Origin of the sequence: Chenggangzhangella methanolivorans (assembly GCF_042648545.1) — a bacterium.
Taxonomy (GTDB): Bacteria; Pseudomonadota; Alphaproteobacteria; order Rhizobiales; family Methylopilaceae; genus Methylopila; species Methylopila methanolivorans.
In genome coordinates, this window is the sequence record NZ_JBHRXS010000003.1 from 381,760 (window position 1) to 438,157 (window position 56,398).

A 56,398-nucleotide genomic window follows, 5' to 3' on the forward strand; every position below is an offset into this window, starting at 1 on the left:
GCGGTCGGCCTGGAGCGCGGTGTCGCGGCGCTCGGTGAAGCCCTGCGCGGCGCGCGCCAGCGGCCCGCCATTGGTCGTGGTGGTGATGGTGGGCGGCGCGGCGAGCGGCCTCGTCGACACCGCCACCGGCGGCTGGGCGGGCTGGGCCGGCTGCTGGCGCGCGGCCGCGGTGCGGGCCTGCCGCACCGCCTTGGCCCGCGCCGAGCGCGAGCGCTTGGACTTGGCGCGCGGGGGCGGCGCGACCTGTTCGATCTCGCCGTCGTCGCCGGCGGCGTCCGCGACGCTCGCGTCGCCCGGCTCGAGCCCGACCACGATGGTCCAGCCGCCATAGCCGGCGGCGGAGGCCGGCGGCAGCGAGACGTTCTCCTCGACATGGCGGAACGAGACCTTCTGGACCCCTTCCGGCATCTCGACCTTGAGGCTGATCCGCCGGGTCTCGATGGAGCGGCCGTCGCCGTCCTTCACCTCGATGGTCATGGGCGCGTCGATCGCGGCGGCGGCGCCGGCCTTGCGGCGCGCGCCCTCGCCGACGAGCGCGATCTTGCAGATCGTCTCGGCGCCGAGATTGGCGCAGTCGCGGGCGAGGCCGTCGAGCGTGGCCTCGGCGCCGTCGGACCGGCGGCTCTCGCCGGCGGGCGCCATCTCGACCTTCGGGAGCGAGGGATCGTCGGCGGGCTTGGCGGCGACGCCGCCGGAGACGAGCGCGACGGCCTGCGGCGTGGCGGCGGCGTCGACCGCATGCGCGCTGGTCGCCGCCAGGAAGGTGGCGGCGACGCCGAAGGCGAACGCCGCGCTGGACAGGTCGGACATGACGTTGAAGTCCCGATTCCCCAAAAGCCCCGACGCATTAACTCATTGGCGACGAATCAGGCTGAATTGCGGAAAAGACTCAGTCAAGTCAAGACATCGGGTTGCGGAACGTTGTTTTTTCGCTCCTTTGGAGTTTTGGGCGACGGCCCGCGCGGCCCCGGGTCGAAAGGCTTGGCCTCAGACGACGCCGGGGGAAACACGCCCGTCATCCCGGGCTTGACCCGGGATCCAGAACCGACGCCGCGGCGGGAGTCTGGAGCGGCCGGATCGGTTCTGGATCCCGGCTCTGCGGCCGGGATGACGGCGGCGGGGCTCGACGGTCTCCGGGCCGAGACCGCGTCCCCGCCCGGACCGCACCCCTGCCCGATCGACGCGCCCGAACCATCCCCTCATCCCGGGCCTCACCCGGGATCCGGAACCGCCCCCGCGGCAGGATCTGGATCGAACGCCTCGGTTCTGGATCCCGGCTCTTCGGCCGGGATGACGGCGGCGGGGCTCGACGGCCTCCGGGCCGAGACCACGCCCCCGCCTGGACCGCACCCCTGCCCGATCGACGCGCCCGAACCACCCCGTCATCCCGGGCCTGACCCGGGATCCAGAGCCGACGCCGCGGAGGGAGTCTGGAGAAACCGGATCGGATCTGGATCCCGGCTCTTCGGCCGGGATGACGGGCGGCGGTTCGGGAGGGCTCGCGCCGCAGCTCGGCCGGCGCGAGTCTTCGTCAGAGCCGGAGCCCTTACGCCTCCATCGCCTCGAGCTCGCCGATCATGCGCTCGATCAGCCCGAGGCCCGTCGACCAGAAGGCGGGGTCGGCGGCGTCGAGGCCGAAGGGCTTCAGCAGCTCGGAGTGATGCTTGGTGCCGCCGGCCGACAGCAGCGCGAAATAGCGCTCCGCAAAGCCGTCGGAGGCGTTCTCGTAGACGGCGTAGAGCGAGTTCACGAGGCAGTCGCCGAAGGCGTAGGCGTAGACGTAGAACGGCGAATGGGTGAAGTGCGAGATGTAGACCCAGAAGGTCTCGTAGCCCTCGCCGAGATGGATCGAGGGCCCCAGGCTCTCGGACTGCACCTCCATCCAGATCTCGCCGATGCGCTCGGCCGGGATCTCGCCCTCCTTGCGCTCCAGGTGAATCCTGCGCTCGAAGGTGTAGAAGGCGATCTGCCGGACCACCGTGTTCAGCATGTCCTCGACCTTGCCGGCGAGCATCGCCTTGCGTTGGGCGGGATCGGAGGTCTTGGCGAGCATCGCCCGGAAAGTGAGCATCTCGCCGAACACCGACGCGGTCTCGGCGAGCGTCAGCGGCGTCGGGGCCATCAGCGGGCCCTGGACGCCCGCAAGCACCTGATGCACGCCATGGCCGAGCTCATGGGCGAGCGTCATCACGTCGCGCGGGCGGCCGAGATAGTTCAGCAGCACGTAAGGATGGGCCGAGGGCGTGGTGGGATGCGCGAAGGCGCCCGGCGCCTTGCCGGGACGGGCCGGGGCGTCGATCCAGCTCTCGTCGAAGAAGCGGCGGGCGATGTCGGCCATTTCGGGCGCGAAGCCCCCATAGGCGCCGAGCACGGTGTCGCGCGCCTCGTCCCACGGGATGATGCGGCTCTGCGCCGTCGGCAGCGGGGCGTTGCGGTCCCAGTGGTTGAGGCGCTCCATGCCGAACCACTTGGCTTTGAGCGCGTAATAACGGTGCGAGAGCCGCGGATAGGCGTCGCGCACCGCCGAGACCAGCGCGTCCACCACCTCGCGCTCGACGCGGTTTGCGAGATGCCGGCTGTCGGCGACGTCCTCGAAGGAGCGCCAGCGGTCCGAGATCTCCTTGTCCTTGGCCAGCACGTTGGTGATGAGGCCGAAGGTGCGCGTGTTGGCCTTGAAGGTCTCGGCGAGCGCGCCCGCGGCGCGTTCGCGGATGGCGGGATCTGGGTCCTGGAGCTGGTTGAGCGTCGGCTCCAGCGTGAGCGTCTCGTCGCCGACCTTGAACCGCATGGCCGAGACGGTCTCGTCGAACAGGCGCCGCCAGGCCGAGCCGCCGGTGACCGACTTCTCGTGGAAGAGCTGCTCGACCCGGTCCTCGAGCTGGTGCGGGCGCTCCTTGCGGACGTCGTCGAGGAACGGGCGGTAATGCGCCAGGCCCTCGTCCTGAAGCGCCGCGTCCAGCATGGCGTCCTCGAGCCGGTTGAGCTCGAGCGTGAAGAACAGGAGATGCGACCAGACGTCGGTCAGCTTCTGCTGGCAGTCGCCGTAGAACTTGGAGCGCTTCGGGTCGGAGGTGTCCTCCGAATAGACGAGCCCGGCATAGGAGGCGACGCGGCCCGTGAGGTCGTCGAGCGCCTCGAAGTCCTTCACCGCCTTGAGCAGGCCGCCCGAGGCCGCGAGCTCGGCGAGCTCGCCCTTGTAGGCCGCCTCGAAAGCCTTGGCGTCGGCGAGGCAGCGCTCGAAGTCGCGTTTGAGCTCGGGCGCGTCCGTTCCGGCGTAGAGATGGGAGAGGTTCCATTCGGGCAGGGGCCCGAGCGCGGCGGAGGCGGCGGAGGACACGGGGGCGATCGAACCTTCGGTCGTCTTGGGGGACTGGGCCCCCGATATCGCGCGCTGGGCCGCCGCGTTCAACAGGGGCGACCGCGTGAAACGTTCAAGCTTAAGCGCGCGTTTACCCTGAGCCTTGATGCTGCGAAGCCGTGATCAGCCGCCTCGCGAAAGCTCTCGAATGAACGCCGTGGTCCTCATCGTCGACGACGACCCGGTGCAGCGCCGCCTGCTCGAGTCGCAGATCCGCCGGTTCGGCCACGACGCGCGCACCGCCGAGGACGGCGAGGAGGCGATCGAGGCGCTCACCGCGCGCGGCGCGGCCTATGACCTCGTCATTCTCGACCTGTCGATGCCCGGCCTCGACGGCATCGGCGTGATGGGGCGCATGCGCGAACTCGGGATCGCCGCGCCCGTGATCGTCCAGACCGCCAACGGCTCGATCGACGCGGTGGTGGCGGCGATGCGCGCCGGCGCCTCCGACTTCGTGGTGAAGCCCGTCGGCCCGGAGCGGCTCCAGGTCTCGATCCGCAACGCGCTGCGCACCCAGGCGCTGCAGGGCGAGATCCGGCGTCTCGGCCGCCGCGCCAACGGCACGCTGAGCTTCCGCGACCTGCCGAGCCGCGCCCCGACGATGATCGAGGCCCGCAGGCTCGGCGAGCGCGCCGCTGCCTCCAACATCCCGGTGCTGATCGAGGGCGAGTCCGGCGTCGGCAAGGAGCTGCTGGCGCGCGCGATCGCGGGCTCGGGCGAGCGGCGCGGCAAGCCGTTCGTGCCGGTGAACTGCGGGGCGCTGCCCCACAATCTGATCGAATCCATCCTGTTCGGCCACGAGAAGGGCGCGTTCACGGGCGCGACCGACCGGCACGTCGGCAAGTTCGTCGAGGCTCATGGCGGCACGCTGTTCCTCGACGAGATCGGCGAGCTGCCGGCCGACGCGCAGGTGAAGCTGCTGCGCGCGATCCAGGAAGGCGAGGTCGATCCCGTGGGCGCCAAACGCTCGGTGAAGGTCGACATCCGCATCATCTCGGCGACCAACCGCGACCTGCAGGCGCGCGTGCGCCAGGGCGCGTTCCGCGAGGATCTCTACTACCGGCTGAGCGTGTTCCCGCTCGCCGTGCCGCCGCTGCGCCAGCGCCTCTCCGACCTCAAGGACCTCGTGCGCCGCTTCGTGCTGCGGTTCGCCGCCGAAGAAAGCCGCGCCGTCACCGACGTCTCGCCGGCCGCGCTCGCGCTGCTGGAGCGCCACGACTGGCCGGGCAACGTGCGCGAGCTCGAGAACGCGGTGTTCCGCGCCGTGGTGCTGTCGGAGGGCCCGGAGCTCCGGCCCGCCGACTTCCCCCAGATCGCCGCGATGGTCGGCGTGGCGCCGGAGGAGGTCGAGGCGCCCGCGCCGCTGCCCTCGCTCGCCCGCGACCTCGACGAGCCCGAGCTCGAGATCCGCGCCGAGGCGCCGGCGCTGCCGCTGTTTTCCGCCGACGGCGCGCTGCGCCCGCTCGAGGCGATCGAGGCCGACGCGATCCGCTACGCTATCCGCCATCTCGACGGGCAGATGACGGAAGTCGCCCGCCGGCTCGGCATCGGCCGATCGACGCTCTATCGCCGAATCAAGGACCTTGGCCTCGACGGCGAATGTGGCGAGCGCGACACGGGGCGCGGCGAAGCCGTCGCATGAACGCGTTCGTGTTCGACGAAATTGTTGTAATGGATTCCGGGCGCACGCATCGTCCCGGGACGACGAAGGACTGAGGGGGGCCATGGTGACCCAAGCCGACGCGCTCAAGATCAAGCGCCGTTCCGTCGGACGCTTCTCGATGACGCTGCTCGCAGGCGCGGCCGCATGCGCGCTCGCCGCGGCGTCCGTTCGCGCCGAGACCGGCGTCGCCGCGACGCCCGAGCCCGCGCCCGTCGCGATCCCGGCGCCTGCGAACGAGCAGGATTTCGCCACCGGCGCGATCGACGAGGCGACGCCGACCGCGCCCGCCGCGCCGAACGCGCTGACGCCGACGGCTCCTGCGGCGCTGTCGCCGATGGCTCCGCAGCCGATCGCCGAAAACCTCGCGCCGCTGCCGGCCGCGATCGCCGCCCTCCTCGCCGAGACCGGCCCGACCGCGCAGGTGAAGATGTCGGTCGCCGACCGCCAGGCGCTCGTCGCCTTCTACACGGCGCGCAAGGACGAGCCGATCTGGATCAAGGACGGCCACCTTTCGCCCAAGGCCTCCGCCGCCAAGGACCGCATCGCTAAGGCCGCCGACGACGCGCTCGACGCGCGCGACTTCCGCCTGCCCGGCGACCCGGCGACCGGAACCCCGGCCGACGTGGCGCGCGCCGAAGTCCAGATGTCGGCCGTCGCGCTCTCCTACGCCCGCAAGGCGTGGGGCGGGCGCGTGAAGCCGGGCGTGGTCAGCCCCTCGATCACCGTCGAAGGCACGCCGTTCGACGCGGCCCAGGCGCTCGCCTCGCTCGAGCAGAGCCAGGACGTCGCGGCCGCGCTCGACGCGTTCAACCCGCAGGCTCCCCAGTTCCAGGAGCTGCGCAAGCTGCTCCACGCCGCCCGCGCGGACCGCAAGGACCAGCCGGACCTGCCGCGCATCGACTTCGGCAAGCTGATCGAGCCCGGCATGGACGACCCGCGCGTGCCGGCCCTGAGGAAGCGCCTCGGCCTCTTCGGCGCGCCCGACGACCTCTATTACGACAGCGAGCTGCAGGACGCGGTCGTCGCGTTCCAGAAGAAGTCGAAGATCGGCGCCTCGGGGCTCATCAACAAGCAGACGGTGCGCGCGCTCAACGCCGTGTCGCGCCCGCATGACGACGCCGATCTCATCGAGATCAACATGGAGCGGTGGCGCTGGACGCCGCGCGACCTCGGCACCAAGCACGTCTTCGTCGACATCCCGGCCTACCGCCTGCACATCATGCAGGACGGCGCCTCGACCTACGACACCCGCGTGATCGTCGGGAAGTCGACCAACCAGACGCCGATCTTCTCCAACGAGATCGACCACATCGTGGTCAATCCGTACTGGAACGTGCCCTCGACCATCGCGCTCAAGGAGATGCAGGGCTCCTCGCTCAAGGGCTTCGAGGTGGTGGACAGCCGCGGCCGCCCGGCGGCGCTCGACTGGGAAGGCATCCGCACCAACAAGCTGCGCATCCGCCAGCCCCCGGGCGAGCGCAACGCGCTCGGCAACATCAAGTTCATGTTCCCGAACAGCCACGCGGTCTATCTGCACGACACGCCGACCCGGAAGATGTTCGAGCGCAACGAGCGCGCGCTCAGCCACGGCTGCGTGCGCGTCGACCGGCCGCTCGAATTCGCCGACGCGCTGTCGGGCGACCAGGGGCTCTCGGGCGCGAAGCTGAAGTCGATGGTGGGCGGCAAGGAGCGGTCTCTGACGCTCAAGTCGCCGATCCCGGTGCATCTCACCTACTTCACCGCCTGGGTCGGCCCGGACGGCAAGCTCGAGACCCGCAACGACTTCTATTCGCTCGACGGGCGGCTGAAGGCGGCGCTGAAGGGCGAGCCGTTGCCGCCGCTGCCCAAGCCCGCGGCCCCGCAGGTGATCGCCAAGCCGAAGCCGAAGCCGACCGCCGCGCAGACGGCCGAAGCCCAGGCGGCCGCGGTTCCCGCGCCGCAGCAGCAACGGGTCGCGAGCCCCGGCGACTGGCTGTCGCGCATCTTCGGCTCTTCACGCTGAATACTGACGGCGCCCGGGCGATTCGTCCGGGCGTCGTAAATATGTCTAAAAAGAGAACGCTAGATCATTTTCACGGGGCGAACACAATTTCGCGCTGGCTTTTCGGGTAGGGCGCGGCTAGGAAAGCACAGGTCGGGGGATCGGGGGACGGTTTTCGGCGGTTTAGTCACTGCTGGTTAACCACTCTCGCTGAAACTTTGTTGATCATTAGCGGCGCGCGCGGCGGAAGCGTCGTGCGCGGTCTCTTAGGGTCAGGACAGACCATTGAACGACACCCCTTCGTCTGGACGCACCGTCGCCCGCCGCATTCAGCGCGGCCTCTGCGCGGTCCTTCTCGGCGGCGTCGCGTCCATCGCGGCCTCCGACGGCACCCAGAACGCTCAGGCGAACGGCGATACGCGGTCGCTCACGCTCTATCACACCCATCGCGGCGACAACGTCACGGTGACGTTCAAGCGCAACGGGCGCTACGACGCCGAGGGGCTCCGCCAGCTGAGCTTCTTCCTGCGCGACTGGCGCAACAACAAACAGACGCGCATGGAGCCCAAGCTCTTTGACATCGTCTGGGAAGTGCACCGCCAGGTCGGCCGCGGCGGCATGATCAACATCGTGTCGTCCTACCGCTCGCCCGAGACCAACGCGTATCTGCGCGCCCGTTCGTCGGGCGTCGCGAAGTTCAGCCAGCACATGCTCGGCCGCGCGATGGACTTCTACATCACGGGCGTTCCCGTCTCCTCGGTGCGCGAGGCCGGCATCCGCCTGCAGCGCGGCGGCGTCGGCTTCTACCCGACCTCGGGCCGCCCCTTCGTCCATCTCGACGCCGGCAGCATCCGCGCCTGGCCGCGCATGAGCCGCTCGCAGCTCGCCAAGATCTTCCCGGGCGGCAAGACCGTCCACCAGCCGGCCGAAGGCGGCCAGATGCCGGGCTATCAGCTCGCCGCCGCCGAACTGCGTTCGCGCGGCGAGGTCTCGCTCGACAGCGCCTATGCGGGCGGCGGCTCCTCGTCTTCCGGCAAGAGCTTCTTCGCGCGCCTCTTCGGCGGCGCGGACGAGAGCGAGGACGAGGCCTCGACCCAGGTGGCCGCGGCCCCGGCCCGCGGCGGCGCGGCGTCGTCGTCCTCGGGCGACGACGAAGGCGCGGCGGCGGCTCCGGCCCCGACCCGCGTCGCGACCGTCAAGGTCACGCCGATGCCGATGGCGCGCCCCGCCGACATGGTCCGTCCGTCGGCGCCCGCCGCCGCACAGGCCGAGACCGCCGTCGCCAGCGCGGTCGTGCCGATGCCGCCGATCGCGCCGTCGCGTCCGGCCCAGGCCGCGCAGGTCGCCATGGCCTCCGCCGTGCCGCTGCCGCCGGTCGCTCCGACCGCCGTCGCCGGCAAGCCGATCCCGCTGCCGCCCTCGGCCCCGTCCGACGGCTATCAGCTCGCCTCCGCCGAGGACGCCGGCCCGCAGATGGCCTGGAAGACCGGCGCGCAGCCGATGCAGGGCCAGCCGGTGCAGGCCACCGAGCCGGCGCTTGCGCTCGCCTCCAGCATTCCGACGCCGAAGCCGCGCCCGACGCCCGACAGCGCCATCGCGGTGCTGGCCGCGCTCCCGGCGCCGACCGCCGAACAGAAGCCGCGTGAGATCGACCCGAACGCGGCGAGCGCCTACCAGGCCGAGGCCTCGACGTTCCCGCGCCTGCCCGACGCGTTCCTCGGCAAGCGCCGCGTGAACGAGAACGGCGAGCTGTCGCTCGCCTATGCCGCGCCGGGCGTCGACGTCGGAGCCGCCCAGACCCGCGCCGCCGTCGCGCCGCAGACCAAGGTCACGGCCGCGGTGCCGACCGACCCGAACGTGCGCGTGCTGTCGCCCTACGCCACGCCCGCCGCGGTCTACGCCGCCGCCACCGCCCCGATGCGCCGCCGCGCGACGCTCAGCGTCGAGCCGATGGTCTCGACCCCGCTCGACGAGGCGAGCTACTCGGCCTTCCTGACCGAGGCGCGCGCCGAGTATTCGATGGAGATGCACCATCCGGCGCACGCCGCGGGGCTCTTCGTGTCGCCGACCGCGGCGCTCGCCGGCGGCTTCACGACGGCCGCCGTCGTCGGCGCCCGCTGCGACAAGTTTCAGGGCTCGTCGGTGATGCTGCTGCGCACGCAGTCGTTCATGACCGGCGACAATCTCGCGGCCAAGCCCGTCCGCCATCACGGCTGAGCGCGTCGCGCGTCGCCTGAAACGAAAGACAAAGCCCCGGACCCTGCAGTCCGGGGCTTTTGTTTTGCGCAACCGAACCACGCCGCCCCTCCCCTCAGAGCGCCCGAACCACGCCCGTCATCCCGGGCATGACCCGGGATCCAGAGCCGACGCCGCGACGGGAGTCTGGAACGGCCGGATCGGCTCTGGATCCCGGCTCTGCGGCCGGGATGACCCGGCGGCGGGTCGGTCGAGCCTTCGCGCCAAGCGCCACGGCCCCCTCCCCCCAGCGCGCCTGAACCACCCCGTCATCCCGAGCCTGACTCGGGATCCAGAACCGACGCCGCGACGGGAGTCTGGAACGGCCGGATCGGTTCTAGATCCCGGCTCTGCGGCCGGGATGACGCGGCGGCGGAGGGTCGGGCCTTTGCGCCAAACCAAGACCGCCCCCCCCCAGCGCGCCTGAACCATCCCCGTCATCCCGGGCTTGACCCGGGATCCAGAACCGACGCCGCGGCGGGAGTCTGGAACAGCCGGATCGGTTCTGGATCCCGGGTCAAGCCCGGGATGACGCCGCGGCGGCGAGTCGACGCGGCGGCGGGTCGGCGGCGGGTCGGCCGCCCGCCGTCTCTGCGACCGCCACGAAAAAGCCCCGGACCTCACGGCCCGGGGCTTTTTCACATCCGCGCGGCGAACCGCCTGTCAGTCGGCCTGCATGCCGAGCGCGGAGAGATAGAGGTCGAGGATCGCCTCCTGCTCGGCGCGCTCGCTGGCGTCCTGCTTGCGGACCGAGATGACCTTGCGGAGCACCTTGACGTCGAAGCCGTTGCCCTTGGCCTCGGCGTAGACCTCCTTGATGTCGTCCGCGATGCCCTTTTTCTCTTCCTCGAGCCGCTCGATGCGCTCGACGAAGGCCACGAGCTGGTCCTTGGCGACCTCATCCGGGTTGACCGTGCTCATCTGATCCCGCGCCTTTCCTTGGAAACCGAAGCGCATCCGGTTCGCAGACGCAACCGAGTCGGTCAAGCGTCCGGCATGTGGAAAGCGGGCGCAGAGCAGCCCGGCCGGTCAGGCGACAGGCGGAAACGCCACGCACGGCCCCTCGATCCGCAGGCGGATCGCGTCGAGGCCGCTGTCGGGATGCGCAGGCGCCCGCACCGACAGGCGCCGCTCGCCGACCGTCACGGTGAGGAGGTCGTGGTCGCCGCGGAAACTTCGCTCGACCACCGTCGCGGCCTGTCCGGGCGCGCCGAGAACGATCTGCTCCGGCCGCACGCAGACCGACGCGCGGCCGTCGCCCTGCGGCGGCGCGGCGACAAGCGCGGCGGGCCCGAGCGGGGTTTCGGCGGCCGCGCCCGTCACGGTCGCCTCGAGAAAGATCGCGCCGCCGGTGATGCGCGCGACCGCGGCGCTCGCAGGCCGGCGGTAGACGGCGCGGGGCTCGTCCTGCTGGGCGATGCGGCCCTCCTGCATGACGGCGACGACGTCGGCCGAGGCGAAGGCCTCTTCGGGGTCGTGCGTCACGAGCACCGCGGAGGCGCCGGCGCGCTGGAGCGCCGCGGTGACTTCGGCGCAGAGGCTGCGGCGCAGGTCGAGGTCGAGGCCGTTGAACGGCTCGTCCAGCACCACGAGCTTCGGCCCGGGCGCAAGCGCGCGGGCGAGCGCGACGCGCTGCTGCTGGCCGCCGGACAGCTGGTGAGGATAGCGCTCCATCAGCGCCTCGAGCCCGACGAGCGCCAGCGCCGCGCCGATGCGCTCCCTGGTGCGCTCGCGGCGCTTCAGGCCGTAGCCGACATTGCCGGCGACGGTGAGATGGGGAAACAGCGCGCCTTCCTGAGGCACATAGCCGACGCGGCGCTTTTCGGGCGGCAGGTGCGAGCCGGAGCCCGACACACGCGCGCCGTCGATCAGGATCTCGCCGCCGTCGATCCGATCAAAGCCCGCGATGGCGCGCAGCAGCGTGGTCTTTCCGCAGCCGGAAGGCCCGAGCAACGCCGCTATCTTGCCGGGCTCCACCGCGAAATCGACGCCGCGCAGCACGGCGTGGCCGGCGAAGGCCTTCGACACGTCGCGGACTTGCACGCTTTTCGTCACAGGTCGTGAAGCTCCAGGCTGCGGCGCGTGAAGACATAGACCGGCAGAGCCGAAAGCGCGACCAGAAGCGCGGCGAAGGGAGCGGCGGCGGCGTATTGGCCGTCGTTGGCCCGCGACCAGACTTCGGTGGCGAGCGTCGTGACGCCGATGGGCGCGAGCAGCAGGGTCGCGGTGAGCTCTCGGGCGAGCTCCAGCGTCATCAGCGCAAGCGACGCCCCGACGCCTGGCAGGATCGCGGGCAGCGTCACCGAGACGAAGGCGAGGAACGGGCCCTTGCCCAAGCTGCGCGCGACCTCCTCCAGCCGCGGCGGCGCGAGCTCCACCGAGGCCCTGAGCGCCGATTGGGCGAGCGGCAGGAACAGGGCGGCGTAGGCGGCGAAGAGCAGCGCGGAGGTCTGGTAGAGGTCGGGCAGGAAACGGATCGCGAAGAAGGTGAGCGCGAGCGCCACCACCACGCCCGGCAGGCCATGGACGACGTAAGGCAGCCGGTCGACGAGCCGCGACGCCGGGCCCGGATGGCGGATGGCGGCGAGCACCAGCGGCAGCGCGAGCGCCGTGACGATCACCGCGCCAGGCAGAGCGAGCGAGAGCGTGCCGCCGATCGCCGGCCAGATGTCCGGCAGGCCCCGCGTGGTCGAGGCGCCCACCGCGGCCCAATAGACCAGCATCCCGGCCGGGACCGCCGTCGAAAGCGCGATCAGCGCGGCGAGGCCCGCCAGCACGAAGGGTTTGGCGCGCCCGAGCGCGATCGCCCGTTGCGTGCGCCGCGCGCCGCGGCCGGACCGCGAGACGCGCACGCCGCGCCGCAGCCGCATCTCGCCGAAGGCCGCCGGAAGCGTCAGCGCCAGCAGCACCGCGGACTGAAGCGCGGCGGTCGCGCTGTCGAACTGGAGTTCGTAGGAGGCGAAGATCGCGGTCGTGAAGGTCTGGACGCGCAGCAGCGCCAGCGCGCCGAACTCGGCGAGCATGTGGGTCAACACCAGCAGGGCGCCCGCCCCCAGCGCCGGCCAGGCCTGCGGCAGCACCACGCCGAAGAAGGTTCTGGCGGGCGAGCGCCCGAGCGAGCGCGACACGTCCTCGAAGGCCGGGTCCATGCCCCTGAGCGCCGCGGCGACCGGCAGATAGACGAGCGGAAAATGCGACAGCGACAGGATCAGGATCGCGCCCGCCATCCCCTGGAACGCGACGTCGATCGAGGCCCAGGCGAAGCTCGCGACGAAGGCCGGCACCGCAAGCGGCAGCGCCGCGGCGATGCGCCAGAACGGGCGGAACGGAATGTCGGAGCGCTCGACGCACCAGGCGGCCGCGACGCCGAGCACGGACGAAATCACGGTGACGGACACGCCGAGCGCGACGGTGTTGAGCAGAAGCTCGAGCGTGCGCGGGCGAATGAGCTCGGCGGCGACGCCTGCGGCCCCGGCCTCGCTCGCGCGCAGGGCCACATAGACCAGCGGCAGCGCGATCAGCAGGCAGGGGACGAGCGCGGCGAGCGCGAGCCAGAGCGGCGGCGCGCTCTCCCACCGCCGCGACGCAAGGCTCATGCGAGCCCGGCTTCGCGCTGGAGCGAGAGCGCCTCGACCGCGTCGCTGACGTCGTCGGGCGTGAGATCCGGCGGGTCGAGCTGGTCGAGGGGCTTGAGGTCGTAAGGAGAGGCGACGCCGGGCCGCACCGGATATTCGGCCACCGCCTCGACGATCGCCTTCTGGCCGGCGTCGCCGGTCATGAAGGCGAGGAAGCGCTGGGCGAGCTCGGGCTTCTTGCTGGAGGCGAGCGCGCCGGCGGCGGAGAGCGTCACCAGCGCTCCGGGGTCTTTCTTGCCGAGATAATGCAGCTCGCAGCGCATGTTTTCCGGGCCGATCTCGTCGGCGACCGCATACCAGTAGTAGGAGTTGACGAGCGCCGTCGCGATCTCGCCGCGCTGCACCGCCTGCACGGCCGCGACGTTGCCGTTGTAGACGCGTCCGTTCTCCTTCAGCCCCTTCAGCCAGCCGAGCGCGGCGTCGCGCCCCTTCAGCCTCAGGATCGCGAGCGACTGGCTCTGGAACTCGCCGCTCGTCGGCACATAGGCGACGCGATCCTTGAAGGCGGGCGTGGCGAAATCGAGCACCGAGGCCGGCAGCTCTTCCGCCTTCACGGCCTGCTTGTCGTAGGCCACCACCCGGCAGCGCGCCGTGACGCCGATCCAGCGGCCGTCATTGGCCGCATAGCGGGCGGGGATCTGGTCGAGCGTCGCCTTGTCGACCGGCGCCAGCAGCTTCCGCGCGGCGAGCGTGGTGACGGGCGCGGTCTCTTCGGAGAAGAACACGTCGGCGGGAGAGCGCGCGCCCTCCTCGACGATCTGGTTCGCGAGCTGAGCGCTGCCGCCTTTCCGGATCGCGACCGTCACGCCGGTCGCCGCCATGAAGGCGTGGACGACCGCGGTCGCGGGCTCGGCGTGCTGGCCGTTGTAGAGCACGAGCGTCTCGGCCGCGAAGGCGCGGGCCGGCAGCAGCGCGGGCGCCGCGAGCGCGACCCCGGCGCGGAGAACGTCGCGCCTGTGCAGAGGCTTCATTAGAATAACTCTAAGAACACCAAAGTCATCTCATGCCGGAAGAAGGTCTTCCGGGGAGACATGTCAAGCGCGACGCCCCTTGTCCCGGCCTTGAGCCGGGACCCAGAACCGAGACGGTTCGAAGAACAAACGGCGCGCGTCCTGCGACTTTCGGAAACGGCGTCGGCTCTGGGTCCCGGCTCAAGGCCGGGACAAGGGCGCGGTTCCTGCGCTCAGACCGACAGAGCCGCGCGTTCCACCAGCGCCGGCTCTTGGCCCCGCGGCTCGCCCTCAATGGGTTTCGCCGCCCGCCATGCCTCGGGAGACGCCGCGCCGAGATGATGCCGGTAGAGCGCCCCGAGCCGCGTGTCCCCGAGCGCCCTTCCGAACACCAGCGCCAGGATGTCGGAGCCCGGGCTCCAGTTGCCCTCGATCAGCACCGGGCCGGTCTCCGAAAGCCCGACGTCCCAGCCGATCACCGAAAACCCATGCCGGAACGCCTCATGGGCGCGCGACGCGAGCGCAAGCGCGGCGTCGAGGTCGGGCGGGCGGCGGCCCTTCAGCACCGCGCCGGTCGACGGATGGCGCTCCACCTCGACCACGCGCCCCCCCGCGCGGCGGAACGCGCGGGCGATGCGGCCGTCTTCGTCGAGGCCCGCCACGATGTTGCCGGCGTTGAAATTGTCGACCGCGCGCGGGCCGCCGGCCGAGAGGCGGATGACGCGGTCGCAGACCTCGGCCCGGCCGGCCTCGTCGATCGCGGTCATCACCCGAAGCGTCGGCAGCGCGCCGGGGGAGAGATCATGGAGATCGGGATGCGCGAGGCACGCGCGTTGCAGCACGCCGCCGCGGGAAAGCATCTCCGTCGCGCCCGCGATCGCCTCGGCGGCGCCGATCGGGTCGCCGTCGCGCAGCCAGCCGCCGCGCTCGCGGCGAAAGCCCAGAATGCCCTGCCCCTTCGAGGCGTAATTGGGCTTGGCCAGAAATGCGCTCAGCCCGTCGAGCCAAGGCGCAAGCGCATCGGAAGGGCCGTCGAACTGCTCCGGGACGGCGAGCCCGGCCTGCCGGCAACGGGCGGCGAACAGGCGCTTGTTCTTGAGCGGGTTTTGCGCCAGCGGAAACGCGCCGGGATTGATCAGCCGGTGCACGCCCTTGCGCGCCGCCATTGAGAGATGCGCGCGCCGGTCGAGCCCGGGCTCCAGCAGCGCCTCTTCGGCCGCGTTCCAGCCATTCGCCCAGGCGCCGTTTCGGCCGAGCGCCGGAAGGTTCGCGAGCGCGGCGGCGGCCGACAGAGCAAGCGCGAGCGCGCGGTCGGAGGCGGACCAATGGCGGCGGAGAGCTTCGAAATAGAGGGCTGCGAGATCGGCGTCGGCGGAGCCTCGCGGCTTGGCGAACAGCAGCCGCGGAGGAATCACGCGAAGCGTCAGCACGGCGGCAGGCGCCCGTCAGGCCGCGGCGGGCGCGCGGCGGGAAGCGGTCTCGTCGGTCGCGGCGCGGCGGCGGGCGATGACCTCTTCGGCGACCTTCAGGCTGCGTTCGGCGTCGACGTCGATCGCGGTCGCGCCGTCGCTCACCACCACGGGGCGGATGTCGAGGCCGAAGCGCTTCGACAGCCGCGCGCAGCCCTGCTCGAGCGTGCCGAGGCCGAAGCGGAAGCGCACCAGCTCGAACAGCCCCGCGACGCCGAGCGCGCCGATGACGCGGCTCGGATGCTTCACGAACTGCCCGCCGGTGCGGAACAGCTCCGCGGGCGCGAGCGCCGAGCGCGCGCCGATCCAGTAGCTGTTGCAGTTGGAGTAGTAGCCGCAGCCGAAGCGGTAGAACCGGCGCTGGCCGTCCGGATGGGCGGCGAGCACGTCCTCGCGCCGGGCGAGCGCGACCGCGACGTCGGCGCCGCGGGCGCGCGCCGCGCCGTCGATCTCGCGGACCGTGGCGGGCGTCAGCAGCACGTTGTCGGCGGTGGTGATCAGGACCGGGAACTCCTGGCCCTCGAGCGCGAAGAACACGCTGTCGACGAGGTTCGGACGCGCGTCGCGGATGTCGAGCCGGCCGTCGCGGATGAGCGCCGCGACCTCGGGCAGGGACTCGATTCCCGAACCAGCGTTGATCGAAACCACGATCCGGCCGACCGTCGGGGTCTTGGCGAGCGTCGTCAGCGCGTGGAGCAGCATCGGGCAGCCCGCGACCGGAACCATGGCCTTCAACGTGACGCCCGTGGCCTCGGCGAGCGGATCGACGCGGCCCTCGCGCTGGCCGGCGAGCAGGAGGACGGTGAGCGGCCGCCCTGCAGGGACCTCGGTCACGCCGCCCGTTCCATCAGCGCGGCGGAGATGACGCCCTGCCGGCGCATGCTGTGGGCGACGATCGATTCGACGAGCGTGGCGTGGTCCATCCCGATGCTGGCGGCCGAGCGCGAGATGCTCTTCCGGGACCACAGATTGCAGGACAGGTTCACTTCCATGAAGCTGATCGCGCCGGATTTCGGATCGAAGCGGAACTCGAAGCGCCCGTAGTCGAACGGCCAGAGCTCGGCGCAGAGCCGGCGGGAATAGTCGTTGAGGCGCTCGACGACGTCGCGGTCCTCGACCACCGACAGCGGATCGGACCCGGCGAGCGTCGGCACAAGCGCGCGCTTCTCTTCATAGGAGCGGAGCTCGCCCGGCGTCTCGGGCGTGTGCGCCATCGGCGGCAGCAGCCACGGCTCGGGCCCATCGCCGCCGATCACCGGCACGGCGACGTCGAGGATCGGATGATACTCCTCCACCACCACGTCGTGGCCGAGCGCGTGCAGACGCTCGACATGCTCGCGGGCCGAGGCCCAGTCGTCGACGATCTTCACGCCCCAGGAGGCTGAGGAGGCGTTGGGCTTCACGACCAGACGCTCGGCGCGGAAGCCGGGCTCGACGACCGGCTGGCCGAGGCGGCACGAGATCCAGCGCGCTGTCGGCACGCCGTGGCGCGCGGCCACGACCTTGCTGAGATGCTTGTCGTCGGCGAGGCCCCGGATGATCGGGCTCGCGCCGAGGAACGGCACGCCGCGGCGCGCGAGCAGCAGCGGGGCCAGCATCTCGGAGTTCTGGAAACCGGCGCGGTTCAGCAGCGTGAACACGAAGTCGGCCCTGACCTCGCCCTCGACGGAAGAGAAGTCCTGAGCCGGCGTAACGTCCAGGCCGATCGCCTCGAGCGTCGTGCGGAGCTCATGGTGGTAGATGGCGTGGTTGCCGTCGACCTGATCGGGCGCGCCTGTGCTCGCGGCGTGCTTGGCGAGCAGCATGACGCGCAGCCGATCCTTGTCGGACTGGGCGATGCGGGCGGGCGCGTGTGTGAGACGGTTCAGCATGGATGCAAGCTTAGACGTGCGCCGCGACAGTTTAGAGACGATCAACCCTTTGGATCGTCACCGACCTGTCGCTTTCCTGTCACCAGAATCGGCATAGGTCTTCGGTTCACCTGATTTATCACGCAGATGTTCCAAGCATTCCGTCCCGCCGCCCAAGCCGCGCCGGTCGTCTGGGCGCTGCTCGCGAGGCGGCCGGGCGACAACGCGCAGATCGAGACGCTCGCAGCCGCCACCGGGCTGCCGGTCGTCGTCAAGCGTCTTGAGTTGCGCAAGGGGCTCGAGGCGCTGCCCAATCTCAGGCGGACAGGATCGCTGTTCTCCTACGACGCCGCGACGCAGGACGCGCTGCGCGCCGCGCCGCCGCCGGACCTCGTGATCGCAGCCGGCAAACGGTCCGCGCCGGCCGCGCTCTGGCTCAAGGCGCGGCGAGGCAGCCGGCTCCTGCATCTTGGCCGCAGCTGGGCACCGGGCGCGTGGTTCGACGCGGTCCTCACCACGCCGCAATACGGCCAGCCTCCGGGTCCGAACGTCGTCGTCAACCTGTTTCCATTGACGCCGCCGCGCGCCGAAGCGGCGGGAGACCCCGGCGACCTCGCCGCGCTTGCGCGCCCGAGGCTGCTCGTCGCCGCGGGCGGAGACGCCGCGGGACTGCGTTTCGGCCCCGCGGAGGCCGCGGCGCTCGCCCGGCGCGCGCTCGAGCGCCAGCGCGACGACGGCGGCGCCCTGATGGTCGCGACCTCGCCGCGCACCAGCGCCGCGGCGGCGGAGGCGCTCAAAGCCGCGATCCCGCCCTCGGGCGACCGGCTGGTCTCGATCTTCGGCGAGGACCCGAACCGCTACCGCGACTTCCTCGCGGCCGCCGACGCCGCGATCGTCACCGAGGACAGCGTCTCGATGGCGGCCGACGCCGCTGCGACCGGGCGTCCGGTCGAATTCTTTTCGCTCACGCCCCGGCGCGACGGCTCCGGTCTGCTGCGCAGCGCGCTCGGCGCGATCGGCCTCGACCGCCGCGCGGCCGCCGCCGGCCTCATCGATTCCGGGCGCGAGATCCGCGCGCATATGAGCGCGCTGAAGACCGGCGGCTGGCTCGACGGGTCCGCCCCGGCGCGGATCGAGGCGGAGCTCGCCGCCGCCGCGGCGCTCGCCCGCAGGCTGGCGGCGCAAGCGCGCTGAGCTCCGAGAGAACCACCGCGTCATGCCCGCGCTCTTGGCGCGGGTATCCACGACTTCGGCGTCGCGCCCGGCGATCCCAGAAAGTCGTGGATGCCCGGCTCCGCCGGGCATGACGGCTGCGGGCGGTCTCGCCTGGCGGCGCTAGCCGAGGGCGCGGAAGGCGAGCGCGGCGTTCAGCCCGCCGAACGCGAAGGAGTTCGACAGAGCGGCCGGGATCGCCATCTCGCGCGCGACGTTGGGGACGCAGTCGATGTCGCAGCGCGGGTCGGGCGCGTCGAAATTCGCGGTCGGCGGGGCGACGGAGCGCCGCATCGCCAGCACCGTCGCCACCGCCTCGATCGCGCCGGCGGCGCCGAGCGAATGGCCGGTCACGCCCTTGATCGAGGAGACCGGCGGAACGCGCCCGGCGCCGAACAGCGCGTTTAGCGCCTCGGCCTCGGCGACGTCGTTGGCGGCCGTTCCGGTGCCGTGGGCGTTCACATAGGCGATCTCGCCTGCGTCGAGCCCGCCATCCTCGATCGCGAGCCGCATCGCCGCCGTCATGCCCTCGACGCTCGGCGCGAGCAGGCTGCCGGCGTCGGCGGTCGCGCCGTAGCCCGCGAGCTCGATCGCGGCCTCCGCGCCGCGGCGGCGCGCATGCGCCTCGGTCTCCAGGATGATCGCGCCCGCGCCTTCGCCCAGCATCAGCCCGTCGCGCCCGCGCGCGAACGGTCTGCAGGCGGTCGAGGTCATGATCTTCATGGCCTCCCAGGAGTTGAGGCAGCCAAGCGACAGCGGCGCCTCGGTCCCGCCCGCGATCGCGACGTCGGCGACGCCGGCCCGCAGAAGCTGGAGCGCAACGCCGATCGCGTGGGTGGCGGAGGCGCAGGCGCTCGAGGTGACGAAGCAGGGCCCGCGCGCGCCCGTGGTCATCGACACCCAGCTCGCCGAGGAGCTCACCATCACCTTCGACACGGTGCGCGGATGTGGCCGCGCGGAGGGATCGGCGGAGCGGCGGGCGTATTGCTCCTCGACGCTCATGATGCCGCCGCCGCCGCAGCCGATGATCGCCGCGACGCGGTCCGGCCGCTCGAACGGCCCCGAAAAGCCGGCGTCGGCCAGCGCCTCGCGCGCCGCGCCGACGGCCAGCAGCGCGCTGCGGTCGCAGGCCGCGAGATTGACGCCGAGATGCTGGAACGGCTCCGGATCGAGGATCTCGGCGACCAAGACCCCGCTCCCGGGCGCGCCCGAGGCCTCGCGGAACGTCGGCCTCGCCGAGATCAACGACGACCAGAACCGGCCGGCGTCGAGCCCGGCAGCCGACATGACGCCGACGCCTGTGACGAGGATGCGCGTCACGCGGTCTTCTTGGCCTCGACGAGCGCCACGACCTTGTCCGCGAGCAGCCCCACGGTGCTGATGTCCGAGAAGCTCGCGTTCGCGTTGTAGTCGATCTCGACGCCGTATTTCTCTTCGATCTTGAAGACGATTTCGACGAAGTCGAAGGAATCGACGCCGATCTTGTCGAGTTGGGTCGCGGCGCTGAGCTCCTTGACCTTGGCGTAGCCCCGGATGATGTCGATCACGCCGTCCCGCACGGCGTCCCGGTCGACGGGCGTCCCTTCGACTTGCGCGGACATGTCCCCCTCGCACCGCAAGCGGCCGCCTCCTAAGCTTTCGGCGGCGGACACAATTTCTCCGGGAACAACTGTCTCAGCGGCCTTGGCGGAAAGCAAGCAGGAAGGTTGGAGGGTGGCGGACGCCTTTCGGATCGAGAGATCCGGGCGAACGCCGCCCGGATCTCGCGGTCGCTCACCAGCCGATCGCCGTCGGCAGCCATGTGGCGATGCCGGGGAAGGCGAACACCAGCACGAGCGCGATGAGCTGGAGGCCGATGAACGGCACGACGCCCTTGTAGATGTCGAGCGTCGTCACCTCCGGGGGCGCGACGCCCCGGAGGTAGAACAGCGCCCAGCCGAAGGGCGGCGTCAGGAACGAGGTCTGGAGCACCACCGCGATGAGGGAGGCGGCCCAGACGATGTTGACGCCGTCGGCGAGCATCAGCGGCAGGAACATCGGCACGACGATGTAGCTGATCTCGATCCACTCGATGAAGAAGCCGAGCACGAAGATGATCGCCAGCATGAAGATCAGCATGCCGGTGGCCCCGCCCGGAACGAGCTCGAAGGCGTCGTGGACGAGCTTCTCGCCGCCGAGCCCGCGGAAGGCGAGCGCGAACACCTGCGAGCAGATCAGGATGAAGAACATCGTGGCGGTGATGCGCGCGGTGGAGTTCACCACGTCCACGAGCGTCTTCATCGTCAGCCGTCCGGCGACCGCGGCCACGATGATCGAGCCCACCGCGCCCATCGAGGCGGCCTCGGTCGGCGCCGCGACGCCGCCGATGATCGAGCCGAGCACCGCAAGCACCAGCGCGATCGGCGGCACGCCGACCTTCAGCGTCTTCTTCAGCAGCTCCTTTCGCGGCATCGCCTGGCGTTCGGCGAGCGGAATGGCGGGCGCCATCTCTGGCTTGAACACGCCGACGAGCAAGATGTAGCCGCCGAGGATCGCGGTCAGCAGCAGGCCGGGGAAGACGGCCGCGGCGAACAGCGTGCCGACCGACTCTCCCATGATGTCGGCGAGCAGGATGATGACCGTCGATGGCGGGATGAGCTGGCCGAGAGAGCCCGACGCGCAGATCGCCCCGCAGGACAGTTGCTTGTCGTATCCGCGGCGCAGCAGCGTCGGGAGCGTGAGGAGGCCGAGCGTCACGATGGTGGCGCCCACGATGCCCGTGGTCGCGCCCATCAGCGCGCCGACCAGCACGATGCCGAGCCCCATGCCGCCGCGAAGGCCGCCGGCCAGATAGCCGATCACCTCCATCAACTCGTCGGCCATGCGCGATTTCTCGAGCATGACCCCCATGAAGACGAAGAGCGGGATGGCGATCAGCGTGTAGTTCGCGGTCACGCCGTAGATGCGCGCCGGCAAGAGGTTGAAGAGGCCCGTCCCAAAGCCGATCCAGCCGAACACGAAGCCGGAGATGGCGAGCGTCAGCGCGACCGGCACGCCGACGAACAGGAGCACGAAGAAGGATGCGATGCAGGCGATCGCGAGGATCTCGTTAACCGGCATTGATCGACGCCGTCTTGAGACCGTCGCGACCGCCGAAGAACGGCTTCAGCGCGCGCAGAACCGCGCCCAGGCTCTGAACGCCGAACAGGACGAAGCCCGCCGGGATCATGGCCTTGATAATCCAGCGATAGGGCAGCCCGCCGGGGTCCGGAGAGCCTTCGCCAATGCGGTAGGATTGCATGACGTAGGGGATCGAGATCTTGACCACGATCACCGCGAGCGCGAGCGCGCAGAGCGCCGAGAACAGGTCGATGAGACGGCGCGCCATCTCGGGCAGGCGCGAATAGAGCACGTCGACGCGGACGTGCCCGTCATGCTTGATCGCGTAGGCGATGCACAGCAGCGTCAGCGGCGCCATCAGGTGCCATTCAAGCTCCTGCGTGGCGACCGACCCCACTTTGAACAGGTAGCGGGCCACGACGTTGCCCGCCATGACGAGGACGAGCGCAAGGCCCGTCCACGCCGCGACGCGGCCCAGAACCTCGACGACGGCGTCAAGGCCCCGGGCCCATTTTTCCAGAAGCTCGGGCATGTGAGGATCAGACGCCGCCGACGCGGATCTGGTCCTGATAGACGGCCTCCGAGACGCCGGCCCAGGCGTCGTGCTTGGCCTTGAAGGCCAGGAACGAGTCATAGACCTTCTTGATCTTCGGATCGGAGGCGGCGAGGCCCTCGAGCGTCTTCTTGGTGACGCCGCGCAGGCCCTCGACCACGTCCTTGGGCAGCGGCTGGGCGATGACGCCCTGGTTCTTGACGAGGTCGTCGAGCGCGTCCGAGTTGGTCGCCTCGCACCAGGTCTGGCTGATCGTGTTGCAGGCGTAGGCCGCCGAGCGGACGATCGCCTTCAGGTCGTCGGGCAGCGAGTCCCAGGCGGCCTGGTTCACCACGAGCTCGGTGACGTTGTTCGGCTCGTGCCAGCCGGTGGTGTAGTAATACTTCGCCGCCTTCTGGAGGCCGAGGCGACGGTCCTGGAACGGGCCGACGAACTCGGCCGCGTCGATCACGCCGCGTTCCAGCGCCGGGAAGATCTCGCCCGCGGGCAGCAGCTTCACGTCGACGCCGAGCTGGGCGTAGACCTTCCCCGCAAGGCCCGCGATGCGCATCTTGAGGCCCTTGAAGTCCTCGAGCTTCTCGATCGGCTTGCGGAACCAGCCGGTCATCTGCACGCCGGTGTTGCCCATCGGCATGGGGACGAGGTTGAAGGGCTTGTAGAGCTCCTCCCACAGCGCGAGCCCTCCGCCGTGCAGGATCCACGCGGTCTGCCCCTGGAAGTTGAGCCCGAACGGAACCGTGGTGAAGAACTGGGCGGCCGGCACCTTTCCTGCCCAAAAGTATGAGTTCGCCGCGTTCATCTCGACCGTGCCGGCCGAGCAGGCGTCGAAGCCCTCGAGCGCCGGGATGAGCTCGCCGGCGGCGAAGTGCTGGATGGTCAGGCGCCCTCCCGACATCTGCTTCACCAGCTCGCAGAAATGCGTCGGCGAGCCGGGGCCGGTCACGTAGAACGGCGCGCCCGGGCCGTAGGCGTTGGTCATCTTCCAGGAGAAGGTCTGCTGGGCGCGGGCGACCGCCGGCGCTGCGAGGGACGCCACGGCGCCGAGCGCGCCCGCGGACAAGACTTTACGACGATCCATTGCTGCCTCGCTTGGCCGCCCCCGACGGCGGCGCAGATCACATTGCCAAGCGCCACCAGCAAGTGGCATGCCACCCCGATCGGGTGAGCGGCTCACGCTTTCGGGATCGCCCGGTCGCGCCGTCGGCGAGGCGGACGGGTGCGGGTCGCGCTGGGGAGAACTCCGGATCGGCGAGATCGATCGCGTTCGTCTGGAACGTGGCGCGCAGGCGCGGCCGTGCGCGGACCTGATCGCGGCCTCGACGGCGTCCGGGTCGAGACGGCCCGGCCGAGGGTCGATGGCGACGAAGCGCGGAAGCGGGCCTGCGAGCCAGGGCCGCTCCGTCATCCCCCGAGGCGCCGGAGCACAGCCCGGGGGAGCAAGGCCAGGCGAAGCCGCGCGGCCGGGAAGGCGGAGATCCGCCCGCCCGGCCGAACAGGCCGCCTCAGCGGCCGCCGCTGAGCTGCTCGGCCGACGGGTCGATCTGACGGGCCGCGCGCAGGCCGGACTCGATCGCGCCCTCGACCCAGCCGGTCTTGAGCGTGGTGAAGTCGCCGGCGAAATGGATGCGTCCTTCCGGCTGCGTCCATTCGCGGATCATCCAGCCGCCGCCGATGGGCGGGCCGCCGAACGAGCCCTTGATCCAGGGCTGCTCGCTCCAGGCGAAGTCGCTGACGCTGACCACCTCGCCGAGGAGACCCGGCGCGTCCTTCTCGAACTGGCTCACGATGCGCGGGCCGCGCTCGGCGCGCGGCAGCGCCAGCACCGCGTCGGCGTTGTCGCCGTTCAGATAGAAGAAGCCGCTGCCGTGGCCGCCCGGCTCGTTGCCGGTGATGTCGATGAAGCGCTCCCACGGCCGGTCGCCGCCGGCCATCGGCCAGCCGCGGACGGTCTGCGCGAGCCAGGACGGCGACTTGGTCTTGACGATGATCTTCACCGTCTTGTCCCACTCCATCTCGGCGAACATGCGCGCCTTGCCGGCCGACCAGCCGGGCTTGACCGCGATCTCGTCCATCACGCTGAACGGGATGGTGGAGACGATCGCGTCGCCCTCGAACTGCTTGCCGTCCGCAGTGCTGACGCGCACGCGGTCGCCGCTCTGGTCGATCTCGGCCACCTGAGCGTTCAGCACGATCTTGTCCGGCCCGATCGCGGCCGCCATGGCGAGCGGCAGGCGGTTGTTGCCGCCGCGGATGCGGAACACGTTCTGGTCGCCGAAGTGGTAGGCGAGGTCGGCCACGATGCCGAGCGCCTGGGACGAGGGCGTGAAGGTGCCGCCATGGGCGCCGAGCAGCTTGCAGAAGTCGTCCGAAGCGCCGACGTAGCGCAGCAGGTCGCCGAGCACGATGTTGTCGAGCTTCTCGAGCACGTCGGGGTTCGGCCAGGCGGCGTCGAGCACCGTCTGGGTGTCGAGGCCCGCACGGAACAGATACTGGTTGAGGCTCGAGGCGATCGAGACGTTGCGCTCGGACGGGTTCAGCCGCCACGGCCAGTCGGCGAGGTTGGCGGACTTCGCCTGCTTGCCGTCGACCATGTAGAGCGGCAGGCCGTCGTTGAGGCTGAGCAGCGGCAGGTTGAAGTGCCGCACATAGTCCAGCACCAGCGGCATGTTGGAGCGGAAGTGGCCGCCGCCGGCCTCGGTGAACATGCCGTCGCCGAGCGGGACCGAGAGCAGGCGACCGCCGATGCGGTTCTGGCGCTCGAGCAGCGTCACCTTGTGGCCGCGGCGCTGAAGCGAGATCGCGGCGGTGAGGCCCGCCATGCCGGCGCCCAGGATCAGGATCTCGCGCGCGCCCGTCCGGCTCTGCGCGACGACCGGCGAGGCCAGGGGCGCGGCGGCGGCGGCGGCTGCGGAGCCCGCGAGGAGCCCGCGGCGGGAAAGGACCGCTCGCGGCGGCTGGACAGGAGACATGACTGGAGATCCGGGATCGAACGCGACCGCCGGAAGATGCATGCGCGGGATTTAAGAAAGTCTGCGCGGCCGCCGACTACCTCGCCGTCGGCGCCGCCGATGCTGCGGCGCCGCAACGCAATTGCGGCCGCGCGACCGCCCGGCTAAGGTTCGGCCGGAATTTATACATCCATGACAGGCATTTAACTTGTTTTTCGACCCAGGGTTTGAAAAGGATTCTTGGCGATTTCTGATCCCTCCCTGTTCGACGCCTTCGCGGCCTGCGGCGCGACCGCCGCAGGCGGCGTCCACCGGCCTTGCGCGAGCGCGGCCGACGGCGCGGCGCGGGACGTGCTCGAGGCGGCGCTGAACGCGGCCGGCGCGCAGACCCGCACCGACGCCGTGGGCAACCAGTTCGGGCTCTTTCGCCTCGCCGAGGCGCCGGACGCGCCGCTCGTGATGATGGGCTCGCATCTTGACAGCCAGCCGAACGGCGGCCGCTTCGACGGCGCGCTCGGGGTCGCGGCCGCGGTCCATGTCGGCGCGGCGCTGATGCGCCTGAAGCGCGAGGGCGCGCGCTTTTCCGCCGACTTCTGCGCCGTGAACTGGACCAACGAGGAAGGCGCGCGCTTCCGCCCGAGCCTGCTCGGCAGCGGCGTCTATGTCGGACGCCACACAGCCGACGAGGCGCTGGCGGCGCTCGACGACGACGGCGTCACGCTGCGCGACGCGCTCTCGGCGATCGGCCGGAACGGCGGCGACCAGGCCCCGCCGCTTCCCGCCTGCTATCTCGAGCTCCATGTCGAGCAGGGCGTCACGCTGGAGCAGGCGGGCGTCGCGGTCGGCGTCGTCACGCGGAACTGGGGCGCGACCAAGTTCGACGTGACGTACAAGGGCGAGCAGGCCCACACCGGGCCCTGCCCGATGGGGCTTCGCCGCGACGCGCTGCTCGCCGCCTCCCACCTCATCGTCGAGGCCCGCGCGATCGCGGACCGCTGGCCGGGCAAGGTCCATTCCTCGGTCGGGCGTCTCGTGGTCGCGCCGAACTCCGCCAATGTGGTGCCGTGCGAGACGCGGCTCTCGCTCGAGATCCGCTCGAACGACGACGGCGTGTTGGCTGAGGCGAGCGCGCTGGCCGACGCCGCGATCGCGACGGCCGCCGAACGCGCCGCCGTCGAGGTCGCCTCGGTGGTCCGCAACGAGCGCGCCATCCGCCCGATGCCGGCGGCCGTCAGCGACCTCGTCGAGGCCTCGGCCGCAGCGCTCGGCGCGCCGAGCCTTCGCCTCGACACGGTCGCGGGCCACGACGCGATCAGCCTGCTCGGCCATTGCCCGACCGGGCTCGTCTTCGTGCCGAGCGCCGGCGGGATCGCGCACAACGAGGCTGAGTTCACCGCCCCCAAGGACGTCGAGACGGGCTTTTCCGTCTGCCTCGAGGCCGCCGCGCGGCTCTGCCGGGCCGCCGGCTCGCCCGAGCGCGCGCTCGATCAGCAGGGGCTTGCGGCGTGACGGGGCTCGAAGAGCGCGTCGGGGCCGCGGTCGCGCGCCTTCCGGGCCTCGGCGAGATCGCGGGCTTCGAGCTCGCGGCCGCGCCCGTCGCCTCGCCGACGCATCGCGCCACCGTCTCGGACTGCGTCCGGCTCGACCCGCGGGACGCATCGCCCGTCTTCCTCAAGATCCGGCACGCCGACTGCGCCGCCGACGTCTCGCCGGTCGCGGCCGAGGCCGCCGCGCGGGCCGCCGAAGCCGGCGTCGCGCCGAACGTCGTCGCGACGGCCGAGGGCGCGCTCGCGACAGAGTTTCTCGCCCCGCTTTGGCGCTACGCCCGGGTCGGCGACCTTCAGGACGTCGAACTCCTCTCGGAGACGCTCGCGGCGAAGCGGCGCCTGCACGCGGCCTCGCCGATCGGCTGGCGCTTCGATCCGTTCGAGCGCGTGCGCGCGCTCGCCGCCGAAGCCGCGGCGCTTGGCGCGCCCCTGCCCGACGGCGCGGCCGAGATGGCGGCGGCCTGCGATCTCGCGGGCGCGGCGATCGCGGCGGCGGGCGTCGACCTCGCCTTCTGCCACAATGACGGCGTCGCCTCGAACGTGATGCTGCGCGACGGCCCCGCGGGCGATCGCGTGCGGCTCGTCGATTTCGATCTCGCCGGCGACAACGACCCGTGGTTCGACGTCGGGGCGCTCATCAACGAGGCCTGCCGCTTCGAGGCCGAGCGCCGCGCCGCCATCGAGGCCTATGCGGGCGCCTGCGTCGAGCGGATCTACAATCGCTGCCGGCTCTACGGCGCCGTCGACGACGTCATGTGGGGGCTCTGGGGGATCGTGCGCGCCGTCGGCTCGAAGCGGCCCGGGATCGAGTTCTACAAATACGGCACGTGGCGGCTCTCGCACGCCCGGGCGACGCTCGGCGAGCGGGGCTTCGAGGAATGGCTGCGGCGGCTGTGACGCGGACGGGGAACGGGACAGGCCGATGAGCGCAGCCGCCAACTGGAAACGTCCCGGCGAGGCCGCGACCGACTCCGAGCGCGCGCTCGAAGGCGTGCTGGCCCAGGTCGAGCGCTGGCGCGGCGCGGCGCTGCGCTACCGACCGGTCTCGGGCGGCATCAGCAACACCAACTGGCGCATCGGCGTCGAGGGCGCGGGCGGCGACTACTTCCTGAAAGTGCCGGGCCGCGGCACCGACATGTTCATCGAGCGCGGAGCCGCCAACGACGCCAGCCGCCGCGCCCACGCCTGCGGCTTCGGGGTCGAGGTCGTCGACTTCCTGCCCGGCCCCGGCGTCGAGATCTTCGCCTTCGTGGAGGGCTTCCGCGCCTCCACCAATCTCGATTTCCTGCGCCCCGCGGTGCGCCAAAACGCCGTGACGGCGCTGCGCGCCTTCAACGACTCTCCCGCGCTCGGCCTCACCAAGACCGTGTTCGACATGATCGACGAACATGTGGAGCAGGTGGCGATGGTGGGCGGGCGCCTTCCCGCCGACCAGCCTTTCCTGATGCGCCGCCTGGAGGAGGCGAGAGCCGCGCTCACCGCCTCCGGCCTCGACCTCGTTCCCTGCATGAACGACACGCTGGCGGGCAATTTCATGATCGACGGCGACGACCGCGTGCTGCTGGTCGACTTCGAGTACGCCTCCAACAACGAGCGGGCCTACGAGCTCGCGCTCTGGTTCGACGAGATGGCGTTTCCGGAGGCGATCGAGCGCGAGCTGACCGAGGCCTATTTCGGGGCCTGGACGCCGGCGATCGACGCGCGCGTCAATGTGCTGAAGGCGCTCGGCGACCTGAAGTGGTCGACCTGGGCGATGATCCAGGACGCGGTCTCGACGCTCGACTTCGACTACTACAAATACGGCATGTGGAAATACATGCGCGCCCGCGCAGTGTTCCATCACCCCGACTGGGCGTCCTGGCTGCGGCGCGTGTGACGACCACCTCCGGCACCCACGTCCTGCCTTGCAGGCACATATGCAACACTTTCTGCGTGTGTGGTAACGTAATTGGAAAGCTTTCCAAAATAATCGTACGGCGTAACGTTCGCTCATCCGGCGCCCTTCTCCGAAGCCGGACCCACGAAAGGCCGCCCGGTCGTCGGGCGCTCTCGTCAGCGCGGCCGCATGTTTCTGAACCTGCAGAAGCAGATACTGGAGATGATCGCCCGCGGGTCGCCGCTTGCCGAAACCGCGCGGCGCATCTGCGAAGAGGCCGAACGCCTCGCGCCGAGCTCGATCTGCTCCATCCTTCTGATCGACCCTGACGGCCGGCTTCGCGGGCTCGCCGCGCCGAGCCTGCCCGCCGCCTTCTGCGACGCGATCGAGGGCGTCGCGATCGGGCCCGACGTCGGATCCTGCGGCGCCGCCGCCTATCGCCGCGAGCCGGTGACCGTCGTCGACATCGCGACCGACCCGCTGTGGGAGCGCTATCGGCATCTCGCCTTGCCGCTCGGCCTTCAGGCCTGCTGGTCCTGCCCGATCCTGGGGACGCAGGGCGAGACGCTCGGCACCTTCGCGTTCTATTTCCGCACCAGGCGCGGCCCCAACGAGGACGAGGAGCAGGTGGTCGAGACCTGCGTCGATCTCTGCGCCATCGCGATCGAGCGGCACGAGGCCGAGCGCGAGATCCATCGCCTGGCCTATTTCGACACGCTGACCGGCCTCGGAAACCGCGCGAGCTTCGACATCGCGCTCGAGGCGCTCGAGGGAACCGGCGGCGCCGGGCTGCTGCTGATCGACGTCGACCGCCTGAAGATCGTCAACGACACTTTGGGCCACGCCGCCGGCGACGACCTCTTGCGCGAGATCGGCCGCCGCATCGGCGAGACCGCGCCGGACGGCGCCTACCGCATCAGCGGCGACGAATTCGCGGTCGTGCTGCGCGGGGCCAACGTCGCCGAGGCGATGCCCTGGGTCGCCGACCGCCTGCTCGAGGCGATGCAGCCGCAGGCGCTCTGCGGCGGCCGCCCGCACCGGCTCGCCGTCACGGTCGGCGGCGCGGTGCTCGGCGAGGACGGCGCAACGGTCGAGAGCCTCCGCCAGAAGGCCGACATCGCGCTCTATCACGCCAAGGACGCCCATCGCGGCGGCTTCGCGCGCTTCACCGAGGGGCTCGGCGACGCCGCCGCGCGCCGCCTCCAGGCCATCCGCGACGTCCGCGAGGCGCTCGACGAGGACCGCGTCGAGGCGTATTTCCAGCCGATCGCGCGGCTCGACACCGGGGACTTCATCGGCCTCGAGGCGCTCTGCCGCGTGTTCGGCCGCGACGGCGCGCGCATGGCCGAGGCGCCGTTCCAGCTCGCCATGACCGACGGCGTCGCCGCGACGCTGCTCACCGAACGCATGCTGACCCAGGTCGCCCGCGCGATCCGAAGCTGGCTCGACGACGGCGTCAACTTCCAGCATGTCGGGGTGAACGTGAGCGCCGGCGACTTCCATGTCGGCGCGCTGGAGAAGCGCATCTCCGGCGTGTTCGAACGCTACGGCGTGCCGCTGAGGCACGTGATCCTCGAGGTGACCGAGCTCGTCTATCTCGGCAAGAAGGACAATCTGGTGGGCGAGGCCGTGAAGGCGCTGCGCGCCCGCGGCCTGCTCGTCGCGCTCGACGACTTCGGCACCGGCTACGCCTCGCTCACCCACCTCGTGACCTTCCCCGTGGACATCATCAAGATCGACAAGTCGTTCGTTGCCGATCTCGGCGAGGGGGGACCGGGCGCGGCCATCGTCGGCGGACTGATCGACATCGCCCGCAAGCTTGGCATGAAGATCGTGGCGGAGGGCGTGGAGACCGCCGAGCAGGCCCGCCTTCTGGAGGCCCTCGGCTGCCGGCTGGGACAGGGGTTTTTCTACGCCCGCCCGGGCGACTTCGACCTCACCACCAAGCGGCTGCGCGAACGCGGCCAGCCGCTGCCCGACGCGGCGCCGGCCCGGCTGACGGCTGGCTGAGCGGGGCTTTCGCCGGGGACGCCGGCCGCGCCGCAACGATCGTCGAAAGCCGGCGAAACAAAAAAGGCGACGCCGGAGCGTCGCCCTTATTTGGTGCGTACTGACGCTTGTTAACCGCCAGACCGCGATCTCTGAGAAGGGTAGAATAACCTGGCGTCCGGCCGCGTCAAGCGGCGGACGACCTCACCGGGCCGCGACCGGAACCCTCGGTTGCAAAGTCGGCCAGCCCTGATCTAGCATCGAAGAAACAACCTGATTTCACAGGCTCCGGCAGAAGAGCGCAGCGACGACGGCGCCGCCGAGTTACAATTTTTGATTGCATAGATGCTCGGTCCTTGCCGACATTTCGCGGACGCTACGGCTCGGGAAATGGCGGCGCGACTGGATCGACGGGCAAAGCGGGGAGATTTTCGTGCGTTTCGCGTTCGATCTCGGAACCAACAGCCTCGGCTGGTGCGTCTTCGCGCTCAAGGGCGACGGCGCGCCGGAGCGCATCGTCGCCATGGGCTCGCGCATCTTCTCCGATGGCCGCGACCCGAAGTCAGGCGCCTCGCTCGCCGTCGACCGGCGCGGCGCTCGCGCCATGCGGCGGCGGCGCGACCGGTTAAAGCAGCGGCAGGCCGCGCTGCTGAAGCACCTGACGCGGCTCGGCCTGTTTCCCGCCGAAGAGGCCGGGCGCAAGGCGCTCGAAGGCCTCGACCCTTACGAGCTTCGCGCCCGGGCGCTGTCCGAAGAACTGACGCTCGCCGAGATCGGCCGGGCGCTGTTCCACCTCAACCAGCGCCGCGGCTTCAAGTCGAACCGAAAGGCCGAGCGCGGCAAGGACGAGGACGCCGGAAAGATCGCGCTCGGCGTCGAAGCGCTGCGGGAAGCCATGGACGAGGCGGGCGCGGAGACGCTCGGGGCCTTCCTGTACGGCCGCCGAGTCTCTGCGCCCAACGACAACGAGATCCCCTGGGTGCGCACGCGCCTGAAGGCCGGCTCGGCCGACGCCTATGACTTCTATCCCTCGCGCGCGATCCTCGAGGACGAGTTCCAGACCATCTGGGAGCGGCAGTCTCCGTATCATCCGGACGTATTGACCGAGGAGGCGCATGACTGCCTCTACGAGATCGTCTTCCACCAGCGCCCGCTGAAGGCGCCGAAGATCGGGCGGTGCACGCTGGTTTCGGACGAGGAGCGGCTGCCCAAGGCCCATCCGCTCTTCCAGCGCCGCCGGCTGCTGGAAGAGGTGAACGCTCTCCAGATCGTGCGGCCGGGCGAGAAGGCCGAGCGGCTGACCCGCGAGCAGCGCGACACGCTGCTGCTCAAGCTGCACGACAAGCGCCGCGTCTCTTTCGAGAGCCTTCGAAAGGCGCTGAAGCTCGACCCCGACGCGCGCTTCAACAAGGAGAGCGAGAACCGCAAGGAGCTGATCGGCGACGAGATCGCGGCGGCGTTCTCGGACAAGAAGCGGTTCGGAAAGCTCTGGCTGCACCTGACGCCCGAGGAGCAGTGGGAGGTCGTGGAGACGCTGCAGGACCTCGAAACCGATGAGGACGAGCAGAATTTCCGGACTTGGCTGCGCGAGACCTACAAGCTCGACGACGAAGCCGCCCGCGCGGTCTGCGGCGCGCCTGTCCCGGAAGGCTTCGGGCGGTTCGGTTCAACGGCGACGACAAGACTGATCGAGGCGCTGAAGGCGGAGGTGATCGTCTACAGCGAAGCGGTGGAGACCGCGGGCTTCACCCACCATTCCGATTTCCGCACCGGCGAGATCTTCGAAGACGCCAAAACAGGCCGCCCGGCCCTGCCCTATTACGGCGTCGCGCTCGAGCGCCACATTCTCCCCGGCACCGCCGACCCGAACGAGATCGACGACGCGCTGCGCATCGGCCGGCTGACCAACCCGACCGTCCATATCGGCCTGAACCAGCTCCGCAAGGTCGTGAACGACCTGATCGGCCGCTTCGGCCCGCCGGAGGAGATTGCGATCGAACTCGCGCGCGAGCTCAAGCTTGACGAGGACGAGAAGAAGAAGCGCAACCGCGAGAACAACGAGAACCGCATCGCGGCCGAGAAGCGCTCCAAGAAGCTGATTGAACTTCGCCAGCCCGACACCGGCGGCAACCGCGCGCTGCTGAAGCTGTGGGAGGAGCTCAACCTCGAGAACGTGCTCGACCGCCGCTGCCCTTATTCCGGCCGTCAGATCAGCGCCGAGATGCTGTTCAACGGCACGGTCGACGTCGACCACATCCTGCCCTTCACCAAGACGCTCGACGACTCCAACGCCAACAAGACCGTCTGCCTGCGCGAGGCCAACAGGCTGAAGCGCAACCGCTCGCCCTTCGAGGCGCAGGCCGATTTCGCGCGCCAGTTCGGCGCCGACGCCGAATGGGAGGCGATCGGCGCGCGCGCCGCCAAGATGCCGAGGAACAAGCGCTGGCGCTTCGAGCCGGACGCGATGCAGAAATTCGACAGCGACGATCCGGAATTCGGCAAGAGCTTCATCGCCCGGCAGCTCACCGACACCCAGCACCTGTCGCGGCTCGCGCGCGAGTATCTCTCCGCGCTCTATCCCCATCGCGGCGAGGGCAGTTCGAGAGTCTGGGTCTCGCCCGGGCGCCTGACCGAGATGGTGCGTCGCAAGCTCGGGCTGAACGACCTCCTGCACGACCACAATCTCGGGGCCGACCAGCCCAAGAACCGCAAGGACCACCGCCACCACGCCATCGACGCCGCGGTGATCGGGATCGTGGACCGCGGCATGCTGCAGGCGGCCGCGCGCGCCTCCGGCCAGGAGGGCGCGGACGGGCGCGAGAAAATCGTGTTCCCCGAACCGTGGGAGGGGTTTCGCGAGGATCTGCGCCGCGCCGTCAACGCCATCGTGGTGAGCCACCGGCCCGACCACGGCACGGTCTCCAAGGCGAGCCTCGCGAAAGGCGCGGACAAGACCGCCGGCCGCCTGCACAACGACACGGCCTATGGGCTCACGGGGCAAAAGGACGCCCGTGGGAACGACATCGTGGTCCACCGCGCGCCGCTCTCCTCGTTCAAGAAACCGGCCGACCTCGAAGATATTCGCGACGAGCACCTGAAGCAGGCGCTGAAGGACTGGACGGCCGGCAAGGAGGGCGCGGCCTTCGAGCAGGCGTTGCGCGCGTTCGGCGACAAGGAGCTCGGCCCGCGCAGCTACCCCAACATCCGCCGCGTGCGGATGGTCGAGCCGCTTAAGGTGATCCCGATCCGCGACAGGAACGGGCGCGCCTACAAGGGCTACAAGGGCGATTCGAACTATCGCTACGACGTCTGGGAGCTGAAGGACGGCAAGTGGGTGTCGGAGGTCGTCTCGATGTTCGACGCCCACAGCGCCGCCTGGAGCTCGGCGATCCGCGCCGCGAATCCGACGGCCAAGAAGGTGCTGAGCCTGCACAGGGACGATGTTCTGGCGATCGAGCGCGAAGGCGCCGTCGAGCTGATGCGGATCGTCAAGTTCTCCGAAAAGCAGTTCGCGCTCGCAGCCCCCAATGAGGCCGGCGCTCTCAAAGCGCGGGACGCCGACAAGTCGGACCCCTTCAAATACGTTTATCCCTCTCCCAACACGCTGAAGGCGTGGCGCGCGCGACAAATCCGCGTCGATCCCCTCGGCCGCGTCAGCGACCCCGGCTTCCCGGCCCGCACGGCCGTGCGGCGCACCAAGCCGAAAGCCTGAGCCGATGGAGCGCGTCGTCGACATCGCCACCGACGGCCGCCATCTCTCCGCCCATCGCGGCTTCCTGATCGTGAGCGAAGACCGCGCCGAGGTCGGCCGCGTGCCGCTCGACGACGTCGCGGCCGTCATCGTCCACGCCCATGGCGTGACCTGGACCACGAGCCTCGTGGCGAGCCTCGCCGAACGCGGCGCGCCGGTGGTGCTGTGCGGCGCGAACCACGCCCCGGTCGCCGTGTGCCTGCCGATCGACGGCCATCATGGCCAGAACGCCCGCATGCGCGCGCAATGGGAGGCCGGAAAGCCGCTCGCCAAGCAGATCTGGCGCGAGATCGTCATCGCCAAGATCCGCTGGCAGGACGCCGCGCTCGACGCGCTCGGCCGCCGGGTTCTGGCGCTCGAGATGATGTCGCGGCGCGTGCGCTCGGGCGACCCCGAAAACATCGAGGCGCAGGCCGCGCGCCGCTACTGGCCGGCGCTGATGGGCGCCGACTTCCGCCGCGACCGCGCGCTCGAGGGACCCAACGCCCTGCTCAACTACGGCTACACGGTGATGCGGGCGCTCGTCTCGCGCTCGCTCGTGGCGAGCGGGCTGCACCCGTCGATCGGCGTCCACCACGCCAATCGCGGCAGCGCCTTCGCGCTCGCCGACGACCTGATGGAGCCCTTTCGGCCGCTGGTCGATCTCGTGGCCGTCCGCCTGCTGGAGCGCGGCGTCGACACCGTCACGCCCGAGGCCAAGCGCGCCTTCGCGACGCTGATCGCCCTCGACCTGCCCGGCGAGGCCGGCGTCACCACCGTGTCCACCGCCGCCATCCGGGCCGCGCAGTCGCTCGCCCGCAGCTTCGAGACCGGCCGGGCGAGCGAACTCCGCCTGCCGCGCCCGCCGTCGGCGCTCGAGCTCGCCGCGCTTGGCGCGCCGGCGCCGGTCGCGGCCATTGCGGACGACATGGGATGACCGTCGCGGAGGCGTTCTCCGCCGCCCAGCTCAGCGGCTACCGGCTCATGTGGATCTTCGTGATGTTCGACCTGCCGGTGACGACCAAGGCGCAGTCGCGCGCCGCCACGAAATTCCGGCAGTTCCTGCTCGACGAGGGCTTCGAGAAGAGTCAGTTTTCGGTCTATGCGCGCTTCTGCAACGGCAAGGAGCAGTTCGAAGCCTATATGCGGCGGATCGAGCGCGCTTTGCCCGACCGCGGCGACGTGCACGTCCTCACCTTCACGGACCGGCAATATGAAAACATCGTCCGTTTCTCCGGCCAGCGCCGTCGCCGCCCGCGCAAGAACCCGGACCAACTCGCTTTGTTCTAGGGGTCAGGCTGGTTTCGCCGGCCTGGATGCGGCTGCTTTCCCGTTGTTTTGCAACGGGTTGGCAGCCGCTCCAGAATAGCCGCTCAGAGATCGCGGTCCAGCGGCAACGACGCGAGCGATGTCCTCCGCCATTCGCTTAGAATAGCCGCTCAGAGATCGCGGTCCAGCGGCAACACGGCCAGATCCGGGGCGCTGCGATCCACCAGAATAGCCGCTCAGAGATCGCGGTCCAGCGGCAACTTCCAGCCGCGCTCGGCGTGCCAGCCGCGGAAGAATAGCCGCTCAGAGATCGCGGTCCAGCGGCAACTCAGCGAATTCATTAGCGATAGGGACGGGCAGAATAGCCGCTCAGAGATCGCGGTCCAGCGGCAACGCGGCGGCCCTCCGCGGCGAAGGCGCGAGAGAATAGCCGCTCAGAGATCGCGGTCCAGCGGCAACTGATCGTGACGCGTGGAGCCCACGCGCGGGAGAATAGCCGCTCAGAGATCGCGGTCCAGCGGCAACGAGGCCGACGAGCGGCCCCAAGCCGAAGGCAGAATAGCCGCTCAGAGATCGCGGTCCAGCGGCAACCGATCAGGCCAACTGCCTTGAGGCCACCCTAGAATAGCCGCTCAGAGATCGCGGTCCAGCGGCAACAACGGCGATCCCACATATCAGCTTGGCGTTAGAATAGCCGCTCAGAGATCGCGGTCCAGCGGCAACGGCCGGGTCTCCGAGGCCTTCCGTTCGATGAGAATAGCCGCTCAGAGATCGCGGTCCAGCGGCAACTGTCACAACGGGCGGCACAACTGGTAGGAAAGAATAGCCGCTCAGAGATCGCGGTCCAGCGGCAACTGGGTGCTACGTGATAATGGTTATTACACGAGAATAGCCGCTCAGAGATCGCGGTCCAGCGGCAACTCTGCCGGCGACGCGCTGGGCGGCTCCTCGAAGAATAGCCGCTCAGAGATCGCGGTCCAGCGGCAACGAGAAGCGCGGTGAGGCCCGACGACCAATCAGAACAGCCGCTCAGAGCGCGCGCTCAACGGCGCCGCCGCGCGGGGCGCCGTCACTCGCCGACCGCAAGACCCTCGCGGCGGGGGTCGACGCCGCCGGTCAGGCCATCGGGCGAGATCGCGATCGCTTGCACGCCCGAGGTCATGTCGGAGATCCTGGTCTCGAAGCCGAGCGCCCCCAGCGGCCCGGCCAGCTTGTCGGCGGCCGGGCCCGTCTCCAGCTCGAACGGGCCGTTGCGGTTCAGCATGTTGGGCAGCGCCGCCGCGCGGCCGACGTCCATGCCCCAGTCGAGATGGGCGATGAGCGTCTTGGCCACATAGCCGATGATCTGGCTGCCGCCGGGCGAGCCGAGGCTGAGAACCGGGCGGCCGTCCTTCAGCACGATGGTGGGGGCCATGGAGGAGCGCGGCCGCTTGCCCGGCTCGACGCGGTTGGCCACCGGAACGCCCTCGCGATGCGAGCGGAAGGAGAAGTCGGTGAGCTCGTTGTTGAGCAGGAAGCCGCGCGCCATCAGCCGCGAGCCGAAGCCGGCCTCGATCGTGGTCGTCATCGAGACCACGTCGCCGGCGCCGTCGACGATCGACAGATGGCTGGTGCCCGGAAGCTCGATCGCGGGATCGGGCGCGAAGCGCAAGGCGTGCGACCATTTCGGGCTGCCGGCCGGCGCCTCGGCGAGCGCGCGCTCGCCGGCGAGCAACGTCGCGCGCTCGGCGAGATAGTCGCGCGCCAGAAGGCCCTTGGTCGGCTGCGGCACGAAGGCCGGATCGGCGACGTAGCGCTCGCGGTCCGCGAAGGCGAGGCGCGAGGCGTCGCCGATGAGCCGCCAGGCCTTCGCGCTGTCGGGGCCGAGCGCCGTGAGGTCGGTCCCCTCCAGCATGCCGAGGATCTGCGCGACCGCGATGCCGCCCGAGGAGGGCGGGCCGATGCCGCAGACCTGATAGGCGCGATAGGCGCCGCAGACCGCTTCGCGCTCGACCACGGCGTAGCGGGCGAGGTCGTCGGCCGCGAGCACGCCCGGGTTCTTGGCGTTGCGCACCGCCGAGACGATGTCGGCGGCGATCGGTCCCTCGTAGAAGGCGTTCGCGCCGCCGTCGCGCAGCGCCTTCAGCGTCTCGGCGTAGGCCGGGTTCACGAGCCGCCGGCCTTGTTGCAGCGGCTCGCCGCCGGGCAGGAAATAGGCGGCGGCCGCCGGATCGCGGGCGAGCCGCTGCGCGTCCGCGGCGATCTGGGCGGCAAGCCGCGGCGAGACGTCAAAACCCTGTTGGGCGAGCCGGATGGCCGGCGCGAACAGGTCCGCCCAGGCGAGCTTGCCGAAGCGGCGATGCGCGGCCTCGAGCAGCCGCGGCGTGCCGGGCGCCCCGACCGAGCGCCCGCCCACCACGGCGTCCATGAAGGCGAGCGGCTCGCCGGCCTCGGTCTGGAACAGCGTGGGCGTCGCGGCCGCGGGCGCGGTCTCGCGGCCGTCGAGCGTCGTCAGCCTGCCCTCGCCCGCGTCCCAGTGGACAAGGAACGCGCCGCCGCCAAGGCCGGAGGACTGCGGCTCCACGAGCCCGAGCACCAGTTGGGCCGCGATCGCGGCGTCGACGGCGCTGCCGCCCCGGCGCAGCATGTCGGCGGCGGCGGCGGTCGCGTGCGGGTTCGCGGCGGCGGCCATCCAGTTCCTGGCGGAGACGAGCGGCTTGGGCTGAAGGCCGCTCGCGATCTCGGGCGCGAGCGCGTCGGAGGCCTGCGGCGCGAACTGGGCGGCGGCGGGCGCGGCGAGAAGCGCGAAGCTTGCAAGGATGCTTGCGAACAGGCTCGCAAGGGCTGCGGCGGCGCGGCGCATGGCTGGCTCCATCCTCGGGCGGCGGGGCGAGACAGCGATGATCGGGCGGCGCCGGGCCGGATCAAGTCTCGGCGGCCCGGCGCGTTTTCCAGACGCGCCGGTTGCGCTCGCCTTACGCGGCCTGCGCCAGCGCCTCGCCCGCCGCGAGCGCGATCCTGTCGCGGATGGCCGCCGGCACCTGTCGCGAGCTCATGGCGCGCGGCTCGTCGCGCTCGGCGATCACGTCGGCGGTCGCGCCGTAGAGCGCCTCGAACTCGGCGAAGTTGTCGAAGGCGCGGCGGGCGACAGGGTCGGCGAGGCCTGTCCGCACAAGAGATAATGGCCGGCCGCCCCTCAGACGAGCCAACGGCGTCAGCCGGCGCTCCATAGGGTCAGGGCCGTCTCGCAGCGGCGCAAAGGCCGGCGCGAGAGCGGCGCAAAACGTTGTCGTCGCAGCGTTTTAACATGCCCGTCGCGTCATTAACCGGCCGTTAGGGTTAACGCTTTATCACCGTCGGCGAGCGGCCCTGCCATCGGGGCCGAAACAGGGGTTTTCGCCATGTCCGAGGTCCGGTCCGTCGCGGTCCGTCTCGCGGCGGTCGTCGTGCTCGGCGCGACGCTCGCCGGCTGCATGACCGACAAGGACGTCACCGGCTCGATCCAGCCGACCTCGGCGAGCCGCGAAGTCGCGACGGGCGCAGGCTCCGAGGCGCGCTGGCGCGAGCTCGCGGCGCGATACGGCCCGGCCTACGAGAAAAACCCGAACGACGCGGCCACCGCCTATGCCTATGGCGTGACCCTGCGCGCGCTCGGCCAGCGCGCCCAGGCGCTCGCCGTGCTCGAGGCCGCAAGCCTCAGGAACCCGAACCAGAAGCAGATCCTGGCCGCCTATGGCCGCGCGCTCGCGGACGCCGGGCGGTTCGACGACGCGCTCGCCGTGCTCGGCAAGGCCCATACGCCCGACGCGCCGGACTGGCGCATCCTCAACGCGCAGGGCGCGATCCTCGACCAGCTCGGCCGCTCCGACGAGGCCCGCGCGCATTACGACAGCGCGCTCAAGATCGCCCCGGGCGAGCCCTCGGTCCTGTCCAATCTCGGCCTGTCCTACGCGCTGTCGAAGGACCTGACGAAGGCCGAGGCGACGCTCGCCCAGGCGGCGCTCAGCCCCAAGGCCGACGAAAAGGTGCGGGCGAACCTCGCGATGGTTCAGCGCCTCAAGGCCGGCGCGGCGCTGGCGCCGAAGCGGAACGGCTGATCGACCGGGACTGCGTGCTTCGAGACGCCTGCTTCGCAGGCTCCTCAGCATGAGGACGGTCTTGGCTCTCCAACGGTACTCATGCTGAGGAGCCGGCCAACCGGCCGGCGTCTCGAAGCACGCAGCGTCGCGTCAGCCCCGTTCAGAACGTCGTGCGGCTGCGGATCGCGGCCGCGAGCGTGCCGTCGTCGAGATAATCGAGCTCGCCGCCGACCGGCACGCCATGGGCGAGGCGCGTGACCTTCACCTCGGCGTCGGTCAGAAGATCCGTGACGTAGTGCGCCGTGGTCTGGCCCTCGACGGTGGCGTTGACCGCAAGGATGACTTCCTTGACCTCCGGCGCCCGGGCCCGCTCGGCGAGCGTGCCTAGATTGAGGTCTTCCGGCCCCCGTCCGTCGAGCGCCGACAGCGTGCCGCCGAGCACATGGTAGCGCGCCGAGATCGCGGCCGAGCGCTCGAGCGCCCAGAGATCGGAGACGTCCTCCACCACCACGATGGTCGAGGGGTCGCGCCGGCCGTCGCGGCAGATGGAACAGGGGTTCTGGGTGTCGACGTTCGCGCAGGTCGAGCAGACCTCGACGCGCTCGCAGGCGATGCGCATGGCCTCCGAGAGCGGCTCCAGCAGCTGGCCCCGGCGGGTCAGCAGGTGGAGCGCCGCGCGCCGCGCCGAGCGGGGCCCGAGGCCCGGCAGCTTCGCTAGAAGCTGGATCAGCCGTTCGATCTCGGGGCCGGCCGCCGCCATCGGCTCAGAGCCAGTCCGGGACGCGGTCGAGGGCGATGAGCTCCTCGACGCTCGGGCGCGGCCGCACCACGGCGTAGCGGTCGCCGTCGACCAGGACCTCGGGCACGAGCGGGCGCGAATTGTAGGTCGAGGCCTGCGTCGCCCCATAGGCGCCGGCCGACATCACCGCGATGAGGTCTCCGGCCTGCGGCAGCGCCATGTCGCGAGAGAGCGCCAGATAGTCGCCGGTCTCGCAGACCGGGCCCACGACGTCGGCGCGCACGCGCTCGGCGTCGTCGGCGGGCTCCGAAACCGGCCAGATCTCGTGATGGGCGTCGTAGAGCGTCGGGCGGATCAAGTCGTTCATGCCGGCGTCGACGATCGCGAAGGTCTTGTCGGCGCCGTCCTTGACGTAGATGACGCGGGAAAGCAGCACGCCGGCGTTGCCGACGATGAGGCGGCCCGGCTCGAAGATCAAACGGGCGTCGATGTCTTTCGTGCGCCGCTTCACCATCTCGGCGTAGTCGACGGGGAGCGGCGGCGCGGCGTTCGAGTCGCGATAGGGGATGCCGAGCCCGCCGCCGACGTCGACATGGTCGATCCGGTGGCCGTCCTGGCGAAGCTCGCCGACGAACGCCACCAGGCGCTCGATCGCCTGATCGAAGGGCGCGAGGTCGGTGATCTGGCTGCCGATGTGCATGTCGACGCCCGAGACCTCGATCCCCGGCAGGCGCGCGGCTTCGGCGTAGACGGCGCGCGCGCGGGCGATCGGCACGCCGAACTTGGTCTCCGACGAGCCCGTCGAAATCTTGGCGTGGCTCTTGGCGTCGACGTCGGGGTTCACGCGCAGCGCGATGTGGGCGGTCTTGGCCCTCTGCGCGGCGATCTGCGACAGCAGGCGCAGCTCCGGCTCGCTCTCGACGTTGAAGCAGAGGATCCCGGCGTCCAGCGCCTGGGCGAGCTCGGCCGCGGTCTTGCCGACGCCCGAGAAGGTGACGCGGTCGGCCGGACATCCCGCGGCGAGCGCCCGGGAGAGCTCCCCGCCCGAGACCACGTCCATGCCGCAGCCGAGCTTGGCCAGCAGGCTCAGCACCGCCTGGTTCGAGAGCGCCTTCGCGGCGTAGCAGATCAGGTGGTCGACGCCCGCGAAGGCCTCGTCGAAGACGCGGACGTGCCGCGTCAGCGTCGCGCGCGAATAGACATAGACCGGGGTGCCGACCTCGTCGGCGATGCGGGAGAGAGGGACGCCCTCCGCATGGAGCGCGCCGTCCACATAATCGAAATGATGCATGGCGTGTCGGCCGCTCCGGTCCGGCCGGTCAGTTCAGCAGGCCGTCGAGCACGAACGGACGGTCGGGGCGCTTCGGTTTCTCGACGGTCGAGCCGTCGGGCTGGGTGCGCTTCTCCATCTGCGTGCCGGACGGATATTCGGGATCGCCCTTCTTGCCGCAGGCGGCGAGCGCCGTCGCGGTCGCGACGATCAGGGCGAGGGCGGCGGCGCGGGTCAGCACGTGGCGGATCCTCGGATCGGGAGAAGCGACGGTCGTCCTGCCCCGGATAAACCGGGGGACGGCGGCCGTCGAGGGCAAATGCGCTTGAGGAAAGGGAGCGCGTGCTTCGATAAGGAAGGTCTGGCTTGACTGAAGCAGTCCTCATGCTGAGGAGCCTGGCGTAAGCCAAGCGTCTCGAAGCACGCAGTTCCGATCCATCAGCCCTCGAGCTTCGCCGCCTCCTTGGCGAGCCGCCGCTTCCAACGCTGGGCTTGCGCGCGCACGTTCTTCGGGGCCGTGCCGCCATAGCTCACGCGGCTGCGGACCGAGTTTCGGACGCCGAGCACCGCGAACACCTCCTCGACGATGCGCGGCTCGACCTCCTGCATGGCTTCGAGCGAAAGCCGCTCGAGCGGGACCTTGGCCTCGGACGCCTTAGCGACCAGACGGCCCGTGACGTGATGGGCCTCCCGGAACGGCATGCCGACGACCCGCACCAGCCAGTCGGCGAGGTCGGTGGCGGTGGAGAAGCCCGCGCCTGCGGCCCGGCGCATGGCGGACAGGTTCGGCTCCATGTCCTCGACCATGCCGGCGGTCGCGGCGATCGACAGCGAGAGCGTGTCGAGCGCGTCGAACAGCCCTTCCTTGTCCTCCTGCATGTCCTTCGAATAGGCGAGCGGCAGGCCCTTCATGACGGTGAGCATGCCGACCAGCGCGCCGACCACGCGCCCGGTCTTGCCGCGCACGAGTTCGGCGGCGTCCGGATTGCGCTTCTGCGGCATGATCGAGGAGCCGGTCGAGAACCGGTCCGACAGGCGGATGAAGCCGAACTGCGGCGTCGACCACAGCACCAGCTCCTCGGCGAAGCGCGACAGGTGCCCGGCGCAGATCGCGGCGAGCGACAGCGTCTCCAGCACGAAGTCGCGATCGGAGACGGCGTCGAGCGAATTCGCCGTCGGCCGGTCGAAGCCGAGCGCGCGCGCCGTCATCTCGCGGTCGATCGGGAACGAGGTTCCGGCGAGCGCGGCCGAGCCCAGCGGGCACTCGTTCATGCGCTTGCGGGCGTCGGCGACGCGGCCGCGGTCGCGCCCGATCATCTCCACATAGGCCATGAGGTGATGGCCGAAGGTGACGGGCTGCGCGCTCTGCAGATGGGTGAAGCCCGGCATCACGTCGCCGGCGTGTTTCAGCGCCTTGTCGACCAGCGCCTGCTGCAGCCCGAGCAGCTGGCCGTCGAGCCCGTCGAGCGCGTCGCGCACGAACAGCTTGAAGTCGGTCGCCACCTGGTCGTTGCGCGAACGCGCGGTGTGGAGGCGCCCGGCCGGCGCGCCGATCTTGTCGGCGAGGCGGCTCTCGACGTTCATATGGATGTCCTCGAGCGCCTTCGAGAACGTGAAGCTCCCGGACTCGATTTCGGCCAGAACCTCGTCCAGACCCTTCTCGATCGCGGCCGCGTCGTCCCAGGAGACGATGCCGGCGGCGGCCAGCATGCCGACGTGGGCCTTGGACCCGGCGATGTCCTGGGCGTAGAAGCGGCGGTCGAAATCGATCGAGGCGTTGATCGCCTCCAGCACCGCGTCCGGCCCTTCGGCGAACCGCCCGCCCCACATCGCGTTGCTCATCGGATTGGTCCTTCGCCCGCGCCTCGCGCGCCGGCACTATCGAGGTCAGACATGCCGGAAACCGGCGAAACGCCGCGCCGCTCCTTCGCAAAGCCCCTGATGCTCGGGGCGCTCGGGCTTCTGGGCGTCGGCGCGCTCGCCCTATACGGGATCGGCGGCCGCGACAAGGCTGAGGCCGCCTGCCACGCGACCTCCGAGACGCTGGCCTCCATCAAGGCCGCGGCCAAGGGCGAGGTCGCGGGCGTCGCGACGCCGTCCTCGCCCCGCCCCCTCCCCGCGCTCTCCTTCAAGGACGCGAGCGGCGCGGACGTCGGCCTCGACAGGTTCCGCGGCAAGGTCGTGCTGCTGAACCTCTGGGCCACCTGGTGCGCGCCCTGCCGCAAGGAGATGCCGGCGCTCGACAGGCTCGAGGCCGAGGAAGGCGGCGACGGCTTCGAGGTCGTCCCCGTGTCGCTCGATTTCGGCGGCGACGAGAAGCCCAAGAAGTTCCTGACCGAGATCGGCGCAACCAAGCTGCCGTTCTTCCACGACCCCTCGGGCAAGGTGCTCTCGACGCTGAAGAGCGTCGGACGCGGCACGGGGCTGCCGACGACCCTGCTCATCGACCGCGCCGGCTGCGAGATCGGCTACCTGCCGGGCCCCGCCGAATGGGCGAGCGAGGACGCCAAGTCGCTGATCAAGGCGGCGCTGGGGAAGTGACGGTCTGAGGAACCTCAGTCCGTCATGGTCCGGTCGGAACGCTTGACCGGACTATCCATGCCCGCCGTAGAGCTCGTTGCTTTCGGTGAGGCTCCGGAAACGCCGGCGCCTTGTCCCGGACTTGATCCGGGACCCAGAACCGATAACGGCGCCCGGGTGAACGCCGAACCCGTGCCGTCTTTCCCGGAGCCCGCATCGGTTCTGGGTCCCGGGTCAGGCCCGGGACACGGCGGTGGTTCAAGCGCCTTCGAGGCCCCTCACACGATCTTGCAGAACTCGTCGAAGTCCGGCCGCGGCAGGCGGTCGAACATCTTCTGGCCGTCGCCATAGCCGAGATTGATCAGGAAGTTCGACTTCAGCTTTCCGTCCGGGAAGAACGCCGCGTCGACCTTGGCCTTGTCGAAGCCCGACATCGCGCCGGTGTCGAGGCCGAGCGCGCGCGCCGCGAGGATGAGGTAGCCGCCCATCAGCGTGCCGTTGCGGAACGCGGTCTCGGCGATCAGCGCGTCGTTTCCGGCGAACCAGCTCTTGGCGTCGGCGTGCGGGAAGAAGCGCGGCAGGTTCTCGTGCCACTCCGGGTCGTGCGCCACGATGACGGTGACGGGCGCCTTCAGGGTCTTCTCGCGGTTTGTGGCCGAGAGCGCCGGCTCGAGCTTGGCCTTGCCCTCTTTCGAGGTCACGAACACGAAGCGGCCCGGCAGGCCGTTGGCGCTCGTCGGGCCCATCTTCACGAGCTCGAAAAGCGCCCGCAGCGTCACCTCGGAGACCGGCTCGTCCTTGAACGAGTTGTGGGTGCGCGCGGTGCGGAACAGCGCGTCGAGGGCCGCGTCGTCGAGCGGAGGATGGTTCTGGACGGTCATTGGAAACTCCTACTCGGGCGAAGGCTCAGATCGTGTCCGCGACGCCGCCGTCGACGCGAAGCGCCGCGCCGGTCGTCGCCGATGCCTGCTTGGAGCAGACATACACCACCATGTTGGCGACCTCCTCCACTTCCGCCGCGCGCTGGATGATCGAGGATGGGCGATGCGCCTTCACGAAGTCCGCGCCGACCTCGGCGAGGCTCTTGCCCGTCTTCTCCGTCTCGTCCTTCAGCATCTCGGCGACGCCTTCCGAGAGCGTCGGGCCGGGCAGCACCGAGTTCACCGTCACGCCCGTGCCGGCGAGCGTCTTGGCGAGGCCGCGCGAGACCGCGAGCTGGGCGGTCTTGGTGAAGCCGTAATGCACCATCTCGACCGGCGTGTTGATCGCGCTTTCCGACGAGATGAACACCACGCGGCCCCAGCCGCGCTCCTTCATGCCCTGGGCGTAGGCGCGCGAGAGCCGCACGCCCGACATCACGTTGATCTCGAAGAAGCGCGTCCACTCCTCGTCCGGCACCTCGAAGAAGGGTTGCGGATTGAAGATGCCGACATTGTTGACGAGCACGTCGACGGCCGGCAGCGCCGCGACCATGGCCGAGACGCCGTCGGCCGTGCCGAGATCGGCCGCGATCCCCTCGACCTTGGCGTCCGGCACTTCCGCCTTGATCGCCGCGATCGCCTTGTCGACGGCGTCCTGCTTGCGCCCGTTCACCACCACGGTCGCGCCGGTGGTCGCCAATCCCTTGGCGATCGCGAGCCCGATGCCGAGCGTGGAGCCCGTGACGAGGGCGGTCTTGTCCGAGAGGTCGATCTTCATGGCGCGGAGACTCCGGCGGTCCAGCAGGGATTGTGAACCGCTAGATTGGCGCCCGCGCGCGAATGTGAAGCCGGCGGGCGCGCCTGACGATGCTTGCGCCGGCGCGCGCCGCTCAGGCCGCGGCTTCCTCGAGCGCGCGCACCTCGGCGTCGGAGAAGATCCGCGAGCGGATGTGGAAGCGCTCCTCGCGGCCGTTCTCGAGGCTGAACATGCCGCCCCGGCCCGGCACCACGTCGAGGGTGAGGTGGGTGTGCTTCCAGTATTCGAACTGCGAGGGGCTCATGTAGAACTTCGCCCCTCCGACCTCGCCGAGCTTCACGTCGTCGTCGGAGATCATGTAGTCGCCGACCGCGTAGCACATCGGCGAGGAGCCGTCGCAGCAGCCGCCGGACTGGTGGAACAGCACGTCGCCGTGCTGGTCCTGAAGCTCTTTGATCAGGTCGAGCGCCTTGGTCGTGGCTTCGACGCGGAGCGGAACGTTGCTGGTCATGACGAGGACTCCTCTCGTCCCGAAGATAGCGCGCAGGCGGAGCGCTGCGAAGGGTCCGAAGGGCCAAGGCGACGCGTCGTCTTTCTGGAGACGCCCCGGCATGCCGCTCCGACCGGGCGCGCTCATGACGTGACGGTCCGGAGCGCTGTCTGCGCGCATTTTCCCGCGACGACGGCTTGATGCGCCGGATCGACCCGTTTATAGAGCGCCTTCCCGCGAGCGGCTCCCATCGTCTAGCGGTCTAGGACGTCGCCCTCTCACGGCGAAAACAGGGGTTCGAGTCCCCTTGGGAGCGCCAGGGATTTCAGGCACTTAGCTAGTTTGAAGAGATCCGTGTCCAACGGATGTCCAATACGCGCGTATGGACATAGTTGCGCGCCAGAAACTATCGCATCAAAATTACGCAGCTTGGCCGGGGCGGCTAGCGCGGAAATTTAATCCGCATGATGGGCTGAAGAGGCGCGGCGAGGATCCAGAGTCCATGCTTAGAGCAGTTCCCTATTATCTCAGATTTAAGAGTAAAGACTTAATAACAATCACACCGCTTTCTGCCGCATTTAGTCTTTCCGTTGATATAGCAAGCGTAATAGGCGGAATCTGTCTATATTCAGCGATGTTTTTTTTGATTTTAGCTGTTTTTTCTACGATCTTGAGGTATCGGAGCGGGGGCTCTGGCTATGTAAAACTGCAATGCTTCAGCTGCTGCTGCGTCGCTCTACTTCTTTTTGTTTTTGCGCTGCAAAAGTTGACTGGCGATGAAGAAAACGGGATAGTTGCACGGCTCTTGCCGCAAGTAAAAGAAATCCAGGTGGAGTTGATTGGCGTTAAGCAGGGAGTTGCGGAACTGTTAGCTGTAAATAAATCTGTGCAGGCAGACGTTAACGAGATTTCGACAAATACTGGATTAATCGCTGAAATTTCTCGAGAAAATAAAAAAGAAATTCAACTTCAATCTCAGACCATAAAGCAAAGTATTTTAACCTCGAATATCATTCAGGAATCAACAGATCGCATTGATGCTAGAATACGCGACTTCAATGCCGAAATGAGGAAGCATATTGCCAAGACTCCTCCGCGAGTTTCATCTCCATCTCTTTCTCTTTCGAAGCAAAGTTATGTTCCAAAAATAGCTGAGTTTATAAGGTATAATTATAGCACTAAGAACCGTAAAGCAATCGATATACTTGAAAAATATAATGGCAAGTTTGTTACGATTGGCTATTTAATCGAGGATATCAGTATATCCGATAAGCGTGCATGGAATATATTTGAATATTGTACAGACGGACCTGCTGAGGAGAAAGAAGCAGAGAAGCGTCAGAATGTGATTGAGGAAATTGTTTTAGAATGGGAAAGAGCTAACGGGAAAGAAATGACGTACGAGCAAAGGGTTGAAATCTCAGATAGGATTAATGGTGATAGCGAAGATCTAGTTTGGAAATATGAGTTTCCGATTCCTGTGCCCACTGACGAAAACGATGACACCCCCGGGTGCCAGTATCATGCAACGATGTATTTTAACGGTGGAAAAGTGCTCTCCGGAACGGGTGGCGGCACTGGCGTATGGCGGCTGCAGATCGACACAACATTTCAGGTGAAGAGATCCAACATTGGGACAGCGGTATTTTATAACTTAGTGGAAGCAAGTCCTTGAATGGGTTGCGCTTAGTGCAGGTAATGCCCGACCCAACTTCCGCAGGGCCGGGCCGGCTGGCGGCTAGGTGAGCTTTTGCCCGAAAAGCCAGTTTTGCCAATAAGCTATTCAGCTTGTTGGGCTTTTAGATAGGCGGGGCTTCGGCTCCGCCTATCGTCCCCTCCACATTGTCGAGATTGGATGCTGCGGCTTTGGACAGCATGTGACGACTTACGTGTCCTGCTCATTCCGCTAGCGGGCGGCGAACGAGTGGTTATGCCGAGTCGTAAGGCCGCCCCTGCCCCGCGAATCGAGCGCAAACCTGCTTCCGATTTTTGGCCCGCGGGATTAGACAGCATCCGATCCGAGGCGGCTCAGCGCCTCAACGTCAAGGAACGCGGCGATGGCCACCGGCACTGTGAAATTCTTCAACACCCAGAAGGGTTATGGCTTCATCGTTCAGGACCAGGGCGGTCCGGACGTGTTTGTCCATATCTCGGCCGTCGAGCGCTCGGGCCTGCACACCCTCCTCGAGGGACAGAAGGTCAGCTACGACGTCGTCCAGGACCGCCGTTCGGGTAAGAGCACGGCTGACAACCTGAAGGCTGAGTGAGCCTCACGACCTTAAGTTAAGGCCCGGCCCCCGCGGGTGCAGGGTCGGGCCTCATTCATTTTCAAGTGACGGTCGCCCTCACCTCTGCGGCGGATCGATCTGCGGCTGCTCAGGTGGCGTTGGCTCCGGAGACGGGGGCGTCGGGTTCGGAACGATGTCCGGCCCCGGCTCCGGGACATTGTCAGGCGATGGGGTCGGAGAGATCGGCCCACCCGGAGGCGGCACTTCCGGGCCGCCGGGATTTCCTACGTCGGACATTGAGGTCACTCCTCTCGAGCATTCTGCTTCTTGTCCAACAGCTCTGGAGCGCGGTCGTTCCTGAAGGTGGCCGACCCCACTTTCGCAGGGTCGGGCCGGTTGTCGTGTCAGTGAATGCTCAGCACAGAGCGATCTGAGGACGTTCCGCAAATGCGGAGCGCATCGGCCATGACGACGATCGTCGCGCTGTTCAGGTTGCCGCCGTAATGATCGGCGCGCTTGAGCGCTTCCCAGGCGCGCACCTTTAGCGTCAGCTCGGACAGCGTTTCGATCCGGAAATCGATGACAGCGCGCGCCGCTCTTTGGGCGATGTACTCGGTTCGCGACACTTCGTGTTCAGCCGCCTCAAGCCCCGATCGCTTGAGCGCCTCCACCTTTTTCACCTCGTAAGCGATGGCTGCCGAAACCCGCGTGCTGAGATATTCGGCGCTCGAGGTATCGCCGCGGATCAACCGCTCATGAGTGCGAAGATGCTGAGTTCGAGCGGCGTCGATGACCCATCGCCTTCGCTCGACCCCATCGCTAGAGCGGTCGAAAAGCTCAAAGCGAAAGCCCGCGTAGTCGAACATGTCGGGTTGTCCGCCGATGTCGAGACGCCGGTCAACGGCGCCGTGCCAGCGAGCTAACGGCGGCGGATCGCCAATAAGTGCGATCATTCTGACCTTGGCCTGATCCCGCTCGTTAAGAGCAAGAATGTGGACCTTATCAGCCGCAAACGCGGTATCGGCCAGCGTCACCAATTCCACGGACGCACCGGCGGCTGCACCGGCGAAGGGGACGACTAGCAGCGGCGTCGCCGCGGTCGCCGTCAGGAAGCCGCGCCGGTTCATGACGCACCTCCATTAAGTCCGTGCAGCCGCTCGCTCAGTTGGCGAAGGAGATCGCTGACGGTTGCGGCAACGAAGGCGCGACCTTCCTTCACCTCGCTATGTGTTGGCGCGCCGACCAGATCGACGACTGCCGCGAGAGCTGAAAGCTCGTCGACCATATCAGAGAAGGTCACGACGTCGCCGGTGTATCCCTTGATCGGCGCGCTCATGGACGGATCCTCCGCGTGACGCGGAAGCGCCATTCCTGACTGTCGCCGCCGTCCTGATCGACGATCGCGCCTTCGGTGTCGCCGCCCTCTTCCTCGTCGTCTCCTGAGCACGCGACGAAGCCGGCGCCGGCGCGCTCGGGCGCGGTGGCCTCGCACTCGTCGGCTTTGGCGGACATAGGAACACCGTTCCAGTAGGTGCCCGAACCGACCGCGCCGTTGTAGGCGTTCACGCTCCCGAGCGTCGGCTCGTCGTCTGGATCGCCGTCGCCCTCCTCGAAGTCGAGTTCGTCGCCCTCGTCCTCAAGTTCGGTGTCGTCGTCCTCGAGATCGACGGTCGCGGCTTCGATCGTGTCGAGCCGTTCGATCAGGACATGGATGATGTGATTGAGGCGGGCTCGGGCGCCATCGGCGCGCTTGAGTTCGCGCTCGGCGATCAGGACCAGCCGGTCCATCCGATCCGCCTGGGCGGACAGGATTGCGCAAGCGAGCGCCGTCGCGGGCGCTCCCGGCGGGATATAGGAGATGGTTTGCATTGATCAGTCTCGCGGATTGAGACCCGTTCCGCTTTCCAGGGCTTCCCGGGCCTTGCGCCAGCGACAGGCTGGCACCGGGAGTCTGGAAACACGTCCGCGAGAACGTGCGCCACAGCCTTCACCCGAAGGCTATTGTATAGCCGTGGCACTCCCGGCATAGTGAGCCGGTCACGCCCACAGCTATGGGGCGCGGCAAGACTTCAGCGGTGCTCATGACCCGGCAAGGTCGCGGCGCCGCCTATCGCGGCTGAGACGCTATCCCCGGCAAGGGACCGTCTCGGGAGTTTCCAGGCTCCGCGATCCAAGTTGCCCTATTCGCGCATCGACGACAAGCACCGACCCCGGCAAGGGCCGGACGCTTGCGCGCGCGTGGCGCTCGGATAGGCTGCACCACCACAGCGCGAGGGCGTCCCGGTGCAGAATCGTCAGTATCGCTTTCAGGTCGGTGACGAAGTGCGCCTTGTCGTCGGCACGACCCTCTGGGGCGGACATCCCGAGCTTCACGACCTAACCGGCCGGGTCGCCGCGCATGTCGATGACGGAACGTCGATGAATAGGATCGACGTCGAGTTCGGCGGCGAGAGGGTTTTTCGCGGCATCTCCGAAGGGCAGTTCGAGCCAGCCTAACAGCGGACGGTTCCCGTGAATAAACCTCGCGACCCACTCCCTCCCTATCCGGGCAAGGGTGACGCCGGCGACGCCTTCCATGAGGGCCATAAGCTCACCCTTCAGGCCCTTGACCTCGTCGTTCCAATGACCGGCACGATCGCCAGCAAGGTCATTGAACACTTCATAGGCTCGCCGCTCCAAGCTCGCCGGGACGCGTGGTTCACCGACCTCGGAGGTCGGATTGCAGGTCTGCTTGAGAAGGGCGTGCTGACTGAGGCAGACCTCGCCGGAAACGAGGAGTTCGTGAGCGTTGTTGCCGACGCCACCGCGGCAGCAATGCGCACGCACCATGAAGCGAAGCGCGAAGCTCTGGCAAACGCGGCCATCAATACGGCGATTGGCGTCACGATGGACGAGGTCGTGCGAGCGTCCTTCATGGCCTACATCGAGAGATATTCGCCATTACACCTAGAAGTCCTTCGTATCCTAGCAAACCCCGGCGCTCACGAACGAATGTCCGCCGCAGCAAAGAAGGTTTATATCGGCTCGTCAGTGACCGTCCTCATTGAGGCTCTGAACGGGCCAACCGAGGACGTGGTGGCGCGCGTGCTCCGGGATCTCGACAGCGACGGACTCACGAATGGGAGCGCTATGGGCGCCATGGCGACCGGGGGCTCGATGCTCGACAAGCGCACGAGCTCAATCGGCGACGCGTTCCTGCGGTTTATTTCAACGCCCGCATGATCCGCAGGAGCGCCCGCCTCACTGTCACGCTTGGCCTTATGGCGACGCTTGCCTCATTGGGTGAGGGTCAAGTATCCGGCCGCGCAGTAGCTCAGGAGGCCCGCCAAGAGCAGCGCGAGGCCGATCGCGACCCGCTTGCGAGTGCGATAGGGCATCTGCCAAGCCCCTATCGCAATGACGAGCGGTGCGAGAGCGACGAGGCCGCCAACGGCCCAGACATTTGCGCGCAATGGACCGCCGCCAACGCCGCCCGACGATCGGCCGAATTGGCTTGGTGGGCGATCTTCTGGGTGGTGGTCTCGGTATTGGTGGGCGGCTTGTCGGTCGTCGGAACGCTCTGGGCGGCCTGGGCCGCCACTCGAGCGGCGAGCGCTGCCCAAGAGACCGCCAAGACCATGATCCGGCAAGAAGCTCCGCTGCTGTACCTCGCCAACGTGCGCTACAGCGGCCAGCAAGTCATTTTCGACATGTTCAATGCCGGCCGGACAGTCGCCCTTGTTTATCAGGCTTGCTTGGGGTCTCGGTTTTCTACCGATCCCCCCAGCGAATCCGATTTCAGGCGTTTCACGGCAGCTTCCATTCCCATCAAACCAGAAAAGATGGAAATGGCCGGAAATATTACGACCGAGTTTACGACCATGGAGATGCACGACCGCTTTCGGGCTGGTGAAGTCCACTTTTGGCACTACGGCGTGGTTCGGTATCGAACAGTCTTCGACGACAAGGTTGAAGTGCGGTTTTGTCGTGTAAGCCGTAAGAACGGCCCATGGTCCGATGAACCCGAGGCCTACAACTATACAAAGAAGATCACCTAGAATGATGCTCATCCAGCCTCCTGCGCACTTAAGTCTAGGATCTTCAGACCGACGAGGCGCGGAAGGTTGCGCCCCGTGAGGGGTCCGCTACCGTGGCGGGATGCGCCTCGTCCTCGCCGCCCTCGCCCTAGTCGTCGCCGTCCCGGCATTCGGACAATCGGCGCCAGGCTTCACCTTCAGCGGAACTGAGGTGCGGGGCCCCAGACCGGGCCAGGTCGTCTCGCTCCGGGGGCGGGTTTCGCTCGAGGATCTGACCAACCGGCTTGCGCCGCTGAAGGTGCAACTCGGGAATGAGTGCGACGGGTTTTGCGTCCGCGTCACGTCTGGCAACCGCGAGATGCTTCAGATTTTCCTCGACGAGCGCAAAGGCGCGATCTCGTCCATTCGCTCTTATGATCCCGAAGCGCGCGACGTCTTAGGCAATAAGGTCGGCGGCGCCTTCGTGAAGGCGGTGGGAGACGATCCGGTGTCATGCGACCGCGGCGAGTCGACCCTTTGCCAGTCGAAGAAAACCCGTGGTTTGCAGGTGATGCCGACGTACAGCGAGCGTTGCGATATCGTCCAAGTCGCTGGCGGCTCTAAGCCACGCTACCGCGCGCCCGCCTGCGTCAAAATCGAAGGCTTTGCAATCTACCGATAGGCTTAGGATGCCGATGCGACTGATGTCTGGCTGCCTCGCGCTCGTCGCCGGGCTCGCGGCAAGCTCTGCGAACGCCGCAGACGATCCGAAAGACTGTGCGGTCAAGGCGACCGACGCCGAGCGGCTGTCTTGCTATGACGCAATCTACAGGGTGACGCCGTCCGCGCCGGTAACGGCGGGCGCGTGGATTATCCAGCGCGAAGTATCAAAAATCGACGACACCGAGAACGTAATGGCTCTCGTCGAGTCCAGAGAGCCTCATATCGCAAAATTTGGCCGAGCGGAGAAGCTGAGCCTTATATTGATGTGCCGAGAGCACGAACTGATGGCATATATTATTTTTGCAGATGTCTTTATGTCTAACCTTAATGAGGGCGGCAAGGTTACTTACAGAGTAGATAAACAAAGCGCAAACCCTCAATTTTCGTCAAAGCAACGATCATAAGGCGCTTGGCCTATGGTCAAAATCTGAAATGCTCCCCTTCGTTCGCCAACTGAAGGGCTCGCAAAACCTCTACGTCAGCGCCGTTCCCTTCAGCGACAACACGGTTTCGGGCGAGTTTGCGATGGCGGGCGTGGACAATGCGCTAAAGCAGGTTCTCGAGGCCTGCGGGGCGAAGTTCTAAGCCAAGGCGAGCGAGGGCGCGTCCGATAGATCTTCGTACCGATCGCCGACCGTATCCTGCCACTCCGCCACCCTCTCGGTCGTCACGCCGTATTCGCTGATGGTCGTGACCTCGCACGCGCCGCCGATCAGCGGCTGGCCCTGCAGAGCGCTTTCCAGCGCATGGCGCGCGCCGGCTCGCTGGCCCTCCATCACTTGCCGACAGAACCCGTGGACGCCGTGTTGAGCGATCGCGGCAATTACGGTCGCAGCATCGAAAACCACGGGCTTATCGTCCGCTACCATCTCGGGCGCGGTGAACAGCGCGACTTCGATCGGTTCGAAGGCCTTCGAGCCCGGGCACAGGCTGTCGTCCGCCGTCCGAACCGCGTAGGCGGCGAAGCGCCCTTCACGCTCCGAATAGCCCCCGAAGACGAGGCCGGCATGCGGCCCGCCCACGCGACCCTCCTGGCGGCTGAGAGCCTCGTGGATGGCGCGCATCAGGTCGGGCGCGCGATCCCTTGCCTCGTCGAGATCGACGTCTGAAAGAGCCTCATAGGTCATCTGGTAGACGGCGAGGCTTCCGCTTGCGGCAACCGCAAAGCGCTTCTCGGCATTGACGATCTGCTTCGACATGAAGCCGATCACCCGGCCGTCGCGAACGTCGTAGAACAGCGTGTCCGACCAGAGAACGACGCCGGCCGGATCGCAGAGGACGTTGGTCGCGGTCATCGAAAGTGGATCTGCCCGACGGTCAGCGAACCGGCGCCGGTGACGAGCGCCGAACCACCGATCAGCGCGACAATTGCTTGAGGCATCATCTCTCTCCGATTTCGATCGCTCGCGTCGCCAGACTTAGGCGGCGATCCATCTCCTTGGTTGCGGCAGCCGTAAACGCTGCCACCCCCTCCTGCCCGACGCCCGCCTCTCGAAGCTCGGCGACGCGAGTGTTGAAGTCACTTGCCATCGAGGCGTTTGCCTTGGACGGAAGCGCGCCGTCCGACTTCACCGCCTCGACGATGGCGCGCTGAGCCCAGACAGCGCCCCAGCGGCGGCCGATGTCACTGACGTTGAGACGTTCGATCACTCGAACCGCCAGCTGTTCTCGCGGTCATACCGCGCCTGATCCGCCATCTCCCGCCGGTTGCGCGCCATGGCGGCCTCAAGATCCGGCATCGTGTTCTTGTCCACGTTGCCCTGGATGATGATGTCGCCGCCGCGGTAGCTGGACGAGCGCGAGCCGCCGCCCGACGGGCCCGGGAGCGAAGGCCGTTTGATCATCGCAAGCGTCTCGCGACGCGAGGTGACGGAAGCAGGGCCGCGCACGAGCTCAAGGCCGCGTTCACCGGCGATGCCCCATTTTCCGGCCCCGATGGAGCCGCCCTCATCGAAGAGACCAGCAAACCCGCTGAAGAGGCTGAAGATGCCTCCGAGGATGCCCGCGCCGCCGCCCTGCCCTCCCACACCGGATAGCGCGTTTCCAAATTGGCCAAGGCCCTGCCCGAAGGTGCCGAGCCCCTGCGTCGCGGGGTTCAAGTTCGCGGTGAAATCCTGAACCTGCTGGGTGGACTGCTTGAGGGCTTGCGGAAGCTGCGAGGCACCCGGCGAGTTGTAGGCCTCACGCAGCCAGCCCGGCGCATTCGCGCCGCGCCCGCCCGCTCCCCAGACGCCGGGGGAGCCAAAGCCGACATGCATGCTGCCGCGCTGCATGTAACCCGGCCCCGCACCGAAGCCGGTGACGCCGTTCGCGCGCGCCTGGCTGACAATGTCCTGAAAGATCGGCTGATCCTGCGGATTGGCCCAATCGAGGCGGCGGCCGTCTTTCGAGAAAAAGACATCGGCCGCCATGCCGTGGTCGTGGCGGGTAGACCCCACTCGCGGAAGGCCCGAACCCTTGCCGGGCTGGCCGCCCGAAAAGACCTCCATCTGAATGCCCCTGTCCTTCAGGAAGCTGAAGGCCTCGGTCAACTTGGGGTCCAAAGGCTGGCTGCGGGTGGCGCCCTGGTTGGCGTATTTGAGCCAGCCGCCAGCGTCGGCTACAGCGTCACGCCTAGCGCCAAAGCCACCCATCTTCTGATTGAGCAAGCTAGGTCCGGCGTCGAAAGGCAGATTGCTGCCGACGCCCCCGAACGTCACGAACAACGCGTTGTTCGCCGACGAGCCGTCTCGCTTGAAACCTAGCCCGGCTGCCGGCCCGCCTCCCATCAACGTGGATACGGCCTTGCTCGAAAGGTCTCGCAGGGCTTGGTTCATCATGTCTTCGCCCAGCTTGCCAAGCTGGTTTCCGAGGGCTTGCGTCCACTTTACGCCATTGCGGAGGTCGGAGAAAAAGCCGGTCGTGAAATCGCCTGCGATCTGCTGCGCTTCGCGAAGCTGATCGTTGAACCGCATCTGGGCCGCTATCGCGTTGTTGATCGGCCCCTCCATCTCGCCGTTGGCGTTCAAGAGCCCGGCGCTATTCATGCGGCTGTAGATGCCTTGTTCGGCCTCAGACCGCCCTAGGTTCTGCCTTTCGAAGATGGCGTCGCGATAGAGGTCCGCCTGCTTGGCCTTCTCGGCGAGGGTGCCGACAAGCGCGGCCTCCTGCTGTAGGCCCTGCACTCGCTGCCGGGCCCACTCGGCGCCGTTCTCCGCAGCCTGACGCTCGATCTCGAACAGCTTCTCTCGGGCGTAGCGGGTCGCCTCGATCGCCTTCACGCCGGCGCCGGCCATCATGAGATTCAGGTCCTGCTGGCTCGCCCGGATCGACTGCTGCGAGCGAAGGTCGTCGT

At 68.7% G+C, this 56,398-nt stretch carries 51 protein-coding genes, 1 tRNA gene and 1 CRISPR repeat array (1 of these 53 cut by a window edge); of the genes, 22 read left to right on the forward strand and 30 right to left on the reverse strand.

All coding sequences use genetic code 11. The features are described from left to right. Positions 1-810, reverse strand: an 810-nt coding sequence (locus tag ACFOWB_RS02185) for a hypothetical protein (RefSeq protein ID WP_378145424.1), incomplete at its 3' end; no start/stop codon positions are given. 736 nt (positions 811-1,546) lie between these two features. Continuing rightward, positions 1,547-3,337, reverse strand: coding sequence for a M3 family oligoendopeptidase (locus ACFOWB_RS02190; RefSeq protein WP_378145427.1), 1,791 nt, complete (start codon positions 3,335-3,337; stop codon positions 1,547-1,549). A gap of 169 nt (positions 3,338-3,506) precedes the next feature. Here ACFOWB_RS02190 and ACFOWB_RS02195 point away from each other — a divergent pair, with 169 nt between their 5' ends. The 3 genes from ACFOWB_RS02195 to ACFOWB_RS02205 all read left to right on the forward strand — a co-directional run bounded on the left by ACFOWB_RS02195 (position 3,507) and on the right by ACFOWB_RS02205 (position 9,219). Beyond that, on the forward strand, positions 3,507-5,000 hold the full coding sequence (locus tag ACFOWB_RS02195) for a sigma-54-dependent transcriptional regulator (RefSeq protein WP_261401530.1): 1,494 nt from the start codon (positions 3,507-3,509) through the stop codon (positions 4,998-5,000). 82 nt (positions 5,001-5,082) lie between these two features. Then, positions 5,083-7,023, forward strand: coding sequence for a L,D-transpeptidase family protein (locus tag ACFOWB_RS02200; RefSeq protein ID WP_261401529.1), 1,941 nt, complete (start codon positions 5,083-5,085; stop codon positions 7,021-7,023). Positions 7,024-7,287: 264 nt separating this feature from the next. Next, positions 7,288-9,219: a DUF882 domain-containing protein gene (locus ACFOWB_RS02205; protein WP_378145430.1), complete on the forward strand. Its 1,932-nt coding sequence runs from the start codon at positions 7,288-7,290 to the stop codon at positions 9,217-9,219. 681 nt (positions 9,220-9,900) lie between these two features. Here the strand turns inward: ACFOWB_RS02205 and ACFOWB_RS02210 are convergent. The 7 genes from ACFOWB_RS02210 to ACFOWB_RS02240 all read right to left on the reverse strand — a co-directional run bounded on the left by ACFOWB_RS02210 (position 9,901) and on the right by ACFOWB_RS02240 (position 17,162). Further along, complete coding sequence (locus ACFOWB_RS02210) at positions 9,901-10,158, reverse strand: DUF2312 domain-containing protein (RefSeq protein ID WP_261401527.1); 258 nt, start codon at positions 10,156-10,158, stop codon at positions 9,901-9,903. A gap of 108 nt (positions 10,159-10,266) precedes the next feature. Continuing rightward, positions 10,267-11,292 carry an ABC transporter ATP-binding protein gene (locus ACFOWB_RS02215; protein ID WP_378145433.1) on the reverse strand — a complete coding sequence of 342 codons (1,026 nt, stop codon included), beginning with the start codon at positions 11,290-11,292 and terminating at the stop codon, positions 10,267-10,269. After that, entirely contained in the window at positions 11,289-12,833 is a 1,545-nt protein-coding gene (locus tag ACFOWB_RS02220) for an ABC transporter permease (RefSeq protein ID WP_261401525.1), read from the reverse strand. Before ACFOWB_RS02220 ends, ACFOWB_RS02215 begins: the two co-directional genes overlap by 4 nt. Next, on the reverse strand, positions 12,830-13,843 hold the full coding sequence (locus ACFOWB_RS02225; protein ID WP_261401524.1) for an extracellular solute-binding protein: 1,014 nt from the start codon (positions 13,841-13,843) through the stop codon (positions 12,830-12,832). The genes ACFOWB_RS02220 and ACFOWB_RS02225 overlap by 4 nt, the downstream gene beginning before the upstream one ends. Before the next feature lie 212 nt (positions 13,844-14,055). After that, the gene (locus ACFOWB_RS02230; RefSeq protein WP_378145436.1) at positions 14,056-15,252 is read right to left on the reverse strand and encodes a sugar-transfer associated ATP-grasp domain-containing protein; all 1,197 of its coding nucleotides are present in this window, start codon (positions 15,250-15,252) and stop codon (positions 14,056-14,058) included. Positions 15,253-15,267: 15 nt separating this feature from the next. Beyond that, on the reverse strand, positions 15,268-16,125 hold the full coding sequence (locus ACFOWB_RS02235; protein ID WP_378145438.1) for an NTP transferase domain-containing protein: 858 nt from the start codon (positions 16,123-16,125) through the stop codon (positions 15,268-15,270). After that, positions 16,122-17,162: a D-alanine--D-alanine ligase family protein gene (locus ACFOWB_RS02240; protein ID WP_378145440.1), complete on the reverse strand. Its 1,041-nt coding sequence runs from the start codon at positions 17,160-17,162 to the stop codon at positions 16,122-16,124. Before ACFOWB_RS02240 ends, ACFOWB_RS02235 begins: the two co-directional genes overlap by 4 nt. Positions 17,163-17,288: 126 nt before the next feature. Between ACFOWB_RS02240 and ACFOWB_RS02245 the strand changes: the two genes are divergently transcribed. Next, positions 17,289-18,335, forward strand: a complete 1,047-nt coding sequence (locus tag ACFOWB_RS02245) for an ELM1/GtrOC1 family putative glycosyltransferase (RefSeq protein WP_378145442.1) — start codon at positions 17,289-17,291, stop codon at positions 18,333-18,335. A 141-nt stretch (positions 18,336-18,476) separates the two neighbouring features. On the opposite strand, the gene ACFOWB_RS02250 is transcribed toward ACFOWB_RS02245, so the two are convergent. From ACFOWB_RS02250 to ACFOWB_RS02275, 6 genes are all read right to left on the reverse strand, one after another. Beyond that, complete coding sequence (locus ACFOWB_RS02250; RefSeq protein WP_261401517.1) at positions 18,477-19,673, reverse strand: beta-ketoacyl-[acyl-carrier-protein] synthase family protein; 1,197 nt, start codon at positions 19,671-19,673, stop codon at positions 18,477-18,479. Further along, positions 19,670-19,954, reverse strand: coding sequence for an acyl carrier protein (locus ACFOWB_RS02255; RefSeq protein WP_261401516.1), 285 nt, complete (start codon positions 19,952-19,954; stop codon positions 19,670-19,672). The genes ACFOWB_RS02250 and ACFOWB_RS02255 overlap by 4 nt, the downstream gene beginning before the upstream one ends. Before the next feature lie 172 nt (positions 19,955-20,126). Continuing rightward, positions 20,127-21,452 carry a TRAP transporter large permease gene (locus ACFOWB_RS02260; RefSeq protein ID WP_261401515.1) on the reverse strand — a complete coding sequence of 442 codons (1,326 nt, stop codon included), beginning with the start codon at positions 21,450-21,452 and terminating at the stop codon, positions 20,127-20,129. Continuing rightward, positions 21,442-21,984: a TRAP transporter small permease subunit gene (locus ACFOWB_RS02265; protein ID WP_261401514.1), complete on the reverse strand. Its 543-nt coding sequence runs from the start codon at positions 21,982-21,984 to the stop codon at positions 21,442-21,444. The genes ACFOWB_RS02260 and ACFOWB_RS02265 overlap by 11 nt, the downstream gene beginning before the upstream one ends. Before the next feature lie 7 nt (positions 21,985-21,991). After that, a complete protein-coding gene (locus tag ACFOWB_RS02270; RefSeq protein WP_378145446.1) occupies positions 21,992-23,083 on the reverse strand; it encodes a TRAP transporter substrate-binding protein in 1,092 nt (363 codons plus the stop codon). 424 nt (positions 23,084-23,507) lie between these two features. Then, on the reverse strand, positions 23,508-24,974 hold the full coding sequence (locus ACFOWB_RS02275) for a flavin monoamine oxidase family protein (RefSeq protein WP_378145448.1): 1,467 nt from the start codon (positions 24,972-24,974) through the stop codon (positions 23,508-23,510). A gap of 219 nt (positions 24,975-25,193) precedes the next feature. Between ACFOWB_RS02275 and ACFOWB_RS02280 the strand changes: the two genes are divergently transcribed. The 7 genes from ACFOWB_RS02280 to cas2 all read left to right on the forward strand — a co-directional run bounded on the left by ACFOWB_RS02280 (position 25,194) and on the right by cas2 (position 35,385). Further along, the gene (locus ACFOWB_RS02280) at positions 25,194-26,462 is read left to right on the forward strand and encodes a Zn-dependent hydrolase (protein ID WP_378145450.1); all 1,269 of its coding nucleotides are present in this window, start codon (positions 25,194-25,196) and stop codon (positions 26,460-26,462) included. Then, positions 26,459-27,397, forward strand: coding sequence for a phosphotransferase family protein (locus ACFOWB_RS02285; RefSeq protein WP_261401510.1), 939 nt, complete (start codon positions 26,459-26,461; stop codon positions 27,395-27,397). Before ACFOWB_RS02280 ends, ACFOWB_RS02285 begins: the two co-directional genes overlap by 4 nt. 25 nt (positions 27,398-27,422) lie before the next feature. Beyond that, positions 27,423-28,376 carry a choline kinase family protein gene (locus ACFOWB_RS02290; RefSeq protein ID WP_261401509.1) on the forward strand — a complete coding sequence of 318 codons (954 nt, stop codon included), beginning with the start codon at positions 27,423-27,425 and terminating at the stop codon, positions 28,374-28,376. A gap of 189 nt (positions 28,377-28,565) precedes the next feature. After that, on the forward strand, positions 28,566-30,386 hold the full coding sequence (locus ACFOWB_RS02295) for a putative bifunctional diguanylate cyclase/phosphodiesterase (protein WP_378145453.1): 1,821 nt from the start codon (positions 28,566-28,568) through the stop codon (positions 30,384-30,386). Between the two features lie 412 nt (positions 30,387-30,798). Continuing rightward, positions 30,799-34,077: a type II CRISPR RNA-guided endonuclease Cas9 gene (gene cas9, locus ACFOWB_RS02300; RefSeq protein WP_378145455.1), complete on the forward strand. Its 3,279-nt coding sequence runs from the start codon at positions 30,799-30,801 to the stop codon at positions 34,075-34,077. Positions 34,078-34,081: 4 nt separating this feature from the next. After that, entirely contained in the window at positions 34,082-35,032 is a 951-nt protein-coding gene (gene cas1, locus ACFOWB_RS02305; RefSeq protein WP_261401505.1) for a type II CRISPR-associated endonuclease Cas1, read from the forward strand. Then, entirely contained in the window at positions 35,029-35,385 is a 357-nt protein-coding gene (cas2, locus tag ACFOWB_RS02310) for a CRISPR-associated endonuclease Cas2 (protein WP_261401504.1), read from the forward strand. Before cas1 ends, cas2 begins: the two co-directional genes overlap by 4 nt. A 72-nt stretch (positions 35,386-35,457) precedes the next feature. After that, positions 35,458-36,352: a CRISPR direct-repeat array (repeat unit 36 nt; unit sequence AGAATAGCCGCTCAGAGATCGCGGTCCAGCGGCAAC). An 81-nt stretch (positions 36,353-36,433) separates the two neighbouring features. On the opposite strand, the gene ggt is transcribed toward cas2, so the two are convergent. Together ggt and ACFOWB_RS02320 are read right to left on the reverse strand one after the other, a co-directional pair. Beyond that, complete coding sequence (gene ggt / locus ACFOWB_RS02315) at positions 36,434-38,206, reverse strand: gamma-glutamyltransferase (RefSeq protein WP_261401503.1); 1,773 nt, start codon at positions 38,204-38,206, stop codon at positions 36,434-36,436. Between the two features lie 112 nt (positions 38,207-38,318). After that, on the reverse strand, positions 38,319-38,552 hold the full coding sequence (locus tag ACFOWB_RS02320) for a hypothetical protein (RefSeq protein WP_261401502.1): 234 nt from the start codon (positions 38,550-38,552) through the stop codon (positions 38,319-38,321). A 192-nt stretch (positions 38,553-38,744) separates the two neighbouring features. Here ACFOWB_RS02320 and ACFOWB_RS02325 point away from each other — a divergent pair, with 192 nt between their 5' ends. Continuing rightward, complete coding sequence (locus ACFOWB_RS02325; protein WP_261401501.1) at positions 38,745-39,440, forward strand: tetratricopeptide repeat protein; 696 nt, start codon at positions 38,745-38,747, stop codon at positions 39,438-39,440. 142 nt (positions 39,441-39,582) lie between these two features. Here ACFOWB_RS02325 and recR read toward each other — a convergent pair whose 3' ends face one another. From recR to argH, 4 genes are all read right to left on the reverse strand, one after another. Continuing rightward, on the reverse strand, positions 39,583-40,182 hold the full coding sequence (gene recR / locus ACFOWB_RS02330) for a recombination mediator RecR (protein WP_261401500.1): 600 nt from the start codon (positions 40,180-40,182) through the stop codon (positions 39,583-39,585). A 4-nt stretch (positions 40,183-40,186) separates the two neighbouring features. Then, positions 40,187-41,452: a diaminopimelate decarboxylase gene (lysA, locus tag ACFOWB_RS02335; protein WP_378145459.1), complete on the reverse strand. Its 1,266-nt coding sequence runs from the start codon at positions 41,450-41,452 to the stop codon at positions 40,187-40,189. Between the two features lie 28 nt (positions 41,453-41,480). Next, the gene (gene lptM / locus ACFOWB_RS02340) at positions 41,481-41,672 is read right to left on the reverse strand and encodes an LPS translocon maturation chaperone LptM (protein ID WP_261401499.1); all 192 of its coding nucleotides are present in this window, start codon (positions 41,670-41,672) and stop codon (positions 41,481-41,483) included. Between the two features lie 197 nt (positions 41,673-41,869). Continuing rightward, complete coding sequence (argH, locus tag ACFOWB_RS02345; RefSeq protein ID WP_378145462.1) at positions 41,870-43,273, reverse strand: argininosuccinate lyase; 1,404 nt, start codon at positions 43,271-43,273, stop codon at positions 41,870-41,872. A gap of 51 nt (positions 43,274-43,324) precedes the next feature. On the opposite strand from argH, the gene tlpA reads away from it, so the two are divergent. Next, positions 43,325-43,972 carry a thiol:disulfide interchange protein TlpA gene (gene tlpA, locus ACFOWB_RS02350; RefSeq protein WP_261401498.1) on the forward strand — a complete coding sequence of 216 codons (648 nt, stop codon included), beginning with the start codon at positions 43,325-43,327 and terminating at the stop codon, positions 43,970-43,972. Between the two features lie 257 nt (positions 43,973-44,229). On the opposite strand, the gene ACFOWB_RS02355 is transcribed toward tlpA, so the two are convergent. The 3 genes from ACFOWB_RS02355 to ACFOWB_RS02365 all read right to left on the reverse strand — a co-directional run bounded on the left by ACFOWB_RS02355 (position 44,230) and on the right by ACFOWB_RS02365 (position 46,139). Beyond that, a complete protein-coding gene (locus tag ACFOWB_RS02355) occupies positions 44,230-44,832 on the reverse strand; it encodes a malonic semialdehyde reductase (protein ID WP_261401497.1) in 603 nt (200 codons plus the stop codon). 25 nt (positions 44,833-44,857) lie between these two features. Beyond that, on the reverse strand, positions 44,858-45,649 hold the full coding sequence (locus ACFOWB_RS02360) for an SDR family NAD(P)-dependent oxidoreductase (protein ID WP_261401496.1): 792 nt from the start codon (positions 45,647-45,649) through the stop codon (positions 44,858-44,860). Positions 45,650-45,761: 112 nt separating this feature from the next. Further along, positions 45,762-46,139, reverse strand: coding sequence for a DUF779 domain-containing protein (locus ACFOWB_RS02365; protein WP_261401495.1), 378 nt, complete (start codon positions 46,137-46,139; stop codon positions 45,762-45,764). A 222-nt stretch (positions 46,140-46,361) separates the two neighbouring features. Here ACFOWB_RS02365 and ACFOWB_RS02370 point away from each other — a divergent pair. The 3 genes from ACFOWB_RS02370 (at position 46,362) to ACFOWB_RS02380 (ending at position 48,385) form a co-directional block, all read left to right on the forward strand. After that, a tRNA-Glu gene (locus tag ACFOWB_RS02370) sits at positions 46,362-46,437 on the forward strand. 183 nt (positions 46,438-46,620) lie between these two features. After that, complete coding sequence (locus tag ACFOWB_RS02375; RefSeq protein ID WP_378145465.1) at positions 46,621-47,793, forward strand: hypothetical protein; 1,173 nt, start codon at positions 46,621-46,623, stop codon at positions 47,791-47,793. A 382-nt stretch (positions 47,794-48,175) separates the two neighbouring features. Beyond that, positions 48,176-48,385 (forward strand): cold-shock protein, encoded by a 210-nt coding sequence (locus tag ACFOWB_RS02380; protein WP_261401492.1) that lies wholly within the window; start codon positions 48,176-48,178, stop codon positions 48,383-48,385. A gap of 365 nt (positions 48,386-48,750) precedes the next feature. Here ACFOWB_RS02380 and ACFOWB_RS02385 read toward each other — a convergent pair whose 3' ends face one another. From ACFOWB_RS02385 to ACFOWB_RS02395, 3 genes are read right to left on the reverse strand one after another with little or no spacing between them, the layout of a single operon-like run. Then, the gene (locus ACFOWB_RS02385; protein WP_261401491.1) at positions 48,751-49,473 is read right to left on the reverse strand and encodes a hypothetical protein; all 723 of its coding nucleotides are present in this window, start codon (positions 49,471-49,473) and stop codon (positions 48,751-48,753) included. Continuing rightward, positions 49,470-49,682 carry a hypothetical protein gene (locus ACFOWB_RS02390; protein WP_261401490.1) on the reverse strand — a complete coding sequence of 71 codons (213 nt, stop codon included), beginning with the start codon at positions 49,680-49,682 and terminating at the stop codon, positions 49,470-49,472. The genes ACFOWB_RS02385 and ACFOWB_RS02390 overlap by 4 nt, the downstream gene beginning before the upstream one ends. After that, positions 49,679-50,215 carry a hypothetical protein gene (locus tag ACFOWB_RS02395; protein ID WP_261401489.1) on the reverse strand — a complete coding sequence of 179 codons (537 nt, stop codon included), beginning with the start codon at positions 50,213-50,215 and terminating at the stop codon, positions 49,679-49,681. Before ACFOWB_RS02395 ends, ACFOWB_RS02390 begins: the two co-directional genes overlap by 4 nt. Positions 50,216-50,629: 414 nt before the next feature. Here ACFOWB_RS02395 and ACFOWB_RS02400 point away from each other — a divergent pair, with 414 nt between their 5' ends. From ACFOWB_RS02400 to ACFOWB_RS02425, 6 genes are all read left to right on the forward strand, one after another. Next, on the forward strand, positions 50,630-50,842 hold the full coding sequence (locus ACFOWB_RS02400; RefSeq protein ID WP_378145469.1) for a hypothetical protein: 213 nt from the start codon (positions 50,630-50,632) through the stop codon (positions 50,840-50,842). 15 nt (positions 50,843-50,857) lie between these two features. Then, complete coding sequence (locus ACFOWB_RS02405; protein ID WP_378145471.1) at positions 50,858-51,568, forward strand: hypothetical protein; 711 nt, start codon at positions 50,858-50,860, stop codon at positions 51,566-51,568. After that, positions 51,565-52,383, forward strand: coding sequence for a hypothetical protein (locus tag ACFOWB_RS02410; RefSeq protein ID WP_261401486.1), 819 nt, complete (start codon positions 51,565-51,567; stop codon positions 52,381-52,383). The genes ACFOWB_RS02405 and ACFOWB_RS02410 overlap by 4 nt, the downstream gene beginning before the upstream one ends. Positions 52,384-52,483: 100 nt before the next feature. Continuing rightward, complete coding sequence (locus ACFOWB_RS02415) at positions 52,484-53,023, forward strand: hypothetical protein (protein WP_378145473.1); 540 nt, start codon at positions 52,484-52,486, stop codon at positions 53,021-53,023. Positions 53,024-53,030: 7 nt separating this feature from the next. Further along, entirely contained in the window at positions 53,031-53,468 is a 438-nt protein-coding gene (locus ACFOWB_RS02420; protein WP_378145475.1) for a hypothetical protein, read from the forward strand. Between the two features lie 28 nt (positions 53,469-53,496). Further along, positions 53,497-53,649, forward strand: a complete 153-nt coding sequence (locus ACFOWB_RS02425; RefSeq protein ID WP_261401483.1) for a hypothetical protein — start codon at positions 53,497-53,499, stop codon at positions 53,647-53,649. Here the strand turns inward: ACFOWB_RS02425 and ACFOWB_RS02430 are convergent. From ACFOWB_RS02430 to ACFOWB_RS02440, 3 genes are all read right to left on the reverse strand, one after another. Beyond that, entirely contained in the window at positions 53,646-54,263 is a 618-nt protein-coding gene (locus tag ACFOWB_RS02430) for a hypothetical protein (RefSeq protein ID WP_261401482.1), read from the reverse strand. The two genes, ACFOWB_RS02425 and ACFOWB_RS02430, sit on opposite strands and share 4 nt — an antisense overlap. 181 nt (positions 54,264-54,444) lie before the next feature. Beyond that, the gene (locus ACFOWB_RS02435; protein ID WP_261401481.1) at positions 54,445-54,714 is read right to left on the reverse strand and encodes a hypothetical protein; all 270 of its coding nucleotides are present in this window, start codon (positions 54,712-54,714) and stop codon (positions 54,445-54,447) included. Next, positions 54,711-56,398, reverse strand: the 3' portion of a protein-coding gene (locus ACFOWB_RS02440) for a tape measure protein (RefSeq protein ID WP_378145478.1). 1,357 nt of this gene lie beyond the right edge of the window; only the last 1,688 of its 3,045 coding nucleotides appear in the window; its start codon lies off the right edge, out of view — the gene reads right to left on this strand; its stop codon occupies positions 54,711-54,713. The genes ACFOWB_RS02435 and ACFOWB_RS02440 overlap by 4 nt, the downstream gene beginning before the upstream one ends.

Bases quoted from the DNA above. Each gene is read 5' to 3' on its own strand.
- ACFOWB_RS02260 (WP_261401515.1), bottom strand. From the start codon at position 21,452: ATGCCGGTTAACGAGATCCTCGCGATCGCCTGCATCGCATCCTTCTTC.
- ACFOWB_RS02375 (WP_378145465.1), top strand. From the start codon at position 46,621: ATGCTTAGAGCAGTTCCCTATTATCTCAGATTTAAGAGTAAAGACTTA.
- ACFOWB_RS02255 (WP_261401516.1), bottom strand. From the start codon at position 19,954: ATGTCCGCGCAAGTCGAAGGGACGCCCGTCGACCGGGACGCCGTGCGG.
- ACFOWB_RS02245 (WP_378145442.1), top strand. From the start codon at position 17,289: ATGTTCCAAGCATTCCGTCCCGCCGCCCAAGCCGCGCCGGTCGTCTGG.
- ACFOWB_RS02355 (WP_261401497.1), bottom strand. From the start codon at position 44,832: ATGACCGTCCAGAACCATCCTCCGCTCGACGACGCGGCCCTCGACGCG.
- ACFOWB_RS02200 (WP_261401529.1), top strand. From the start codon at position 5,083: ATGGTGACCCAAGCCGACGCGCTCAAGATCAAGCGCCGTTCCGTCGGA.
- ACFOWB_RS02325 (WP_261401501.1), top strand. From the start codon at position 38,745: ATGTCCGAGGTCCGGTCCGTCGCGGTCCGTCTCGCGGCGGTCGTCGTG.
- ACFOWB_RS02410 (WP_261401486.1), top strand. From the start codon at position 51,565: ATGATCCGCAGGAGCGCCCGCCTCACTGTCACGCTTGGCCTTATGGCG.
- ACFOWB_RS02395 (WP_261401489.1), bottom strand. From the start codon at position 50,215: ATGCAAACCATCTCCTATATCCCGCCGGGAGCGCCCGCGACGGCGCTC.
- ACFOWB_RS02380 (WP_261401492.1), top strand. From the start codon at position 48,176: ATGGCCACCGGCACTGTGAAATTCTTCAACACCCAGAAGGGTTATGGC.
- ACFOWB_RS02390 (WP_261401490.1), bottom strand. From the start codon at position 49,682: ATGAGCGCGCCGATCAAGGGATACACCGGCGACGTCGTGACCTTCTCT.
- ACFOWB_RS02220 (WP_261401525.1), bottom strand. From the start codon at position 12,833: ATGAGCCTTGCGTCGCGGCGGTGGGAGAGCGCGCCGCCGCTCTGGCTC.
- ACFOWB_RS02270 (WP_378145446.1), bottom strand. From the start codon at position 23,083: ATGGATCGTCGTAAAGTCTTGTCCGCGGGCGCGCTCGGCGCCGTGGCG.
- ACFOWB_RS02225 (WP_261401524.1), bottom strand. From the start codon at position 13,843: ATGAAGCCTCTGCACAGGCGCGACGTTCTCCGCGCCGGGGTCGCGCTC.
- ACFOWB_RS02430 (WP_261401482.1), bottom strand. From the start codon at position 54,263: ATGTCGAAGCAGATCGTCAATGCCGAGAAGCGCTTTGCGGTTGCCGCA.
- ACFOWB_RS02415 (WP_378145473.1), top strand. From the start codon at position 52,484: ATGCGCCTCGTCCTCGCCGCCCTCGCCCTAGTCGTCGCCGTCCCGGCA.
- lysA (WP_378145459.1), bottom strand. From the start codon at position 41,452: ATGCATCATTTCGATTATGTGGACGGCGCGCTCCATGCGGAGGGCGTC.
- ACFOWB_RS02425 (WP_261401483.1), top strand. From the start codon at position 53,497: ATGCTCCCCTTCGTTCGCCAACTGAAGGGCTCGCAAAACCTCTACGTC.
- ACFOWB_RS02265 (WP_261401514.1), bottom strand. From the start codon at position 21,984: ATGCCCGAGCTTCTGGAAAAATGGGCCCGGGGCCTTGACGCCGTCGTC.
- ACFOWB_RS02365 (WP_261401495.1), bottom strand. From the start codon at position 46,139: ATGACCAGCAACGTTCCGCTCCGCGTCGAAGCCACGACCAAGGCGCTC.
- argH (WP_378145462.1), bottom strand. From the start codon at position 43,273: ATGAGCAACGCGATGTGGGGCGGGCGGTTCGCCGAAGGGCCGGACGCG.
- ACFOWB_RS02360 (WP_261401496.1), bottom strand. From the start codon at position 45,649: ATGAAGATCGACCTCTCGGACAAGACCGCCCTCGTCACGGGCTCCACG.
- ACFOWB_RS02275 (WP_378145448.1), bottom strand. From the start codon at position 24,974: ATGTCTCCTGTCCAGCCGCCGCGAGCGGTCCTTTCCCGCCGCGGGCTC.
- ggt (WP_261401503.1), bottom strand. From the start codon at position 38,206: ATGCGCCGCGCCGCCGCAGCCCTTGCGAGCCTGTTCGCAAGCATCCTT.
- ACFOWB_RS02195 (WP_261401530.1), top strand. From the start codon at position 3,507: ATGAACGCCGTGGTCCTCATCGTCGACGACGACCCGGTGCAGCGCCGC.
- ACFOWB_RS02290 (WP_261401509.1), top strand. From the start codon at position 27,423: ATGAGCGCAGCCGCCAACTGGAAACGTCCCGGCGAGGCCGCGACCGAC.
- cas2 (WP_261401504.1), top strand. From the start codon at position 35,029: ATGACCGTCGCGGAGGCGTTCTCCGCCGCCCAGCTCAGCGGCTACCGG.
- recR (WP_261401500.1), bottom strand. From the start codon at position 40,182: ATGGCGGCGGCCGGCCCCGAGATCGAACGGCTGATCCAGCTTCTAGCG.
- tlpA (WP_261401498.1), top strand. From the start codon at position 43,325: ATGCCGGAAACCGGCGAAACGCCGCGCCGCTCCTTCGCAAAGCCCCTG.
- ACFOWB_RS02295 (WP_378145453.1), top strand. From the start codon at position 28,566: ATGTTTCTGAACCTGCAGAAGCAGATACTGGAGATGATCGCCCGCGGG.
- ACFOWB_RS02420 (WP_378145475.1), top strand. From the start codon at position 53,031: ATGCCGATGCGACTGATGTCTGGCTGCCTCGCGCTCGTCGCCGGGCTC.
- ACFOWB_RS02240 (WP_378145440.1), bottom strand. From the start codon at position 17,162: ATGCTGAACCGTCTCACACACGCGCCCGCCCGCATCGCCCAGTCCGAC.
- cas1 (WP_261401505.1), top strand. From the start codon at position 34,082: ATGGAGCGCGTCGTCGACATCGCCACCGACGGCCGCCATCTCTCCGCC.
- ACFOWB_RS02385 (WP_261401491.1), bottom strand. From the start codon at position 49,473: ATGAACCGGCGCGGCTTCCTGACGGCGACCGCGGCGACGCCGCTGCTA.
- ACFOWB_RS02210 (WP_261401527.1), bottom strand. From the start codon at position 10,158: ATGAGCACGGTCAACCCGGATGAGGTCGCCAAGGACCAGCTCGTGGCC.